The following is a 57,671-nucleotide window of genomic DNA, read 5'->3' on the forward strand; positions in this document are numbered from 1 at the left end:
ACATGCACAAGCGCATCCACTCCGCCTTGGGTTACCTAACGCCGGCAGAGTTCGAGAGCCAGTGGCGAACGCAACAAGCTGCGGCCTGAAGGTTCCGTTTCAACCGCCGTTTTTGTGTCCAGTTTTTGGGGGTCACTACAAGACCTCTTGCAGAACCCGCAGCATGTTACCGAGGGTCTGCACGCAGCCCAGGCGGAATCAGAATCCCGCAATGGGCCACTGCGGGAGCGCTTGGCGATCATCGAATCGCAATTGAGCGACTCCGAGGCTCAATTGGCCAAGTTGCTAGATTTGTACCTGAACGGTGAGTTCGCGAAAGAGCTATTGACTGAGCGCAAACTGCGACTTGAGAAAGCCGTAGCGGATCTGAAACGTGAGCACGCGGATGCCGCCGCCCAGATGCAAACGGTAGCTATCACGGATGAACAGGTGGAATCGCTGAAAGCGTTCTGCGAGGAAGTTCGTGTAGGACTTGATAACGCGACCTTCGAAGACAAGCGTCGATATTTTGACCTCATGGACGTGCGTGGTAAACTCGCCATCGAAAACAACGAGAAAGTGGTGTATGTCTCATGCAAGATCGGAAAGCAACGTGTGTCGCTTTTAGCAACATCGCCCTCATCAAGTACTGGGGCAATCGCAACGACACCCTGCGGCTGCCGATGACGAACTCGATCGGGTTCGCGCTCGACAGTGTATACACCACGACGACGGTCGAATTTGCGGACGGACAGCCTGCCGACGAGATTGAGATCGACGGCGGCGCGGTCAGCGGCGCGGCCCGGGAGCGCACCATCCACCACCTCGACCTGCTGCGCAGGTTGGCCGGCTCGGCGGCGCGCGCGCGCGTGGTCTCGCGCAACAACTTCCCGATGGGCGCCGGCATCGCGTCGTCGGCGTCGGGTTTCGCCGCGCTGACCTGCGCCGCCGCATGGGCGCTGGGACTCGATCTGCCGGAACGCGAGTTGAGCCGGCTGGCGCGGCGCGGCTCCGGTTCGGCGGCGCGCTCCGTGCCGGGCGGATTTGTCGAGTGGTACGCCGCCGACACGGATGCCGGCTCGTTCGCCGAGACGATCGCGCCGCCGGAACACTGGCCGTTGCGCTTTGCGGTGGCCGTGGTTTCGCACGGCGAGAAGCCGGTGGGATCGACCGAAGGGCACCGGTTGGCGCACACCAGCCCGCTGTATGCTGCGCGGCTCGTGCAGGTTGAAGAGGACATCCCGCAGATGCGGGAATCGCTCATGCAGCGCGCCTTTCATGCGGTCGGCTCGATCGCCGAAGCCGACTGCCTGTCGATGCATGCGGTCATGCTGACATCCGCGCCGTCGCTGCTGTACTGGACGCCCGAGACGGTCGCCGTCATGCACGCGGTGCGCGCATGGCGGGCCGGCGGGCTGGAATGCTACTTCACGATCGATGCCGGCCCCAATGTGATTGTGATAACCACCGAACAATCGGCTGCGGAGACGGCACAGCGCCTGCATGTATTGCCCGGCGTGCACACGGTGCTCACCGCCGGCGTTGGCGGCGCCGCCCGCCGCGCGGCGGAGTCCCTGTTTTGATGCCGTCCGCAACGGCAACCTGTTGAGCGCGGCCGGTATTGCCATGAACATCACCCAACTTATGAGCAAAGTGCGCGTACTTTTTCAGCGCTCGCCAGGCGACCCGATGGCGCTGATTTCCAAAGCCGCCGACGGTCTGCTCTTTTCCAGCGAGTCCGACTACCCGTTGACCCCGTTGGCCTGGACCGATCCCGCGCCGGTCTCGCCGCAAAGCCTGTGCAAACTGGCCGGACTGCCCGACGATACGCCGGTCGCGCAGGTTGAGGCCGACGCGTTCTTCGCGCCGATGCTCCGATTGCGCGAGGGCGCCACGCCGGAAGCCCAGGCACGCACGGCCCGCTACCGCAAATTAGTCGACCTGCTGCGCCAGCACCTGAGCGGCGTAGCCGTCTACAAGCTCGGCCGCGTGGAAATGCCCGTCTTCATCGTCGGCCGGCTTCCCGACGGAACGCTGGCCGGCCTGCGCACGACGGTTGTTGAGACGTAAACAGCAGCCCGGCGTTTGTCCTATTCCAGTACACAGGGATACATAGCTATGGATCTCGCTACGACTATCAAACGAGTCGGTTCGCTGATCGGCGCCGCGATCATCATTATCATCATTGGCATACTCTTCCCAAACGGCTCAGACACGAATCCGCCGCCCGTTCCCGAGCCGACCGGCCGCCCCGTGGCGACGAGCGCACCCGGCGCCACGAGCCAGCCGGGAACAAGCGGCACCCGGAACCTGGCGCTGGGCAACCCAAGCAATGCCGTACACGACGCGACCCAGCCGAACAACTACCTGATCGAGCGGCCGCAGTACGCCCTGTCGTACAATCGCGATCGCGCCATCCCCAACTGGGTGAGCTGGCAACTGGCGCCGAACGACATAGGCCCCGCGCAGCGCAGCAATGAGTTTGTCTCCGATACGAGCCTGCCGAGCGGCTGGCTGCGCATCACGACCGACGACTACACCGGCTCCGGCTACGATCGCGGCCACATGTGCCCGTCGGCCGACCGCACGGCGACCCAGGATGACAACGACGCCACGTTCATCATGACCAACATTGTGCCGCAGGCGCCGGACAACAACCGCGTAACCTGGGAGCACCTGGAGTCCTACTCGCGCTCGCTCGTCGGCAAGGGGCACGTGCTGTATATCACCGCCGGCAGCGATGGCGCGATCGAGAAGCTGAAGAACAAATTGACGGTGCCGGCCTTCACATGGAAGGTGATCGTCGTGGCCGCCAGGGACGGCAACATTTCGGGAATCACGACGAGCACGCCGGTCATCGCCGTGCGCGTCCCCAACGACAAGAACGCGAAGCTGGGCGATTGGGACCAGTATCGCGTCACCGTCGCGTCGATTGAATCGGTTACCGGTTACAAGTTCTTTACGAACCTGCCCGCGGCGACCCAGACCGCGCTCAAGTCGCGCATCGATCCGCCGCCGACCAACTGACATCACACGTGACCACGCTCGTATTTCTGAAACTCGGCGGATCGCTGCTGACCGACAAGACCAAGCCGGAAGCGGCTCGACCCGATCAGATCCGCCGGTGCATGCTTGAGATCGCCGGCGCGCTGCGGGCGCGGCCCGACTTGCGACTGGTGCTGGCGCACGGCAGCGGGTCGTTCGGGCATGTGGCGGCCGTGCGCTCGCGCTTCGGCAGCGGCGGCGCCACCGGCTATGTGGAAACGGGCGCGGCGGCGGCGCGGCTCAACCGCATCGTCGCCGATATCGCGCTCGACGCCGGGCTGCCGGTCGCCGCGCTGCAGCCGGCCGCCTCGGCCGTCTGCGACGACGGGCGGCTGGTGGAACTGGCCACGCACCCGCTTGAGATCGCACTGCAGTACGGACTGGTGCCGCTCGTCTTCGGTGATGTGGCGTTCGACTTGCGGCGCGGCGGCTGCATCGCCTCGACCGAGATGATCTTCGACTTTCTGGCGCGGCGGCTGCACCCGGCGCGCATCCTGCTCGTCGGCCAGGTCAATGGCGTGCATACGTCGGATCCCCTGCGCGACCCAACGGCGCAGCGCATCGCGCGCGTCACGCCGGCCACGCTCCCGGCCGTGCGCGCCATGCTCGGCGGCAGCCACGGCATCGACGTCACCGGCGGCATGCTGACCAAAGTTGCGCTGATGGCGGCGCTGGTGGAGGCCGTGCCGGGCGCGCGCGCCCAGATCATCTCCGGGGAGACCGAAGGCCTATTGCGCCAATGCCTTATTAGCGACGATAATGAGGAAGGCACCATCATTAGCAACTAGCGACTAGCGACTAGCAACTAGTTGCTAGTATAATGTCGGCATAGGTGGCATATGGCCCAGGAAAAAATCCTCGTTATTGACGACTCCCAGCAGATTCGCGAGGTCATCGCCAAAGTACTGACCAGCGAAGGCTATGTCTTTGTCGGCGCGGCCGACGGGCGCACCGGGCTCGAACTGCTGGGCAAGGAAAAACCCGATCTGATCCTCACGGACATGCAGATGCCGCGCATGTCCGGCCTTGAGATCTTGCAACTGCTGTCGCAGTACAAGGTCGATATCCCGGTCGTAATGATGACCGCGCACGGCTCCGAGACGATCGCCATCGAGGCGTTCCGGCTCGGCGTCAAGGACTACATCCCCAAGCCGTTCGAGGTCGATGTCGTGCTGCGGGTCATCGAACGCGCACTGGCCGAGACGCGCCTGCGCCGCGAAAAAGAGACGCTCACGCGCAACCTCGCCGCCGCCAACCAGGCGATGGAGCGCCGCATGCAGGAGATGGCGGTGCTGGGGCGCGTGGGCCAGGCGGTCAGCGCGCTGCTGGAGCCGCCGGTGCTGATGAAGCGCATCGTCGAAGCCGCCGTGTACGTGTGCGGCGGCGCGCGCGGCGCGTTCCTGCTGGCCGAGGACGGCAGCCTTCGCTTTAGCGCGGCGGCCGGCTTCCCTGCGCGACTGGAAGGCACGACCGCGCCGCTGTCCAGCATCGTGGCGGGCGCGCTCAAGTTGAGCCAGCCCTTGATGCTGGCCGGCGCGCAGGTCAGCCAGGAGCCGTACGGCCGCGACGCACCGCCCCCGGCCGCGTTCCTGGCCGCACCGATCATTGCCAAAGGGCGCGCGATCGGCGTACTGGCCGTGGATCGCACGCAGGCCAACCGGCCGTTCGGCGACAACGATGCGCGGCTGCTGGCGGCGATCGCCGACTACGCAGCGATCAGCCTCCAGAATGCGCGGCTGTTCAGCCAGGTCAAGAGCGCGCAGGACCAACTGCAGGCCGTCATCAACTCCACCACCGACGGCATTGTCGTCTTCGATGGGCGCGGCGACGTGGCGCTGGCCAACCCGGCGGCGCGCGAGATGCTCGACACCGAAATCGCGCCCGGCCACGCACTGCTGCCCTCCAGCGTCAACAACGCGCTGATCCAATTGCTGTCGCGCGCCAAAGCGCAGGGCAAGCCGCTGGGGCTGGAGATGCCGGGCGCGCGCGGCAAAGTGCTCACGGCGACCGTCTCGCCCGCGCCGGAGATCGGCCACGTGGCGATCCTGCACGACATCACCCAGCTGAAGGAGTTGGAGCGCGTTCGTCACGAGACGGAGCAGAGCGAACTGGAGCAGTTGCGCGCGACGTACGAGCGCTACGTGCCGCCGGCCGTGGCGGAGCAGTTGCTGCGCGCCGGACCCGACGCGCTGGCGGCGCCGGAAGTGCGCGAAGTGATCGCGCTGCACGGCGGCCTGCGCGGCTTCGAAACGCTTTTGAACCAGGTGGTGCCGGAGGCGCTCATCCGCGACGTGCTCAACCGCTATTTCGAGACGATGAGTGAAATCGTCCTGCAGCACGGCGGCACGATCGATAAGTTCGACGGCGAAAGCCTGCTGGCCGTCTTCGGCTGGCCGCTGGCCGGCCCCGACGACGCGGCACAGGCGGTCGCCTGCGTGACCGACATGCAAAACGCATTCGCGCAACTGGGACTGGACTGGGAGCAGGCGTTTGGCGCCGATCTCGGTTTCGCGGCCGGCATCGGCCACGGCATGGTCATCGCCGGCAGCATCGGCTCGCCCCAGCACCAGGATTACACCGTCGTCGGCGACGCCGTGAGCATCGCGCGGCAGTTGAGCGAGCACGCGCATCGCGGCGAAATACTCATGTCGCGCAGCGTGCTCGACCGGCTGCCGGGCGCGCCCGGCGGCGTGCTCTTCGACGACTTCCCGCCGGTCAGCCTGCGCGGGCAGAGCGCCGAGCACGAGATCGTGCTGGTGCGGCCCGATCTGGCCGCGGCCCGCACCCGCGCGCTGTCGTCCTGACCGTACCGGCGCGCTCTATCATACCCATTTCGCATTCGGAGGAACTGGCAGTGTCTCGACCGCTCATTGGCATCCCAATGTATAGCAATATCAACGACCCGCAGCGGAGGCGGCTGAACTACTCCGGCACCAGCACCTACAGCCGCGCGCTCGATCTGAACGGCGGCCTGCCCGTGTTCATCCCGCTTGAGCTCGACGAGCAGTCGCTGCGCGAGATTTACACCAAGCTCGACGGCCTGCTGCTCTCGGGCGGCGTGGACGTGCACCCGCAGCACTACGGCGAGGAGGTCGAGTCGTTCTGCGGCGAAATCGATCCGCTGCGCGATGCGACCGAGCTGACGGTCACGCGCTGGGCGCTGGCCGACAAGAAACCGGTACTCGCCATCTGCCGCGGCGTGCAGATGTTGAACGTCGCGTCGGGCGGCTCGCTGCACCAGGACATCGAGAGCCAGCACCCGGACCCGATCGCGCACCGCAGCGTCTCGCATCTTGAAACCGAGGCGCCGCACACCATCGCCATCGCACCCGGCTCGCGGCTGGCCCACGCGGTCGGCACGACGACGTGGGTTACGAACTCGTACCATCACCAGGCGCTCAAGCACGTGCCCGACTACATGCACATCACGGCGCGCGCATCCGACCAGATCGTCGAAGCGGTCGAGGGCGATGATCCGAGCGTCTATGTGCTCGGTGTGCAGTTCCACCCCGAAATGATGGTGGATGACGACGCGCGCGCGCACGGCATCTTCCGCGATTTCATCGGCGCGTGCCAGTGAGACAGCCATGACCCGCCCCCTCATCGGCATTCCAACCGCAACCACCCTCACCGAGCACTACTGGGCGCGCGTCGTGTATGACGTCGTCGCCGCGTATAGCCGCGCGGTCGACCGCAACGGCGGCGTGCCGATGCTGATCCCGCTCAACCTGAGCGACGAGGCGCTGCGCACCCTCTACGACCGCGTGGACGGCGTGCTGCTGGCCGGCGGCGACGACATGCACCCGGCCACCTACGGCGAAAGCGCCCAGCCGCACTGCGGTGCGCCCGATTCGCTGCGCGACGCGACCGAGCTCAAGATCGCGCGCTGGGCGCTCGACGAGCGCAAGCCGCTGCTCGGCATCTGCCGCGGCCTGCAGATGATCAACGTCGCCACCGGTGGCACGCTGTACCAGGACGTCGACACCGAGTACCCCGACCCGATCCAGCACCGCATCCGCGGCGCGAACGGCATGCCGATCAACGCGCCGCACCCGATCGCGATCGACGAAGGCTCGCGGCTGGCGAAGGCGATCGGCGCGACGACCGCCATCGTCAACAGCGGCCACCACCAGGCAGTTAAGGATGTCGGCGACGGCCTGCAGGTGATCGCTCGCGCCGCCGACCAACTGGTCGAGGCCGTGACCGCCGTCGCCGACGAGCGCTACATCCTCGCCGTGCAGTTCCACCCGGAACTGATGATCGACGACGAGCCGCGCATGAACGGCATCTTTCGCGATTTCGTGAACGCCTGCAGCGCGGAGGCCCGGTGAGCGCGCCGCTGATCGGCAGCCCGGCCTTCGCCCGCTTCAGCACGTGGGGCGACGGCACGCGCGACATGGACCTGGTCGGCATGCCGACGTACAATCGTGCGCTGGTGCAGAACGGCGGGGCGCTGCTCTTCATCCCGCTCGATCTGAGCGGCGACGCCCTGCGCGGCATCTACGATAAACTCGACGGGTTGCTGCTGACCGGCGGCGTGGACGTGCACCCCAACGAGTACGGCGAGGCCATGGAGACGTTCTGCGGCGAGATCGACCCGCTGCGCGACGCCGCCGAGTTGAAGATCGCGCGCTGGGCGCTGGCCGAGCGCAAGCCGATCCTCGCCATCTGCCGGGGCGTGCAAGTGCTCAACGTGGCGGCAGGCGGCACGCTGTACCAGGACGTCGAAGCGCAGTATCCCGACCCGATCCCGCACCGGCGGCTGGTCAACGGCGAGCCGGAGAACGCACCGCACCCGATTGCGATTGTCGAAGGCTCGCGGCTGGCCCGCGCGCTGGGCGGCGCCACGGCGACCGTCAATAGCGGACACCATCAGGCCGTCAAGGCCATCGGCGCCGGGCTGCACGCCACCGCGCAGGCTGCCGACCGCCTGACCGAGGCGATTGAGGCGACCGATCCCGGCGTGTTCGTGCTCGGCATGCAGTTCCACCCGGAGCAGTTGCTCGACGAGCAGCCGCCGATGCACGGCATCTTCCGCGCGTTCGTCAGCGCATGCCGGTAGTACAGATCACCGCAACCAGGCCCTTCATCATCCGCGAATTATGCGAATCGCCACGAATCCGAACCCGTGGATGCATACGCGTTTTTTCGCGCCTCCGCGCAACAGGCACTCATCAAGTTTCGCTCTGGGTCCACCGGCATTGTCGTCCTGAGCGCGAAGGCCAAGCGCTATAGGCCTTCGACGTTGCGCGCGCGAAGGATCTCGAATCTGCGATCTACTGTGCTATGTGGTAGAAAAGGGTAGCGTCGCCGAATTAAAGCAGAATGACTCTCCATCATTCGCGTTATCAGTGATAGACGCTTACACACCGCCTCGTTGGCGGGCTGCATCTGGGCTTTTTCCAAAATCGACGTTCCCTCTCCCTAACCCTCTCCCGCGACGCAATAACGGCGTCGCAGGAGAGGGGATTAGCTTCTTCCGGCGTATGCCCCGCGGCACAGGTGCGGATGCGGGCGCGTAATCACCAGACATTTGAAAAGCCCTGCGGGCTGCATTGCGATGCTATAATTGATGCGTAGTTCTGCGTATGAGGTTGGGATGCGTCTTCTGTTCGCTTGCCTGGTCATTCTGCTGCTTGTGCTCTCGCTGCTCGGCTCGGGGGTCATTAACCTCGACTCGATGCCGCCGGAGCGCGTCCCGGCGTCAATCACACAGTGGTGGGGACTGATCGAAGCGTCGTCCAACCAGTACGACGTCGATCCGTTCCTGGTTGCGGCCGTCATGATGCAGGAGTCGGGCGGTAATCCCGACTCGCGCTCGTCCGCGGGCGCGAACGGCCTGATGCAGGTCCTCAACGGTCCGTTCGAGCCGACGACGAACGTGGACCGCGGCGTCGCCATCCTGGCCCGGAACCTGCAAATGTTTCAGGATGTGCGCGTGGCGCTGGCCGCTTACAACGCCGGGCCCGGCCTGCCGGACGCCGACGCCGTCAACAACGCGACCATTCGCTACGCCGGTGTGCGCGGCGCGGCGCGCAAGGCGGGCGTGCCGGCCGGCGAATTCGACAAGTACGTGCAGTACCTGCCGGCCGAGACGCGCCGTTACGTCCCGGCCGTCATGGCCTACTATGATCGCTTTCGCGGCGGCCCCGTCACGGTCAACCAGTACGACGGGATCGTGCGATATCCGCTCGACAAGTTCACCTGGTTCGCCAGCTACGGCAGAAACACGGGCAACGGCCAGCCGTGGCACACCGGCGAAGACCTGAGCGCGCCGTGCGGGACGGCCGTCAAAGCCGCATTTGACGGCGATGTCGTCTATCGCGGGTGCCTGTACGGCAACTGCAAGGACGGCGGCGTGGCCAACGGCGCGACCGGGCACGGCCTGGTCGTCATCCAGCAGTTCGAACCGGACAAGTACGCCGTGTACGCGCACCTCGCCAGCTACGTCTCTGACAAGTCGGCCAAAGCCGGCGACGTCGTCGGCTTCATCGGCATGACCGGCTTTACGCGCGGCTGTCACCTGCACTACGCCATCTGGCAGGGCGGCCTCGACGACCTGCTCAAGGGCAACGGCCGCACGTGGCTCGACCCGAAGAAGTTCTTCCCCAACCAATATCACCGCCCGACGCCCGCGGCCGCCGCAGCCACCGTCGCCCCAAAGAAGTAGCCGGACCGCCGCCGCATGCGCCCTGCGCTTGGACTGACGGTGCTCCTGCTGGCCGTCGAGCTGCTCGACGAGTTGGTCTTCGGTGCGCAGGGCGCCGCGCTGCCGCTGATCCGTGACGATCTGCACCTGTCATATGAGCAGATCGGCCTGCTGCTCGGCGTGCCGATTGTGCTGGCTAACCTGATCGAGCCGGCACTCGGCCTGCTGGCCGATACGGGAAAGCGGCGCGTGCTCATCGTCGGCGGCGGTATCGGGTTCGCGCTGGCGCTTGCGCTGGTCGGCGGCGCGCAGTCATTCATCGCCTTGCTGATCGGTTTCGTGTTGCTCAACCCGTCGAGCGGCGCGTTCGTCAGCCTTTCACAGGCCGCGCTGATGGACCTGCACCCCGCGCGGCGCGAGCCGATGATGGCGCGCTGGACGGTCGCCGGCTCGCTCGGCGTGCTGGGCGGCTCGCTGGCGTTGTCGGCGGTCGCGGCGCTGCGCGGCGACTGGCGACTGCTCTACTTCGCATTCGCCATGGCCACGCTCGGGATGGTCGCTGTGCTGTGGCCGCAGCGCGCTCTGCGCGGCGGGACCGGCGGTGAACCATCAGGCAGCCTGCGTGACGGCCTGCGGGCGCTGCGCACCGCCGTGCGCGACCGGCGCGTGCTGCGCTGGCTGGCATGCCTCGAACTGGCCGACTTGATGGGCGACACGCTGCTCGGCTTCACCGCGCTCTACTTCGTGGACGTAGCCGGTGTGGACGAGGCACAGGGCGCGCTGGCGGTGACGGTGCTGACCGGCGAATGGCTGGCCGGCAACGTCGCGCTTATACCCCTGCTGGAGCGCGTGCGCGGACTGACGTACCTGCGCGCCAGCGTGCCGCTCACGCTCGTGCTGTACGCGGCGTGGCTCGCAGCGCCCGAGATCTGGCTCAAGTACGTCCTGCTGGGCGCGGTCGGGCTGGCGGCGTCAGGCTGGTACGCAGTCATCAAAGCGAACCTGTACGGCGTGCTGCCGGAGCGCTCCGGGTTGGCGATGGCGCTGGCCGCGCTGTCAGGCGTGCTGGCCGGGTTGGTGCCCGGCGTGCTCGGCTGGGTGGCGGAGCAGTACGGCCTGCCGTGGGCAATGGCGCTGCTGGCGCTGGGGCCGCTCGGCCTGCTGATGTTGCTGCCGCGCGGCGAGTCGGCGGCGGGCGGCACAAATGACGGTATAATATCGCGCGGAGGATAATGATCTATGGCTGTGGATATCCAGGTCTTCAGCGACTTTATCTGACCGTACTGCTACATGGCGCATTCCAGTTTGGAACGCTTAAAGCAGGCGCGCGATGTGCGCGTGCGGTGGATGTCATACGAACTGCGCCCGGAGCGCGAGTACACGCCCGAGGAGCAGCAGGCCATGGCGGCCTACAAGCAGAAAGTGGCGGCCGGCTGGCCGCGCGTCGTCGCGATGGCCGAGACGTACGGGCTCAAGTTCGGCGCGCGCAACGCGAACAGCAAATCACGGCTGGCGCTCGAAGCGGCCAAATTCGCGGAGGATGCCGGTCGTGACGCGGAGTACGTGCCGCTGCTGTTCAGCGCCCACTTCGTCGAAGGCCGCGACCTGAGCGATCGCGCCGTGCTGGTCGAACTGGCGCAGGCTGCCGGCATGGACGGCGCCGCGCTCGACCAGGCGCTGCGGGCGCGCGATTACAAGACACGCGTCGAGCAGGAATTGGCGCTCGGCTTCATGTATCGCTTGAGCGGCGTGCCCGCCTTCATCATCGGCAGCAAATACCTCGTCACTGGTGCGCAGCCGCTCGAATTGCTCACGCAGGTCGTGGACAAGTGCATCGCGGAGGGCGCGACGGTCTGAAGTGGCGTCAACCCGATCCACAAATGAATACGCCAATTACGTAATTGTTTACCGGGCCAGACGGCCTGAGCGCAGGGCGTCCATCGGAAAAAAAGTCGGATTGCCGTTGGCTGACGAATGGTGTATGGTAGCTGTGTGATGACGATGGACAGGTTGACGAAGCAAATGGCTGAATTGCGGGAGCTGGTCACGCAGCAGGCTGCCACCATCGCCCAGCAGGCCGCAGACCATTGTCGCGCTGGCGCGGCTCGGCGCGGAGGTCGATGTGAAGAACGCGTACGGGTTCCTGATCGACGAGCGGGTCGTTCGGCCGTGGACCACGCCGGGCGGTGCGGCCGTGCAGTTGCCCGACCCGGCCAAAGTGCAGGCGGGCGTGAAAAACCTGTGGAGCGGCTCGTCGCTGACCAGCGCCATCAAACGCCCGGCCACGATGGGCTGCCCGAAGTAGACGAGGCGGCAAGCACGTTGACATGACGATGCCCCTCGATGAGTCGGCCGGCGAGCGTGCTGCCGGAGAGGGTACGGGGGGAAGAGGGAAGGCGCAGAGGCATCACTGCCGGTCGAACGTTGTTGCACCCACATGAGGATTACAAGGAGGACTGCATGAGCGTCAGTGGAAAGTATGCTGCGCTGCATCGTTGGTTAAAGGCACAACCGGCCGGCAAATCACGGGTGGAAATGAGTTTCAAACGCATCGAGGAGATCCTGCAAGCCCAATTGCCGCGCTCAGCATATGACTACGACGCATGGTGGCGTGATGCAAGCGAGGGAAGCAGTCACGTGCAGGCGAGGGCATGGCTGGACGCTGGTTGGCGGATTACTGCTCTCAATCGAAGCAACGGAAGCGTAACCTTCACTCGCGGCTAGGGCATTTCGTATGATTTTTGACACAGCGGAAGTTAGGCAACTTTGCGAGAAGCATCGCGGCGAGGAGGATTTTCGCGTTCCGAAGATCGTCTTTCTGGCTCGCTCAGATAGCGTCGCGGGCGAGCGAGAGTATATCGAGCGTCTGGCCGCACTTGTTGACGAAGAGAAACGCATAGAATGGGTTAATAGCCTAACAGCGCCTGATGATGGGAAGCATCTAGGTGCTTGGTTTGAAATAATGCTGTTTGGCTTGCTGCAAGAATTGGGTCCAGTGGAAGTCCAGCCAGATATCGAGGGTGACTCGCCCGATTTTCGTTTTTCGGCCGGCACACAGAACGTAATGCTCGAGGCTCGCGCCGTGATACGCTCCGCTACAGAGAAGACGCACGATATCCGTACAAGTGAGATCTTGTCAGCGCTGCGTACAATCAGGCGTCCGTTCCTTGTTCGCGTTAGGGGACTGGTTATAGGAAGTGGTGCCCTTGAAAAGGAGAAGTTTCTCGGTACTGTGAGGGACTGGCTCGACAACTATCCAGCGCAGCCCATCCAGTTCCAAGACTCGGGTGGCAACCGAGTGGTGTTGCTCGCAGACCCGATGCCTGAATTGACACAGGTCGTGACCGTTGGGCCCACTACACGGGGCACGGTCAGCGGCGAGGTAATCCGAAATCCGCTAAAGAAGAAAGCGGGGCAGCACCAGAACTTGCGTAAGGCGGGTCATCCATACGTCGTTGCCATTCTGCTCGAATCTTGGCAATTGACGGCAGAAGAAGTTGTTGAGGCCTGGTTCGGGAAACAACAAACAGTGATCAATGCCGAAACTATGCAAGTCATCGAGCAGACATTTGATAGATCCGGATTGCATTTCTTCGGATCCGAGATTCATCACACCTCAGTGAGTGGCACACTTGTGTTTCGCAAAGAATACGCTGCGAGACTCCGTCGACATACGCTAAGGGCGTGGTTCGTTCAGAATCCATTTGCTACCGTGCCAATCCCACTGTTATCTCTCCCAATTGTGTCGAGCTACGTCGTCACAAGACGAAATTCAACCGGCATTTGGATGGGATGGGTTTCGGCTGAGCCCAGCTAAAACATGACCACCCCATCTTCCACCATCGTCCCACGTCTCTGGAACTCCTGTAACGTCCTGCGCGACTACGGTATGTAGCACGGCTACTATTCCGTGGCCAATACGCCTGTCTATTTCTGGTGATGCATCGCGAAATCACTCACCGACCACATGTGCCAGGTACCCACACCACAGCAGTACGAAAGGACATACCACCATGATCGAGAAGATGCCCCGCGCGCGCATCGCGCACCTCCCGACGCCGCTGGATGAGGCGTCGCGCTTGTCGGCCGCGCTCGGCGGCCCGCGCATCCTGATCAAGCGCGACGACATGACCGGGCTCGCCTTCGGCGGCAACAAGACGCGCAAGCTGGAGTACCTGATCGGCGATGCGCTGCAGAAAGGCGCCGACTCCGTCTACACCGCCGGCGCGCCGCAGTCGAACCACTGCCGGCAGACGGCCGCCGCCGCGCGCAAGGCCGGCCTGCGCTGCGTGCTGTTCTTCATGCCGGGGCACCACGACGAGCCGCAGGGCAACGTCCTGCTCGACTACCTGCTCAAGGCCGAGATCGTCCACAGCGAAGCCGAAAGCGCGGACGCGGTGCTGGCGGAGATGAATGCGTTGGCCGAGAAGGAGAGGCAGCAGGGCCGCAAGCCGTATATCGTGCCGGTCGGCGGCTCGAACGGCGTCGGCACGCTCGGCTACGTCAGCCTGGTGCTCGAGCTCGCCAACCAACTGTTCGAGCGCGGCATCAGTGTCGATCGCGTCTACTTCTCATCGGGTTCCGGCGGCACGCAGGGCGGGCTGCTGCTCGGCAAGCGGCTGTACCACGCCCCCTACCGGCTGATCGGCGTCAGCCCGGGCCGCGACGCGGCCGGTGTCACCGAGAACGTGGTGCGCACCGCCAACGAGGGCGCGCAGGTGCTGGGCGCTCCGACCAAGTTCAGCGCCGCCGACGTCGAGGTGTACGACCAGTTCACCGGCCCGGCCTACGGCGTGCCGACGCCGGAATCGCAAGAAGCGATCCGGCTGTTCGCCGAGACCGAGGGCGTCATCCTCGATCCGGTCTACACGGCCAAGGCCGCCGCCGGCATGATCCACGATATCCGCAGCGGCAAGATCGGCAAGGACGAGACGGTGATGTTCATCCACACCGGCGGCATGCCCGCGCTCTTCGCCTATCACGCAGAGACGATGAGCGCCCTCCGCGCCGGCTAACGCGAATCTAGACTCACCACAGAGGCACAGAGACACAAAGAAATCTTGGTTTGTCTCTGTGCCTCTGTGTCTCTGTGGTGGCCCGTCTTCAAGGCGCGACGGGGTAGCGGTACGCCTTGGCGGGGTAGCCAAAGCCGCCCACCTCCCACACGATGCGGCTATCGCGGTCGATCTCGATGACCCGGTAGTTCCCGCCGTCCGCGATCAGCGTATTCCCGCCCGCCAGGCGCACGGCGGAGTACTGGTTGCGCACCACGCCCGGCGCGACCTCCCACACAATCTCCCCCGCCGAGTTTAGCTCCACCACGCGGCTCAATGCGCGAATCGAGACGAGCGTGTTGCCATCGTCCAGCCGCTGGCAGTAGACCGGTCCCAGCGCATCGAACAGCGCGGGCGTTTGCGGCCCGAGGCCACCCACGGCCCACACCTCGCGCCCGGCCGCGTCCACCTCGAACACCCGGTTCGTGCCGGCATCGGCGATCAGCGTGCGGCCGTTCGCCAGCCGCTCGGCTTTCCACGGCCAGCGCAGCGGCAACAGCGCCCACACCTCGCGCCCCGCCGCGTCGAGCTCGCGCACGAAGCCGGGCACGTCGTCGTCCCAGCCCGCGACCAGCAGGTGCCCGTTCGGCAGGCGCTGCAGACTGCACGGATAGCCTCCGACCGGAAAACGCTCCACGACCGTGCCGTCCGCCGCGACGCGCCAGACCGCCCGCGCGCGGATGATATTGACGTACCATGTGCCATCGCCGGCCGGCGCGGCATCGTACGGCATCTTCAGTGTGCCGATGTCCAGCAGCGTTTCGCCGGACGCGCCGATATGCACGATGCGGCCGGGCGGCTCGTCGTCGTTGCCGACCATGCGCCCCGGAATCTCGTCCACGATCAGCGTCGTCCAACCCGATGTCGCCATGCGCGATGTCATGTGTGCCTTCCCCGTTCGATCCACATGCTATTCGCGTTCATTCGCGTTATTCGCGGATCGATCTTCTGCTTTGTGCCTTTGTGTTGTCTGTTGTTTCGTCCTGCTATGATACCCGCAACCCGGCAGAAAGCCCCAGGCGCGGCGCGTTTCATGCTATAATCGCGGGTGGCCGCTGTCGCGTGCCGCCCCATGCCTATGGATGACCGCGCCGCCATTGCCGAAACCAACCGCAACTTTTACCGCGCTCTGCGCGGCCAGGACATGCGCATGCTGGACCAGGTCTGGTTGCATGCCGACTGGGTCGCCTGCGTCCACCCCGGCGCGGCGCAGGTCACCGGCTGGCAGGCGGTGCGCGACTCCTGGGTGCGCATCCTGACGCGCGGCCCGCTGCCGGTCCTGCCCACGCAGGTTATGATCCACGTCGAGCGCGACCTCGCCTGGGTGACGTGCGTCGAGAACATCACCATGCCGGGCGAACCGCTCTGGCAGACCGCCGCGATGCAGGCCACCAACCTTTTCCAGCGCAACGGCGATGAGTGGCGCATGATCCACCATCACGCGTCGCCTCTCCCCAACGCCGACGAGGCCGCCGGGCGCTCTATGAATTGACGGAATGTTATGGCACTGAACGTATTGATGTTGTCTTCGGAAATCTTCCCGTTTGCCAAGACCAGCGGCGTCGCCGACGTGGTCGGCTCGCTGCCGCCCGCGCTCAGGGCGCTCGAGATCGACGTGCGGCTGGCGATGCCGCGTTACAGCGTCATTCCCGCCGCCTCGTTCAATCTGCACGACGTGCTGCCGGCGTTTGACGTGCCGCTCGACGGGCGGCGCGACAAGGCATCGATCGCGCAGTCCGCGATCGGCGACGTGCCGGTCTACTTCGTGGACAACCCGCGCCTGTACCGCCGCGACGGCATCTACATGTACGCCGACGACGCCGAGCGCTTCATCTTCTTCTGCCGTGCCGCGCTGGAGATGTGCCGCCAGCTAAACTGGCGCCCCGACATCGTGCATTGCCACGACTGGCAGACGGCGATCGTGCCGAACTGGCTCAAGACGCTCTACGCCGACGACCCGTTCTTCCAGAACACCGCCAGCGTTTACACGATCCACAACCTGGCGTACAAAGGGCTGTTCGGCACGCGCGTGCTGGAGATCGCCGGACTGCCCGCGCAGGACTTCGTCGCGCACCCCAACGTCACGCCCGACCCGGAGTACCCGGTTGACTTCATGGCGCGCGGCATCTACTTCGCCGATGCGATCACGACCGTCAGCGAGCGCTACGCGCGCGAGATTCTCACCCCCGAGTACGGCGAGGGACTCGACCCGGTGCTGCACTCGCGGCAGGAGCACCTGTTCGGCATCCGCAACGGCATCGATTACGCGCGCTTCAACGCCGCCGCCGACGCCACGCTGGCGCAGACCTACGACGCCGACTCGCTCGACCGCCGCGCCGCCAACAAGGCCGACCTACAGCGCACGCTGGGCCTGCACATCGACCCCGAGGCGCCGCTGCTGGCGATGCTCTCGCGCCTGAACGACCCGAAAGGCGTTTACCTGTTGCGCGACGTGATCGAGCGTATCCTGGCGCTCGGCGCGCAGTGCGCGCTGATGGGCACCGGCGACGACGCGCTGCAGTCGTACTTCACGAACCTGCAGGAGCGCTATCCTGGCCGCGTCGCCTATGCGCCGACGTTCAATGAGGCGCTGTCGCTCAAGCTGTTCGCCGGCAGCGACATCTACCTGATGCCGTCGCGCTTCGAGGCGGCCGGCACCAACCAGCGTATCGCGCTGCGCTTCGGCGTCGTGCCGGTCGTGCACGAGACGGGCGGCCTGGCCGACAGCGTCACCGACTTCAACCCGCGCACCGGCGCCGGCAACGGCTTCACCTTCCGCGACATGGACCCCTGGGCGCTGTATACGGCGGTCGTGCGCGCCATCGAGACGCGCAAGCACCGCGTGGCCTGGCGACAGTTGCAGCGCAACGGTATGGCCTCTGACCTCTCGTGGACCGGCCCGGCGCAACGTTACGCCGACGTGTATCGATGGGCGCTGGACAAGAAACTCGCCGGGCAGCGCCAGCAACAGGCGCTGGCCGCCGATATCGAGCGCACCGCGCGCGTGATCGCGCAGTTGCCGGCACGCATCGGGCGGCTCGGCGAGCTGGCGTACAACCTCTGGTGGACCTGGCAGCCCGAAGCGCAGACGCTCTTCGCCCAGCTCAGCACGGCACTGTGGGACGAGTCGACGCATAACCCGATTCGCGTCCTGCGCGCGGTGACCGGCGAGCAGATGGCCGCGGCCGCCACCGACCCGGTCTATCTGGCCGCGTATGATCGCGTGATGAAGCAGTTCGACGCGTATATGGGCGAGCACGCCACTTGGTTCTCCGGCCGGTACCCCTATGCCACCGAGGACCCGATCGCTTATCTCTCCTTCGAGTTCGGCCTGCACGAATCGCTGCCGATCTACTCCGGCGGTCTCGGCGTGCTGGCCGGCGACTCCTGCAAAGAGGCGAGCGATCTCGGCCTTCCGTTCGTCGCGGTCGGCTTCCTGTACCCGCAGGGCTTCTTCCTGCAGCAGATCGACGCCGACGGCCGGCAGATTGCCGTGCGACAGAAGGTGAACTTCGCGGAACTGCCCGCGCTGGCGGTGCGCGACGCCGACGGCAAGCACGTGACCATCGCGGTCGACCTGCCGGGCCGCAGCATCTACGCGCAGTTGTGGCGCATGCAGGTCGGGCGCATCGCGCTGATCATGATGGACACCGACATCGAGCAGAACTCGCTCGCCGACCGCCAACTCGTCGCCCAGCTTTACCACGGCGACCAGGAAACGCGCATCGCGCAGGAGATGATCTTCGGCCTCGGTGCGGCGCGCGCCCTGCGCGCGATCGGCATCAACCCCAGCGCGTGGCACCTGAACGAGGGGCACGGCGCGTTCCTCACGCTCGAACTGCTGCGCGAGCTGGTGCAGAGCGGCGTGGAGCCGCAAGCCGCCATCGAGCGGGTGCGCGCGCAGACACTGTTCACCACGCACACGCCGGTGCCGGCCGGCAACGACGCCTTCGCGCCCGAGCTGATGGACAAGTATTTCGGGCACATCATCCCGCAGCTTGGCCTCGCGCGCGACGCCTTCCTGCACCTCGGCATGCACGACGGGCAGTTCAGCATGACGGTGCTGGCGCTGCGCCTGACCAGCGCGGCCAACGGCGTCAGCCGCCTGCACGGCGAAGTCTCGCGCCAGATGTGGGGCTGGGTCTGGCCGAATGTGCCCGCCGACCGGGTGCCGATCCGCTCGATCACCAACGGCGTGCACAGCGACACGTGGCTCGCGCCGGAGATCGGCACGCTGTTCGCGCGCTACCTCGGCGCGCGCTGGCACGAGCAACTCGACGAGCCGGCGCTGTGGGAGGCCGTCGCCCGCATCCCCGACGACGAACTCTGGCTGGCGCATACCGTGCGGCGCACGCGACTGGTCGAACTGATTCGTGCGGCGGCGCGGCAACGCGCCGTGCGGCTGGGCCAACCCGACACCGGTTTCGACCGGCTGCTCGACACCAACATGCTGACGATCGGGTTTGCGCGCCGCTTCGCCACCTACAAGCGCGCCACGCTGATCTTCCGCGACGCCGAGCGCCTCAAGCGCATTCTGAACGACCCGGCGCGCCCGGTGCAGATCATCTTCGCGGGCAAATCGCACCCGGCTGACATGCCGGGCCAGGAATTCATCCGGCAGGTCTTCGGTTATTCGCAGGCCGAGGGGCTGCGCGGGCGCATCCACTTCCTCGAAGAGTACAACATGTTCACCGCGCGCTTCCTCGTCGCGGGCGTCGACGTCTGGCTGAACAACCCGCGCCGCCCGCTCGAGGCGAGCGGCACCAGCGGCATGAAAGCGTCGCTGAACGGCATCCCGACCGCCAGCATCCTCGACGGCTGGTGGGTTGAGGGCTATAACGGCTCGAACGGCTGGGCGATCGAGAGCGCCGACGCACGCGCCACGGCGCAGGACGCGCAGGATGCGCAGGACGCCGAATCGCTCTACCGCGTGCTGGAGCAGCAGATCGTGCCGCTCTACTACCGGCGCGATGCCGACGGCCTGCCGCACGACTGGCTCAAGGTAATGAAAGAGGCGATACGCACGGTTGCGCCGCAGTTCAGCACCCGCCGCATGTTGAAGCAGTACGTCGAAATGTGGATCGCCGCGATGGCGCGCGGCGGCTCGGTGTAGCGTGCGGCAGTTCACGGCGCGCCTGACGCCGCAGGCCGAGGCAGCCGGGCTGCGGCTCGTGACGCTGGCGGCCGATGGCCTGCCGGAGTTGCGCCCCGGGCAGTTGATCCTGGCGCGCGTGCCGGGCACGCTCGACCCATACCTGCGCCGCGCGTATGCGCCGCTGGTGCGCGGCCGCGATCTGGACGTCGTGCTGCTCGTCCCCGCGAGCGACCCGCTGCTGGCGCGCGACGTGACCACGCTCGATCTGCTGGCCCCGGTGGGCAACGGCTTCACGCTCGAAGCGAGCACGCGCCGCCTGCTGCTGGCCGGTTCAGTGGCGCACCTCGCGCCGCTCATCGCGCTGGCGCATGAGGCGACTCGCGCGCAGATCGCCGTCACCCTGCTCGTCGAGCACCCCGACGCCCCGGCCGATCTCTCGGCGTTCCTCGGCGCTCTCCTCCCGCTCGACGTGGAGTACCAGATCGCCGCCTCACTCGCGCCGCAGTGGCCCGCACTGCTGCGCTGGTGCGATCAGGTCTGCGCGGCAGGCGAGCCGGCGCTATACGACGCCCTGCGCACCGCCATTGTACCATCCACCACGCCCGCCGGGTTCGCGCAGGCGCTCGTCATGCCGGAAGCAGCCTGCGGCACCGGCGCCTGCCTCGGCTGTGCGGTCAGCACCGCGCGCGGCACGCAACTGGCCTGCGTGGACGGCCCGGTCTTCGACCTGCGTTCGTTGTACGGTTTCAACCCGGCTACGTCGCAGTAAAAGACCATAGGTAAGCCCGACCCAATCGCCGTCATCCTGAGCGCGAAGGCAACATCAAGCCCTTTCAAGGAAGCATGCGCGCGAAGGACCTTAAATCATGATCTCTGGTGACACCGCTGATTGCCAACTGAGATGCTTCACGCGCACGACGCACAGAATCCTGTGGGTTTTGCCTCCGCGTTCAGCATGACAAGTTCATCGAGGCATTTCCAAGTCGCAACTGTGATATGGTCATGAGCGCATGATCGAACTCGCTCCCCAACGCAAGCACGGCTGCGTCATTGCCGGGCCGCTGATCGCCGGTCCGGGCGCGATCGGCTACAGTGGCGAAACGGCGCGGCTAATCGATATCGAGCGGTTCGGCGCGCTCGTAACGGCCCCGGTCTCGCTGCGCCCGCGCAAAGGCAACCCGCCGCCGCGCATGATCAATCTGCCGGGCGGCCTGCTGCTGGCGCACGGCGAGCCAAGCCCCGGCTGGTACCGCCTGCGTGAGCGCTACGGCGGCGCGTGGCTGCGCAGCCGCATACCAGTCATCGCGCACGTCGTCGGCCGCACATCGCTCGGCGAACTGGCGCGGCGAATCGAAGCGACGGGCGGCATCGCCGCGCTCATGCTCGACGTGCCGGACGCCGAGTCGCTCGGCTGGCTGGAGGGACTGCGCGCCGTGACCGAACTACCGATACTGGCGCGCCTGCGCGACGGCGATCCCGTGTTTGCGGCGCGCGCCGTGGAGTATGGCGCCGATGCACTCGTAGCAATCAGCTCGCCGCAGGGCGTGGTGACCGATCCACGCAGCGGCCAGATCGTCGAAGGCGGCCTGTACGGGCCGTTCGTGCACTCGCTCGCCCTGCGCGCCGTGCGGCAGATCACTGCGGCCGGCCTCGCCGCCCCGCTGATCGCCTGCGGCGGCGTACACACGCCCGCCGATGTGACGGCATTCCTCGCCGCCGGGGCGTGCGCTGTCATGGTCGACAGCCTCGCGTGGGTGGACCCGGCGGGAGTCAACCAGTTGCTGTCCACTAGCCTCGGATCGCCAACTTAAGTGTCGATGACAAAGCCGCTGGCATTCATCTCAGCGGCTTATCATGTGCATACTGTGTTGATCGTAGGCCGTGGCGGTCTCACTGACAACGAATTCGTCAGGCCTTGTGTCAATAGCCTATTTTCAACTGATCGACATAGCCTCTGAACTGCCCCGTGGTGTGTGTGTTCCCATTGTCATAAGCAACCATAACCGTCTTGATACGCTTCCCGGCCAAGCTAGACAAATCAACGTCAAAGTAGAGCCACTGACCGGTTGGATAGACGTACCGCTGCGCTGGATGCACGCTGACGCCATTCTGGTCGACTTTGCCCAGATCTCTCAAATTCGTTCCGTCTGTGAACTCAAGGTCTACAGCCATCGTATTCTGCTGATAGAAATATGTGTGATACCGCAGGTGATCGCCCGGGCGAATCGTCCAGTTTCCGAGCGCCAGCGCATCATAGAGTTTGAAGTACGCGACCGCATACGACTGATTAGCTGTACCAGCCATCATCTCCATATAGCTGGGTCGGATTGGGTTTACTCCAAACTCGTAAGAGCGCGCGCCGAGTTCGGGAGGAGAAGATGGGCTGTAGCCTGTTACGTTCCATCCGTAGTACATAGTGTTCACGAGACCCCGGTTCTGATCAGGTTCAAACCCGGAGAAGATTCGCAGGGCCACAGCCCGCGCAGCATTCAACCGTCCATTGACCGGGGGAATCGTCCACGATCCAGGCAGAGCATCGGTAGTCTCCTGCACGGCGTAGTATGCGTCGTGGTATTGAGTGCCGTGTCCCGGCGTTACATTAAAGAGTGCTGCAACAGCGGCAACCGCAGGCGCTGAGAACGAAGTTCCATTTATCGAAACCCAGTCTTGGCCGGGGAATGGTTGCCTTGCATTTGGCCAAGTAGTCAAAATTGAGACGCCCGGCGCAGCCATGTTTACCCAGCCCCCGTAGCGAGCAAACGAAGGCCTGTTGTCATTTTGATCTGTAGCCGTAACCGCAATCACGTGTTGATAGCCAGCCGGATAGGTAACGTCAGTCGTGTTCGTGTTACCGGTCGCAGCGACGAGCGTTGCGCCATTGTTCCAAGCATAGTCTACGGCGTCCATAAACAACGGATTGTACGGGTAGCCTTCGAAGCTCATATTGATGATTCTCACCCCATCTGCAATCGCCCTATATATCGCATTTATAGTCTGTGATTCATATTGGTGAACATACGGCACGATATGTGTTCCAAAAGCAACCCCGGCCACCCCCATCCCATTATTAGCCCACGGTGCGATAACACCAGCAACGGCAGTGCCATGTCCATCAAAATCCGAATCTACATTGGCTGCGATTGCCGTGTTCGACCGGAAATCCCATCCCCCATCAACCAATCCCCAAAGGTCGCCATGCAAGCCATCTACCCCGGTGTCAATAACGGCAACGCGGGCACCTGGTCCTTGCCGAATATCCCACGCATCAGGCGTTTTTATCTTCTGATGCGCCCATTGCTGCGGCCATAGCGGGTCAGTCGGGGTATAGCTCGATCTCAAATCCGCTGAGAATAGAGTTACGGCTTCAATATCGGCGTCTCTCTGAAGCTCGCCCCTCTTCATCGCCTCTGTACTTTCTGCCACGGTGAGCAAGTACCAGCGGTCTAATCCGACAGCTTTAGCGGTGTCATCAAAGGGGCGGTTTGGATTTTGTGAATCGAAAAAGAACAACCTGGCATCTCCATCCTTATGACCGTGGCGAGCCAAGATGGCCCCAAGATTCGCGCCCGGCTTGATCTTGATTCCTACCATGCCGGGCACGATTTTCGTCGGAGCGGACTGAACGGGTGCTGCCGGTTTCTCCATCGATGGCAACGTCTGCAATGGTTCCGGCCGCACAGCCGGTTCTTTGCCCACCGTCGCAACTTCCTGAGTCACCATGACGGAGATGGCAGCATCTCCACTTGCCACCCCTCTTATTCTTATCCAGTAAGTGCCGCTTTCTCCATCATGGGCTACGCCGAAACCATTGCTGACAAGTCCCTGGTCATCGGCCTCCGACGCCACAGTGGTTTGAGACAAAAGCTTATAGGCGCTAGCCGAAGGTGGTTTCAGTTCCCACACGACCCGCTCGTGGGGGCGAAAACCGGACGCGAGCAACCCGACGGTGTATCCTCGTGCCGCTGTCTTTACGGACGACGTCAGCACTGGTCCCGATTGAGCGTATGCTAGATCGGTCGTGATTAGCGTCGCCGCTCCGAACAGAATCGCCAATCCGAACAATAAGCGCCGCAGGTTTTTCATGACTTTTCCTCCTATTCATTGGCTTAGGTTCACACGACAAAAAGTCACTGGCCCACTGTCTTGTCTACGTAGGTTGTGCCGTTGACGTCTTTGACAATAATGCGTCCCTGTGCTGGCCAATCAGATCTTTTGATAGTGATGAATACGCACGGTGAACTGAGCACAGCGGCAAGGGGGGGTGTTGGAACTGCAGTCTCCACGACCATCTCAACGACAGAGGTGGATTTTGAGAGTTTTCTGATCTCAATCCGATACCCTGAATTTGGCCGCGGTCCCAGAAAGAATGCTAGAACCATAGAATCGTTGAAGTCAACACGGCTTAACGGATTCTGGGGAGGGATCTGTTCTCCGTGCGCGACATCAACCGTCGCTTTCCATACTTGGTTCAATTGCTTGGAATCGCTGATCGGGAATAGCTCCGGGGTAGTGCTTGAGGCATACTGGCCCGTGATGCCGTAGGCCCCACCAATGGAAGAGTTGATTGCAGTCTCGAATGGAATAGATGTCACCATCGCAGTGGGCGACGGAAAAGGCACAGGCGCGGCTGTTGGTACAGGAATAGCAGAAGGCAGTGGATTGGGCGTTGTCGGTTCATTGCAACCGGCAATGCAAATCAAAAGGATGAACGCGATACCAACGCGGTGATGCATGACTGTGCTCACTGACGGTTCGCGTTAGAGCGCCAATCGAGAAGCGAACTTTGCGACGATTGGCAAACTCCACGGCGTAAAACGGGGAAACCTGCGCATCATGCCCTCCTGCCACAAGACGAACAATCGGCCAGGCATTGATGGGAACAACGGTCTGACTATATCATATCACAAATGGGGGGGTGTCAATGGTTTTGGCACAAGATTGGCATAAGTTCGTTGATTCACAATCGCCCGGCACGAGCAGCTAAAGGCTAGTAACTAGCGACTAGCCGCTACCTCGAAAAACGGCTGCTGCCACTCGCCGGCGTGCGCCGCGAAGCAGTGCTCGATCCACGGCACGCCGTCGCGCGAAAGCCGCGACAGCAGCCACTCCTGGCACCGCTCGCGGCCGCTGTGTCCACCGGTCGATCCCAGCAATGTTCGCCAAGCGCTCCCTGCCCATGACGTTCGCGGAATTGTTCGTAAGGGCGACGCCGACGTGCTCGCCCCCTTTGAGGGGTTGCGGGTGCCCGGTGACGGACCGGGGCAAGCCCATCCCCCACGCGGAGGTCGTGCAACGGCGCATGCCCGCCGGGCATGGGTTCTCAGAATGGCACGTAGTGGGACGCGATTATCCCGAGACAGCAGTAAACATCAATCGGCAAGCGGCGGTGTTGACACACACATCGGGGGATTCGAGCGCCTGCGTGCCGCGCCCCTCACCGGCTGCTGAGGACCGGTGAGGGGCGGCTTCCATTGGCGTGGAGCAGGCTAGACGACGATGTTGACCAGCTTGTGCTTGACGTAGATAACCTGGCGCGTCGTTTTGCCTTCCATGTACTTCTGCGCGCCGTCGGCGCCCAGCGCCAGTTGCTTCGCGTCCTCGTCGCCGATGCCGACCGGCGCGTCGATGCGGTCGCGCACCTTGCCGTTGACCTGCACGATCAGCGTGAAGGTGTCCTCGGCGGCCGCCTGCGCGTCGTAGGCCGGCCACGGCTGCTGGTGGATGCTGTATGCGCCACCCAGCTTCGCCCACAACTCCTCCGCGACATGCGGCGTGATCGGCGCCATCAGCAGCAGCATGGTCTTCACAGCCTCGCCCCAGACCGCCTCGGGGTATGCCGCGCCCTCTTTGGCGCGCAGCAGCGCCGAGGCCAGCTCCATCTGCGCGGCGATAGCGGTGTTGTACTTGAACGCGTCCATGTCACCCGTCACGCGCTTGATCGTCTGGTGCACGATCCGGCGCAGCGCGCGCACCTGCTCCTCGCTCGCGGGCGGCAGCACCACGGCGTTCGCCGCCGGCTCGGTCACCAGCGCCCAGACGCGCGCAACCCACTTGCGCGCGCCCTCGATACCGGTCGGGTTCCAGGGGCCGCCCTGGTCCCACGGGCCGATGAACATCAGGAACGCGCGCACCGTGTCGGCGCCGTACCTGCCGACCAGGTCGTCGGGATTGACGACGTTGCCGCGCGACTTGGACATCTTCTCGCTGTCCGCGCCCAGGATGATGCCCTGGTTGAACAGCCGCGTCATCGGCTCGTCGTCCTCGATCAGGCCCGTCGCGTCGCGCATCGCCTTGGTGAAGAAGCGCGTGTACATCAGGTGCATCGTGGCGTGCTCGATGCCGCCCGTGTACTGATCCACCGGCAGCCAGCGGCCGGCGATCTGCGGGTCGAACGGCGTGCCGGTGTGGTACGGGCTCAGGTAGGCGTACTGGTACCACGACGAGTCGGCGAACGTGTCCATCGTGTCGGTCTCGCGCCGGGCCGGCTTGCCGCACTGCGGGCAGGTCGTGTTCAGGAACTTCTTGTGACCCAGCAGCGGCGACTGCCCCTGCGGGTTGAACTTGATTGACGCGTCAACCGGCAGCACGACTGGCAGGTCCTCCTCCGGCACCGGCACGATGCCATGATCAGGGCAGTAGATGATCGGGATCGGCGTGCCCCAGTAGCGCTGGCGCGAGATCAGCCAGTCGCGCAGGCGGTACGTCACGGCCGGCTTGCCCGCGCCGATCTCTTGCAGGCGCTCAGCCACCAGCCGTTTGCCATCCACGCTCGGCGTGCCGTCGAACGGCCCGGAGTTGACCATGCGCCCGTCGCCGGAGTACGCTTCGTCCAGCGGCTGGCCGTTCCAATCCGGCGGCGCGATGACGACCGGGATCGGCAGGTTGTACTTCCTGGCGAACGCCCAGTCGCGCCCGTCGTGCGCCGGCACGCCCATGATCGCGCCGGTGCCGTAGGTGATCAACACGTAGTCGGCGATGTAGACCGGCACGCGTTCGCCGGTCAGCGGGTGAATCGCATAGCCGCCGGTGAACTGGCCGGTCTTCTCCTTGTCGGCGGCCTCGCGGTCGATGTCGGCCATGCGGCGCGCGGCGGTGACATACGCGTCCACGGCCGGGCGGTGCTCGTCGGTCGTCAACTTGGCGACCAGCGGGTGCTCCGGCGCCAGCACGATGAACGTCGCGCCGTACAGCGTGTCCGGCCGCGTGCTGAAGCAGACGATCTCGTCGCCGGCGGCGGTGCGGAAGATGATCTCCGCGCCCTCGCTGCGCCCGATCCAGTTGGTCTGCATCGCCTGCACGCGCTCGGGCCACTGGATCTTTGAGAAGTCCAGCAGTTCGTCGGCGTAGTCGGTGATGCGCAGGAACCACTGCTCCAGGTCGCGCTTGACGACCGGCGTGCCGCAGCGCTCGCAGTGGCGGTCCTCGCCCCAGACCTGCTCGCGCGCCAGCACCGTCTGGTCCTTCGGGCACCAGTCGACGGGCGACATTTTCTTATAGACCAGCCCGCGCTTGTAGAACTGCAGGAAGAACCACTGGTTCCAGCGGTAATATTCCGGCATGCAGGCGACGATCTCCTTCGACCAGTCGAACATGGCGCCCATGGTGCGCAGTTGCTTGCGCATGCGCTCGATGTTCTTCAGCGTCCACTTGTACGGGTGGATGCCGCGCTTGATCGCCGCGTTCTCGGCCGGCAAGCCGAACGCGTCGAAGCCCATCGGGAACAGCACGTTGTAGCCCTTCATGCGGCGGTAGCGCGCGCCGGCATCGCTGGGCGACATGGCGTACCAGTGGCCGATGTGCAGGTCGCCCGACGGATACGGCAGCATCGTCAGGAAGTAGAATTTCGGCTTGCTCGTGTCGTTCAGGTCGGTATGGTACAGACCGCTGCGGTCCCACTGCTGCTGCCACTTGGCTTCGATGGCGGCCGGATCGTAGCGATTCAGATCGCGGGGGCGCGCCGGAGCGACTGTGGGCGCGGCGGCCTTGCGGACGGCCGGCTTCCGGGTCGCGGTCTGCTTCGCGGGCCTGGCGGCGCGGACCGGTTTCTTGCCTGCGGATTTCTTGGCTGATTTGGCAGCGCGGACAGGCTTGCGGGCGGCCGGTTTCTTGGCCGCAGCTTTCTTCGCTGGCTTGGCGATGCGGACGGCCGGCTTTCTGGCCGCAGTCTTCTTGACGCTCTTGCGCGCGGGCGCTTTCTTAGTTGCTTTGGGGGTTGCCATGGTTTTCCTCCACAAACATAGATATCGAAACGGTGTCCGTCGCTAAACGCGTTAGCTTCGCACCGCAAGCGCCGCGCGTCCCGCGCGAACCGGGACCCGCTGATCACCTCGGAAAGTAATTGAATTCATACGGCCCTCGATAAGTTATCCGGGAATAACGCGAATCGACGCGAATATCGGTATCATCGGCTTGGGATCAGGGCTGTTTCAAAGCCGGACAACGCACGCACTACAGCACGTCGTTCCGGCATGCTTTTGGCCGGAACCCACGATGGGGCACGACCCGACAGTGAGCGCAAACCCGGAAATTGTGGATGCCAGCTAGAATCATGCTGGCATGACGTTTTCGCGGCCGCCAGCCAATTGCGAGCTTGCGCCCTGCCCCCTGACACCTGACACCCGATCCCTGTCCCCGCATCACGGCTCCTTGAATACCACGAACTCGCCCTTGCCCACGGGCACGAGCGACGTCGTGTAGCCGACCGTCTGCTTCACCATCGCCATGAAATCGGCGACCTCATACGGGTGCGACACGGCGTTGTCGACGACGAGCAGGCAGCCCGGCTTCAGCACCCGCTGCAGGTCGGCCCAGTAGCCGGTGTAATCCACGCGCTCGGCGTCCAGAAATATCAGATCCCAGCTATTGGCCGGCTGCTGCTTCAGGAACGCGCGGGCGTCGGTCACGTGCTGTGTGATCCAGTCTTGCAGGCCGGCGCGCTTGAAGTTGGCCTCGGCCATCACCGCTTTGTGCAGCGCGATCTCCAGCGTTGTAATGTGACCGCGCAGCGGCCGAACGGCGTGCACCAACCAGAGTGTCGAGTAGCCGTTCGACGTACCAACTTCCAGGACGCGCCGCGCGTGCGTTGCGCGAATCAGCACGGTCAGGAATTCGCCCGTGTCCGGCGTGATATTGAGCATTCGCGCGCGGCGGTCGGTCGCTCGCTCGTCGTTCTCGTTGCCGAACCGTTCCAGTTCGGCCAGCAGGGCGGCCAGTGCGCTGTCCATAACGGCCCTTTCTGCCCGGTTACTGGAAGAATGCCGCGCCGGTGAAGCGCCGGGCGTCGGCGGCCTTCAGCGCGCAGCACGGCTGCATCGGCGGCAGGCCGTCGAGTGCGAACCAGCCGATGTCCAGCACCTCGCTCTCCTGCGCGCGCAACTCGCCGCCGCGCACGGCGCACTCAAAGAACGTGATGAACACCTGCGTCTGGTCGCCGTTGTCGTACCGCTTATCCAACTCCGGCGTCGTGTAGATGCCGATCAACTGCCGGACCTCGACATCCAGCCCGACTTCCTCCAGCGTTTCGCGGCAGGCGGTCTGCGCGATCGTCTCGCCCAGTTCCTGCAGGCCGCCCGGAAAGCCCCATAACTGGTTGTCCCGGCGCTTCTGCAGGAGCACCCGTCCCTGCATGTCGCGGATGCACGCGGCCGCGCCAGTCAGGATCACCTTGTCGTGCCCGACCCGTTCGCGCAGCCAGGCGATGTACGACGGCAGTTCGCCGGCCATTACTTGACCGGCGTCAGCCAGCCGTACTTGTCCGGCGCGCGCCCCTCGACCAGGTCGAAGAAGTACGTCTGCAGGCGCTCGGTGACCGGGCCGCGCCGCCCGGCGCCGATCTGGATGCGATCGACCGAGCGGATTGGTGTAATCTCGGCGGCCGTGCCGGTGAAGAACAGCTCGTCGGCGATGTACAGCATCTCGCGCGGGATGTTGGCTTCGCGCACGGTGTAGCCCATCTCCTGCGCGATGCGGATGACCGCGCGGCGCGTGACGCCCAGCAGGATCGACGAGCTGATCGGCGGCGTCCACACCTCGCCCTGGTAGACCATGAAGATATTCTCGCCGCTGCCTTCGCTGACGTAGCCGTTGGTGTCGAGCGCGATGCCCTCGGCGTAGCCGTTATCCACCGCTTCCATCACGATGAACTGCGAGTTGATGTACTGTCCGCCGATCTTGGCCTGCGCCGGAAAGGTGTCCTGCGCCATGCGCCGCCACGAGCTGACGCCGACGTCAATGCCGGCCGCCAGCGCCTCCGTGCCGAGATAGCGTCCCAACGCCACCGCGCTGATCGCCACCTCGGTGGGGCAGGAGCGCCCGTCCACGCCGAGCGCGTCCACGCCGCGATATACCAGCGGCCGGATGTACGCCGACTCCAGCTCGTTCTTGATGACGGTCTGCACCACCGCCTCTTTGACGACGCCGCGCTCGAACGGGATTGGCATGCGGTAGACCTTGCACGAGTTCCACATGCGGTCCATGTGCGCGTCCAGCGCGAAGATCGCCGCGCCGCCGCCCGCCGTCGGGTAGGCGCGGATGCCCTCGAAGATGCTGGAGCCGTAGTGCATCGCATGCGTCCAGAAATGCACTTTGGCGTCGTCCCAGCGTACGAACTTCCCGCTCATCCAGATCCATTCGGTCGGCTTGATTGGCATGGCTTGGCTCCCGGGCGGCTTAACAAAAAACTCTTCGTCCGCTAGGGACGAAGAGTTTCTCCGTGGTACCACCCTGATTGATAGAAACGGCGCGCCCGATTGCGCGCCCGGCAGTGGAGACGAAGGGATTCGAACCCTCTACCTCTTCAATGCCATTGAAGCGCTCTCCCAAGTGAGCTACGTCCCCGCACCTATCGCTTAGGCCCTTAACGCGGGCAACTCGGCAGAAACTACTGGCGGAACGATGAGTCCGTCGATCATCTCTGCAGCTCACAGGCGAGTTCGGCCTTTGCGCTCCCCGGGGGCGCGGCGCCGGGCTTCCACTCGTGCTTTCCCGGCTCGCTGTGGGGATGGCTTACTACTCCTGCTCACAGCTTTGTATAAGTCCTGCAAGTGGAGACGAAGGGATTCGAACCCTCTACCTCTTCAGTGCGATTGAAGCGCTCTCCCAAGTGAGCTACGTCCCCCAATGCGGAAATCATCATAGCGCATATGGCGGCCTTTGTCAAAAATCGGCGAATGAATTGGACAGGTTCTTGCAATTTACATTCAATTGCGGTAAGATGAGGACTAATTTCGCCTCGGATGCATTATTGAAGGAGAGGTGCTCGTTGCCCGCAGAAGACGGCAAACAGAAGGCGCTCGAAAGCACCATTGCAACGCTCAGAAAACGCTTTGGCGATGGCGCCATCATGCGACTGGGCGCGGAAAGCCGCCAGCCGGTTGAGGTCATCTCGACCGGCTCGATGTCGCTCGATCTGGCGCTGGGCGTCGGCGGCATCCCGCGCGGCCGCGTCACGGAGATCTACGGCCCCGAATCGTCCGGCAAGACCACGATCTGCCTGCATATCGTCGCCGAGGCACAGCGGTTGGGCGGCGTCGCCGCCTATATCGACACCGAGCACGCCTTCGACCCGTCGTATGCCGCCAAAGTGGGCGTCGACGTGGACAACCTGTATATCTCGCAGCCCGACACCGGCGAGCAGGCGTTGGAGATCGCGGAAGCGCTGACGCGCAGCAGCGGCGTCGACGTGATCGTGATCGACTCGGTGGCCGCGCTGGTGCCGCGCGCGGAAATCGAAGGCGAGATGGGCGACACGCACGTCGGCCTGCAGGCCCGGCTGATGTCGCAGGCGCTGCGCAAGCTGACCGGCGCGATCAAGAAATCTAATACAGCCATTGTCTTCACCAACCAGTTGCGCATGAAGATCGGCGTCATGTACGGCAACCCGGAAACGACGACCGGCGGCAATGCGCTGAAGTTTTACGCCTCGGTGCGGATGGACATCCGCAAGACCGACGCGATCAAAGACGGCAACGACCAGATCGGAAGCCGGGTTAAGGTTTCCGTCAAAAAGAACAAGGTCGCTCCGCCATTCCGCATCGCCGAGTTTGACATGATGTTCAACGAGGGGATTTCGCGGGAAGGCGACGTGCTCGACGTGGCGACCAACCTGGGCATTGTGGACAAACGCGGCGCTTACTATTCTTACGATGATACGCGGCTGGGCCAGGGCCGGGAGGGCGCAAAGGCATTTTTGCGCCAGCACCCCGATACCTGCCTGAAGATTGAAAACCAGGTGCGCGGCCAGGCCGGTTTGGCGGCCAAGCCGGGCGCAGATTCATAGCAGCACTGCCTTGTTGCAGCAGTTCTTAGCACGCTATTCAGAGATCAGGCAATTTGATACCGTCAGCGAGAGTGTGGGACCGTTGTATGGGCTTATGGGGTTACGGTGTGTACGGACAGGCAATCAGCGTACGGCTTAAACGGATGACCGGCGCAGGCGCGCGAGATTGGCGCACCATGCGCAGCTTCTTGACGACTCGACCGGCATGGCAACGCTCTCGGTTGCCATGCCCGGTCAACACCGGAACAACTCTCGCCACCGGCCACTGAAATCGGCAGGCCGGCAGACCGACAATCGTAAAACGGATCTCTGATGCGGCTCGTGGCGCCGGCGTAACCGGCTGTCGCGTGCGCGTGCGGATGCAGCGGGCAGTGACGCAGTTGTCACGGCCCGTTTTTGTTTATGCGCGAGCGGAATGACGCATGACACGCAAAGTTACGGCGCTGACGCCCCAGCAGCGGAACAAAGAACGCGTCAACATCTTTCTGGACGGCAAGTTCGCGTTCGGTCTGGCGGCCATCGTCGCCGCGCGGCTGAAGATGGGCCAGTCGCTGTCCGACGACCAGATCGCGCACCTGCAGTCGCTGGACGAGGTCGAAGAAGCGTACAACAAGGCGATCTCGTACCTGTCCTACCGGCCGCGCAGCAAGGCCGAGCTCGAGCGATACCTGAAGGGCAAGAAGCTGAACGGCGAATCCGCCGCGCAGGTTATGGAGCGGTTGGCGGGGCTGCAACTCGTCGACGACGGCGAGTTTGCGCGTTACTGGGTCGAGAATCGCGAACAGTTCGCGCCGCGCAGCAAGTATGCCCTGCGCTCGGAACTGCGCCAGAAAGGGCTGTCCTCTGGCGATGTCGACGCGGCGGTTGGCGCGCTTGATGAAGACGCCAGCGCATACGAGGCGGCCCGCAAGCGCGCCGCGCGCCTGAGCGCGCTTGATCGCGAGACGTTTCAGCGCCGCCTGTCCGGGTTTCTGGCCCGGCGCGGGTTTGGCTACGCGGTGGTCAAGCGCATCGTCACGCGCCTGTGGCGCGAGCAGCACGGCGAAACCGCCGACGACGAATAGCAGTAAACGACTAACAGCGGGCGATGACGTTGCCCGAGTGGTACCGCCGCCACCGGGGCCTCTTGCGCCGGCGATTGCGGATCCTGATGAAAGCGGGGTGCGGCTGAAACCATGGATTTAGTACTGGCTCTTGGGCTGGCCGTAGCGGCATTAGTTCTCGCCGCCGCCGGCTTTGCCGTCGGTTATCAGTTCAAACAAGTACGCTATGCCGAAAAAGTAAAGATCGCGGAGGAAGAAGCGGCGCGCATCGTTCTGGAAGCGCAAAGTAAATCGAAAGACATCATCCTCGAAGGCAAGGACGAGGTCTCCCGGATCAAGGAGCAGCAGGAGGTCGAGCAGAAGAAGCGCCGCGCAGAGTTGCAGGAGCAGGAGCGGCGGCTGCAGCAGCGCCGCGAGAGCCTGGAGAACCGCAACGAAACGCTGGAGCGCCGGGCGCGCAACCTGGACAACCGCGAAAAGGAGATTGAGCGCAAGCACCAGGAGATCGATGATCTGAAGGCGAAGCAGGCCAGGGAACTGGAGCGCGTCGCGGCGCTGTCGCGCGAAGAGGCGCGCGCCATCTTCCTGAAGTCGGTCGAGGAGGAAACGCGGCAGGACGCCGCCCGCCTGATGCGCGAGGTCGAGTCGCGCGCGCGCGAAGAGGGTGAGCGCAAGGCGCGGGAGATCATCTCCACGGTGGTGCAGCGCATCGCCTCGGAGCAGGTGGCCGAGCAGACCGTCTCGATGGTGCCGATCCCCAACGAGGAAATGAAAGGGCGCATCATCGGCCGTTCCGGCCGCAACATCCGCTCGATCGAGTTGGCGACCGGCGCCGACCTGGTGGTGGACGATACGCCGGAAGCGATCATCGTCTCGTGCTTCGATCCGGTGCGGCGCGAAGTGGCGCGCCTGGCGGTCAGCAAGCTGGTGGCCGACGGCCGCATCCATCCGGCGCGCATCGAGAAGGTGGTCGAACAGGCGCAAAAGGAAGTGGATCAGCAGATCATCTCCGAGGGCGAGCGCGCGGCGTTTGAGGCGAGCGTGCCGAACCTGCATCCGGAGATCATCAAGCTGCTGGGGCGGCTCAAGTTCCGCACCTCGTACGGGCAGAACCAGCACGCGCACGCGATCGAAACGTCGAACATCGCGGCGATGCTGGCGCACGAACTCGGCGCCGACGTGGCGCTGGCGCGTGCCGGCGCGCTGCTACACGACATCGGCAAGGCGGTCACACACGAGGTGGAAGGCTCGCACGCGCTGATCGGCGCCGACCTGGCCCGCCGCTACGGCGTGCCGGCCAGGATCGTCAACTGCATCGCGGCGCACCACGGCGAGGAGGAGATGCTGACCGTCGAGGCGATGCTCGTTGAGGCGGCCGACGCCATCTCCGGCGCGCGGCCGGGCGCGCGGCGCGAGACGCTCGAAGTCTACGTCAAGCGCCTGAAAGCGCTCGAAGAGATCGCCACCTCGTTCGACGGCGTCGCGCAGGCGTTCGCTGTGCAGGCCGGCCGCGAGATCCGCATCATGGTCAAGCCGGAGACGATCGACGACCTCGCCGCGCAGCGGCTGTCGAAGTCGATCGCCCGCAAGATCGAGGAAGGCGTCGAGTTCCCGGGACAGATCCGTGTCACCGTCATTCGCGAGACACGCGCGGTGGAGTTCGCGAAGTAGCGTCGCGTCGTCTTGATCGTGTTCCTCGCCGCTTGGCCGTGATGTAGAGCAGGGACGGGCGGGTAGTGCAATGCCGCCGTTCTGGCGGCTCAGAATAATTGAATTGGTTCAAGGGCTCGCGTGTCAGGCGCGAGCCCTTTTTCATTAGCGGTGGTACTTCCGTATCCTTGGGGCTGGTGATTACCCACAGCGACCAGACCGCGCGGGCTATCAAAACCCGCGAGGTCTTGTTGCGCGCCATCCGCGCAGATGTGGTTAATCACCAAAATGGGGGATTGACGATAATTTCAAAGTAGGTTACGATTTTAGTTACAAGCGGGAGGGGGAATCACTGCGGGCCTATCGAAGGAGCCAACGACATGGACGTTTTCAAAGTAACGGCTCGTTCGCGCTCGACGTCGGTTGCGGGCGCTATCGCGGGCGTAATCCGGGAAGGGCAGATAGCCGAGGTGCAGGCCATTGGGGCCGGCGCGGTCAATCAGGCGATCAAGGCGATCGCTATCGCGCGCGGTTACCTGGTGCGCGACGGCATAGATATCGTATGTGTGCCGAATTTCGTTGAAGTGGATATTGAAGGACAGGAGCGCACGGCGCTGAAGTTGACCGTGCAGAAGCCCGGCCTGCCGCTGCCGCCGGTGACGGCGCTGCCGCGCGCCGACTCCGACGAGGGGCATGCCGAGGCGCACGCAGCCTAAATATCTACCGGCTCGCCGGAATGGCGAGTAGCATCACCTCGACGGCCAGGCGCGTATTAACGTTTTGCTCGATCTGCGTTCGCGCGTCCTGGATTGACGACAGGTAGCGCTCGATGGCGCGGAGGTCGAGCCGCTCGGCGTCGTGCTGCAGGCGGTCGGCGAAGTCAGCATGGACGATCGCGGCGGCATGACCGCCCTTGACGAGCAGCAGGTCACGCCACCAGGACAACCAGAGTTCCAGGGCGCCGCGCACATCGGCGTCCTTGGCGGTCAGCCGTCCGGCCAGTTCGATGCGCGCCGCAGTTGGCTGGCCCGGCGCCTCCAGCCATTCCTGCAGTTGCGCGCGTCGCTGCGCCAGCAAGTCTTCGTCCCGGCTCGCTTCGATCGCCCAGCCGATGCGCCCGCCGCTCAGGCGGGCCAGCATGCGCGCGTGCGCCGGGGCCGCGCCGAAGCGCTCCACGAGTGCGTCCTCGACCCGCCCGATCGGCAGCGGCCGCAGCGGCAGTTGCTGGCAGCGCGAGCGGATCGTCGGCAGCACCGACTCCGGGTTTTGCGCCGTCAGCACGATCACCACCTGCGGTGCGGGTTCCTCCAGCGTCTTAAGAAATGCATTGGCGGCGCTGGCGTTAGCCTCGTCAATGTGCTCGACTATCGCCACCCGCCAGCGCGCCTCGTACGGCTTCAGCGCCAGCTCATTCTGCACATCGCGCAACTGGTCGACCAGTATTTCGCTCTTGTCGGCCTGCCGCTTCACTGTGTGCACGTCCGGGTGACGCCCGGCCGCGATCGCCTGGCAGGCGCGGCATACGCCGCACGGCGGCTCGGCGGGTTCGCCGAACAGCGCCGGCGCGTCGCCCGCGGTGCAGTTTAACGCGCGCGCGAAATCCTGCGCCAGCGTCAACTTGCCGATCTGCGCCGGGCCGGTGATGAGATAGGCGTGCGACGGCCGGGTGCGCGCCGCGCGGGCCAGCATGGCGACCGCCCACTCGTGGCCGATGGTGTTCCAGGGCATAGGTAGTTTCCTGAACTGGATTCTATCGGCGCGGGAGCGAACGCGCAAATTGGCGGCGCGTCTGCGCGTCTGGGATGCCCGTCGATATTTTGCGCTGGCGGTTCGCCAACACGCCTATCAGAGTCAGCGGATCGCTTGTCCGCGCGCTTCGTCCGCGTCGAGGCGTACGGCCGGCGGCTTCGACGCGCTCATTTCGACAAACTCAGGGAGCTTTCGCGCGGAGTTGAGCGAGCATGCAACATCACAACTCGAGCCGACCCATGTCTGGTAAGGGCGCGTTGCGCGCGCCTATGCACGTCCCCGCATACCATGCCTTCCAGCCCCGTTCGTCGCAGCAATTCTCATTTTGGAGTCGGCTGCCAATATACCCCCTCATCCCCTGGCCCCTGCTCCCCCGCGCGCGGGGGAGCAGGGGAAAAGTTAGCGGGGAGGGCAACGCCACTTTCTCGTCGCGCCAGCTTGTGTGACAAGCGCTTGAGGGCCAGCGCATAGCAAGCAGCACTAGAGAGTGCCCGTCCAAAGCCAAAATGAGAACGGCTGGTTCGTCGCGCACCGCTTGAAGCCGGACTGCCACGTGAAGTAAAATACCCCCATAACCACGCGCTGCGTCGCGGCGCGACGCCCCAAACCTTGCAGTAGGAGCCTTGCCATGAATGTGCCGTCAACCATCATCAACGAATCGCTCCGCGCGTGGGTTGAGGAGATGGTCGCGCTGTGCAGGCCGGACAACGTCCACTGGTGCGACGGGTCGCAGGCCGAATATGACGGCCTCTGCGAGCAGATGGTCCAGTCGGGCACGTTCATCCGTCTGAACCCCGCAATACGCCCCAACAGCTTCCTGGCGCGCTCCGACCCGTCGGATGTGGCGCGTGTCGAGGACCGCACCTTCATCTGCAGCCACAGCAAAGCCGACGCCGGGCCGACCAACAACTGGGTCAGCCCGCGCGAGATGAAGGAGACGCTGCTGCGGCTGTTTGACGGATGCATGCGCGGGCGCACGATGTATGTCATCCCGTTCAGCATGGGGCCGCTCGGCTCGCCGATCGCCCACATCGGCGTGGAGCTGAGCGATTCGCCGTACGTCGCGGTCAGCATGCGCATCATGACGCGCATGGGCCGCGCGGTGCTCGACGTGCTCGGCAGCGGCGAGTTCGTGCCGTGCGTGCACTCGGTCGGCATGCCGCTCGCGCCGGGCCAGGCCGACGTGCCGTGGCCGTCTAACCCGCAGAAGTACATCGTCCACTTTCCGGAGGAGCGCTCGATCTGGTCGTACGGCAGCGGCTACGGCGGGAACGCCCTGCTCGGCAAGAAGTGTTTCGCGCTGCGCATCGCCTCCGTACTGGCGCGCGACGAGGGCTGGCTAGCGGAGCATATGCTGATCCTCGGCGTCGAAGACCCGAGCGGGCAAAAGACGTACGTCGCCGCCGCCTTCCCCAGCGCGTGCGGCAAGACCAACTTCGCGATGCTTATCCCGCCGCCGGTCTTCCAGGCCGAAGGCTGGAAGGTAACAACCGTCGGCGACGATATCGCGTGGATCAAGCCGGCCGCCGACGGCAAGCTGCATGCCATCAACCCGGAAGCGGGGTTCTTCGGCGTCGCGCCCGGCACCTCGGTGCAGTCCAATCCGAACGCGATGGCGTCGATTGCCGCCAACACCATCTTCACGAACGTGGCGCTGACCGACGATGGGGATGTCTGGTGGGAGGGCATGACGAAGGAGCCGCCGGCCCACCTGATCGACTGGACCGGCCGCGTCTGGGTGCCCGGCGCGGGCCGCCCGGCGGCGCACCCCAACGCGCGCTTCACCGCGCCGATCAGTCAGTGCCCGGTGGTTGACAAGGACTACGACAACCCGCAGGGCGTACCGATTTCCGCGTTTATCTTCGGCGGGCGGCGCAGCGACGTTGTGCCGCTGATCTACCAGGCGTTCAACTGGAAATACGGCGTCTACGGCGCGGCGACGATGGGCTCCGAGATGACGGCCGCAGCCGCTGGCAAACTCGGCGAGGTGCGCCGCGACCCGTTCGCAATGCTGCCGTTCGTCGGCTATCACTTCGCGGACTACTTCAACCACTGGTTCAACTTCGGGCGGCAGATTCCGAACCCGCCGCGCATCTTCTTCGTCAACTGGTTCCGCCGCGACGAGCACGGGCGGTACCTGTGGCCCGGCTTCGGCGAGAACATGCGCATCCTGAAGTGGATCGTCGAGCGGGCGCGCGGGCGCGCCGTCAGCATCGAAAGTCCAATCGGCTGGATGCCGCGCTACGAGGACATCGACTGGCGCGGCCTGGAGAGCTTCCCGCGCGAGCAGTTCAACGCGCTGATGCGCGTCGACCGCGGCGCGTGGCAGCAGGAGACGCTCTCGCACGAGGAACTGTTCGTGCGGCTCTACGACCGCCTGCCGAAGGAGTTGATGTTCCTGCGCGAACTGATCCTGTCGAGCTTGTGGCGCTCACCGGAGCGCTGGGGGCTGGAACCGGAATAGCAGCGCTCACGGACGGCTACGCACCGCCGGGCATCGCGATAAAAACGGGGGCATGGCCTACACAGGCCACGCCCCCGGCATTGCCGCGCCGCGCCGGCTATGCGGCGCCCTGCCGCCCCATCCGTTTGTGCCGGTACATCGCTGCATCGGCCCTATCCAGCAACTGATCGATCGTGCACGGTTCATGCGGGTTGAAGACCGCGATGCCCACGCTGAGCGACAACTGGTACGGACGGGTCGGGTGCGCATTTCGCTCGTCGAGCAGGTCCCGCAAGCGCTGGACCGGGTTAATCACGCCCGCCGCCGTGGCCTCCAGCGGCACGATCCCGAACTCGTCGCCGCCCAGGCGGGCGATGATATCGGACTCGCGAAAGACTTCGCGCAGCACCTCGGCGGCCTCCATGAGCGCATAGTCGCCGCGCGCATGGCCAAACGAGTCATTGATCGCCTTCAGCCCGTCGAGATCGGCAAAGAGCAGCGAGAGCTCCCGTTTCGCGCGCCGGGCCATGCGCAAGTGCTGATCGGCCAGCATGATAAACCCACGCCGGTTGAGCAGCCCGGTCAGGCTGTCGTGGAGCGACAGGGTGCGCAGTTCTTCCTCGATCCGCTTGCGCTCGCTGATGTCGGTAAACACCGACATCACGCCCGAGTAACGCCCGGCAGCGAGCACCGGGCGCGCGCTGACGATCACCGGCACCGGCCGCCCGTCCTTGGTCAACACGGTGGTTTCGTAGCGGCCGGCGACGCCCTGCGGGCGACGGCTCAACTCCGAGGAGACCTCGGCCACCTGCTCTCTCGCGACGATCAGCGACCAGTGCTGGCCGATCAACTCGTCCTCCGAGTAGCCGAGCATGCCGGCCGCCGCCGGGTTGACGAAGGTGATGCGGCCCGACGCGTCCTCCAGCAGTATGCCCTCGACGATGCTCTGGACGATGGTCGCGTAGAACAGGCGCTGGCGTCGCAATTCATCGCGCAGGCTGTGGCGCGCGATCGCGGTGCGCAGCAAGTGTTCCGTCAAGCCGGAACCAAGCACGGCCGGCGTCCAGACATCCTGCGCCCCGAATTGGATGGCCGCCTGCGCGGAGGGTTCGTCAGCGGAATTAGCTAGCACGATGGCGGGTACATGCGGCGCATCGTCCTGCAGGCGGGCGAGCACAGCGAGGCGATCATCGGTGTGGGAAGACAGGTCGAGCAGAACGGCATCGGCGTCGCCCGGCGCATCGGCAGCGATCAATTCGCAGCCATCGGAGGCCAGCACGTCTCGCATGCGATCCGCAAGGCCGGGACGGCCACCGATCAGCACAATACGCAGCGCTCGTGTGCCCATGCGTCGGCTCCAGAAGGTCTGTTGCAGATCGCACCCGCGTGGCAGGATGTGCGATCCGGGGAGATGCGCGCAGCGTGCCTCGTCCGCGCACAAGAGGTCGCTGCCTCTCGCAATTGGGCGCGGCGCGAGATTCCTGACCACGATAATACGCCTGCCGTGCGCTGGCGTCAACTCCGACGACTCTGGTCCAGCAATTCTCACTTTGGCTTTGGACGGGTACTTTCCAATGCCGGCTTGCTATGAACTGGCCCCCCTGGTGCTTGTCACGCAAGCTCGCTCGACAAGAAAGCGGCGTTGCCCTCCCCCCGACCCCCTCCCAACTTCGTTGGGAGGGGGCGAGATTCTAAGGGGATTGGCGCGGCGGCTGCGCCGCCGCGCCAATCCCCGTTAGCTTTTCCCCTTCTCCCCCGCGCGCGCGGGGGAGAAGGGGCCAGCTCTTCCAAACACGCCGCCAGCAGGAGGTTGAGATGCCCCTCAGACGCTTTAAACAAGTCGATGTGTTTACCGCACGCCCGTTTGCCGGCAACCCGGTCGCCGTCATACTCGATGGCGACGGGTTGAGCACCGAGCAGATGCAGGCGATTGCCGCATGGACGAACCTGTCGGAGACGACGTTCGTCCAGACGCCGACGGCGGCCGGCGCCGATTACCGCCTGCGCATCTTTACGCAGACGTCCGAACTGCCATTCGCGGGCCACCCGAGCGTGGGCAGCGCGCACGCCGTGCTTGAAAGCGGCATCGTTTCGTCGAGCAAACAACAGATGATCCAGGAATGCGGCGCCGGGCTGCTCCCGATCCGAATCGAACAGCACCCGGACGGACGGCGGGTCTTCGTTAGAGCGCCGCAAGCCACGCTGCGACTCGGCGACGACCGGCTGCGCGCGCGCGTCGAGGCGGTGCTGGGCGCACCGTTGTGCGCCGGGTCGATCCCGACGCTGGTGGACGTCGGCCCGATCTGGCTGATCGCGGAGATGGGCGATGCAACGGCGGTGCATGCGCTCGCGCCGGATATGGCCGCCATGGCTCAACTGAGCCGGGACATCCAGATCACCGGCATTACGGCGTTCGGGCTGACCGGCCGCAAGCCGGATTCGGTCTACACCCGCTCGTTCGCGCCGATCGTGAACGTGCCCGAAGACCCGGTCTGCGGCAGCGGCAACGTTAGCGTCGGCGCGTTTCTCGATCGCTTCGGCAAACTGGGCGTCACGGGCGCCACATACATCGCCCACCAGGGCAACGAAGTCGGACGCGACGGCGCGGTGGCCGTCGCCATCAACCCGGCAGATCACTCGGTCGAAATCGGCGGCCAGTCAGTCACGGTCATCGACGGGACACTGCGCGATTCGGTGTAGCGGCTCCATCACACACCGCCCGGTGCAAAACCCCCTCCGGGTTTAAGTCCGGAGGGGGCTTTGATTTTGGCGTGGCCGGCGACGTCCCGACCGGCGCTACTTGTAGACTCCGGCGTGGATCAGCTTCATCGCTGCTTCGAGGCCGTCGAGCACGCGCGGGCCGGGGCGGCTGACCAGGTTATCGTCGATCGGGAAGACGCGGTTCTTCTTGACGGCATCGATCGCCGCCCAGCCTTTGCGCGCCTTCACCGATTCAGCCGTCACGCCGTACGCGGCGTCGCTCAGAATGATGATGTTCGGATTGGCCGCTACCACTTGCTCCGTGCTGATCTGCGCGAACGGCAGCGTTGCTTTGGCGAACGCGTTGCGGCCGCCCGACAGCGCGATGATGTCGTTGACGAAATTGCCGGGGCCGACGGTGAACGGCTTGTTCGGGTCCGTGGCGTCCAGTTCCCAGTAGACCAGCGGGTTGTTGACGGCCGACAGCGTCTTCCCCTTATTGGTCAGGTCGTCGAGCCGCTTGCGCATGCTGTCGGTGAGGGTCTTCGCTTTGTCCGGCGCGCCGGTCACGCGACCCGCCAGCGTGATGTCCGCCATGATGCTGTCCATTGTCGTCGTGACCGCGCCGATCTCGACGACCGTCAGCTTCAGGTCTTCGAGCTGTTTCAGGCTGTCGGGCGCAAGGATACCGCCGGCGGCCAGCACCAGGTCGGGCTCTTTGGCGACGATCTGCTCGAAGTTCGGCTTGAAGCCGCCCACCTTCGGCAGATTCTTGACTTCGGCGGGGTAGTCCGAAAAGTCGTCCACCCCGACGACTTTGGCGCCCTGCCCGATGGCGAAGGCGATCTCGGTCGTGCTCGGCGCGAGCGAGACGATACGCTTCGGCTCCTTGGCGATCGTGACCTTGCGGCCCGCGCCGTCGGTGATCGTCAGCGGGAACGGCGCGGGGGTCGGCGTGGGCGGCACTGGCGTGGCGGTCGGCGCGACAGTTGGTGCAGCGGTGGGTGCCGGCACGGCTGTGGTCGTCGGCGGGACGGCTGTTGGCGCGGCAGTGGGTGCGACGGTCGCGGTCGGCGCGCCGCAGGCGGCCAGAACAGTCAGCAGGATAAGCAGTAATAGGGTGTAGCGTTTCATAGGCTCCTTTCAGAAACCCAAAGAGTCATGGTCATGCGTGGTAAACAAAAAGCCCCTCATCTTCAGAAGATGAGGGGCCAAACACGGCAACAAATACGTGATCGGTTCCCGCCCCCTTTCTCGCGAAGGTGCAAGTCGGATACAGAGGCAGGTGATCTGGCTTGCTAGTTGCTAGCGGCTCGTCGCTAGTTGCTAGTTCACAGTTGCGGGACAGCGCCGGACTGTGCGCCCATGAGCGCATTTACCGGACTTCCCCTTTTGAGCCCGCCCTTGCGGAGCGGGACACCTCTGCGGTCGATATTCAGTTGTGAGCGAAATTATACCAGCGCTGAACCTCGCTGCAAAATAGGTTATCCGCGAATAACGCAAACCTGCGCAACAGCGCACCGAATCGAGATCGTTCGCGCACGCGACAGCTAAAGGAACGGCACGCTAGCGCCCGCCCCAAAACACGTCCGCACCGCCGGCGTGGTGCACGGCGATGCCGAGCTTGACCGGTGCCAGCCCGCGCGGGTCGTCGCGCAGGTCGTCGGCCAGCAGCGGCAGCACCGGCCGCGTCGTGTCGATGATGTCGAGCGCATCGAACTGCGCGCGCGTCACCCAGTGCAGCGTGCCCTCGCTGCAGGGCGGCGCGCTTTCCGACGGCCAGCCGGCCGTGTAGTACAGCAGCAGCGTCAGCGGCCCGCCCGGCCGCGCATGCAGGAGCACGCGCCGCAGGGCGAAGTGCGTGATATCGGCCGCCTCGACGCCGGCTTCCTCGTGCAGTTCGCGCAGTGCGGAGCGACTGAGGTCGTCGTATTCGTGGGCCTCGACCAGCCCGCCGAGGCCGGTCCACAGGTTCGGCATGAACTTCTTAGCGGGCGAGCGGTGCAGCAGCAGATAGCGATCGCCGTGCGCCAACATGATGACCGTGTAGGCGACGAACGCGTTCGGCGTATCAGGGTTCATAAGCCGGGCGCAATTCGCGCGCTCGGCACGCGTCTATACGTCGCAGCCTCAATCGTCGCCTCGCGGCCGAGCGTGAAGAATAGCCGGCCAGTCACTGTCATCGGATCATCCATGCATTCACTCCCTCGGATCAATTCTAGAACGTTTGCGGGCATTCCTGCAAAACAGCATACCCGTCCAGATGTTTTGGCGCACCACCGCCTTGTGCCTAGTGCCGCGTCAGGCGGATCTTGTATTCGCAACGGTCGGCACGGTAATCGGTCGTCGTGTGTTCCAGCGCCTGCATGTCGCTTGTGCACGAAACACGGCAGCGCACCAGCAGGGGCGCGCCACGCTCCACGCCGACTGCTCCGTGCGTCGAGACCCGAAGGGTTTCTGGCGCGCCGCTCCCCATCGGCGGCACACCGGCGAAACCCTTCGGTTCTGCCCTGCCGCACCCTCGATTTAGCCAACCCATACAGCAATTCTCATTTTGGAGTCTGCCACCAGGTTGCCCCTCTCATCCCCTGGCCCCTTCTCCCCCGCGCGGGGGAGAAGGGGAAAAGTGAAGGGGGATTGGGTGATAAGCACCTGAGCACCAATGGGATGCCAAGTCGACATTGGAGAGTACCGGCCAAAGCCAAATTGAGAATTGCTGCAACCCATAGCCGCTATTTGCTCCAGTCCCGAGGACACTTTTCCGGAATATCCGCGGGGCCAGGCTGCAATTCTCATTGGTGGACTCTGGCGATCGGCGGGCCGCCATACGATGATACAACACGATGGCGGTTTGTGCTTTCGCCCTGTTTGCCCTACAATCCGCAAGAGCGTCCGCGAGGCGCCCCTCTGACCATGCCTCACCAGATCTTGATCGTCGACCCGGACGAAGCGTTCGGGCAAATGCTCGTGCAAATGCTGTCGCTCAACGGCGACTATAACGCGCGGGCCGTGTCCACCGGCGCCGGCGCACGGGCCGCCGTGAAGGCTGCCGCACCCGACCTCGCCATCATCGACCTGTCGATCGCGGATACCCCGGCCCGGTCGCTGATCAGCGATCTGCGCACGCGCGCGCCCGGCCTGCGCATCATGCTGATCCCGCTCGGCGACGGCCTGCCCGACGAGTACCGCGAGGCCGACATCCAGGGCGTGCTGACCAAGCCGTTCTTCATCGGCGATCTCGGCGATACGATCACGCAGGCGCTCGGCACTGAGCCGCGCGCGCTGGTCGATTTGCCGCCGCCGCCGGAACGCAAAGTTGATGACAGCCCAGCCAGGCCGCGCGTGCGGCAGATCATCAAGTCCGCGCCCGCCGATGCGCCGGCAACGAAAGAACCGGCCGTCGAGAAGCCGGCTCTCCGGCCGCTTCCGCCCGCGCGCGCGCCCGCCGAACCGATACGTGAGACGCCACGCGCACGCCGCACAACTGCACCGGTCACTCCCGCGACCGATTCGACCAGCCTCGAGCGCGTGCTGGCCGCGTTGGCGTCCGAGGTGCGCGCCGAGGCGCTGCTGGTCTTGCGCGATGGCGCGCTGGCGGCGCAGCGCAGCAGCTTGCCGGCACAGCGAATAGAGCCGTTGATCGCCCTGATCAACCGCTGGCAGGCCGTGGCCGGCGAAACGGCCGCACTGGTCGGCGAGCCGTACGGGCGTTTCCGGCAACTGCACATGGAAGGCGACCGCCATCACATCTACGCGCTGGATGCGGCGACCGGCCTGGTGGTGGTCATCATCTGCCGGAACGATGTGTCGTTCGGCACGCTGCGACTGGCGCTCAAGAGCGCCCTCGCCGACATCGTCAAGCTCGTGCGCTGAGCACGGCGCATGGCGCGGGGGCCTGCATGACATACACCAGTTCGCGTCGCAACATAATACTCGCAGTTAGCGCACTACTCGTCTTCCTCATCGCAGTTGCCTTCCTCTGGCCATATCGCGACTTCTTCAACCCGCGCATGACCGAATTGCGCCACGACTTCGGCATCATCGCGCTGCGGCCTTGCACAGCCCCATGCGATACCCCGATTGCCATTGTTGAGGACTATCAACTGAAAACGCTGCGCTTGGACGGTCTTATCGCCCGTGCCGGCACGCCGGACAAGGTCGCGGCCGTGTTCACAGGCAACGCTGAGGAATTCCGGGTCCTTTATCTGTTCTACTATGTTCGTCGCGGGCTGTCATTTTCTGCGACACGTGTCTATCGCCCGCCAGGATCGCCTGTAACTGCACTGAAACCCGACCTTGACGTCGAGTGGGTCAATGTTTGGACCGCACGCACAGAGGACGAATTTTTCTCCGAAATCACCGAGCGATTATTCCGTTATAGCGCATACGGGATACAGAAAGCGCAACCATGGTCTGGCTACCGCGCAATTGATCTCATCATGCCCCAATACTGACCTTGCACGGCTTTGCCTCCTGTTTGGGATTTGGACGTTGGTGTTTGGGATTTTCCTGTCGCGTTTGCCTCCCCCGCACTAGTGCGTATAATACAAATGTTCCATTCGAGGCTGTATTATGGCGCGCAAAAAAGAGACCCCACCTCCTCCGCCCAAACCGCGGTTCACGCTTAACCCGGAACTCTGGAAGCAACTGGTCGCCATTGGACTGATCGCGCTGGCGCTGGTCATCCTGCTTTCCCTTGTCACCGGCGATCGCGGCCCGGCAACGGATTTTCTCATCACGTCGCTGCGCCTGTTCGTCGGCTGGGGCGTCATCCTCGCGCCGATCTGGCTGGTCGCCGCCGGTGCGTACCTGTTCCTCGACAGCCTCAACCGCCTGCCGAACATCGGTCTGGAGCGCCCACTCGGCGCGATCCTGCTCTACCTCGTCGCGCTGGCGTTCATCCACCTCGTCGTCAAGTCGCTCGGCGGCTACTCAGACGCGAAGATGCCGGTCATGGACGCGGGCGGTATGGTCGGGCAGACGGTTGCCAATCTGCTGGTTGGCGCAGTCAACGAGGCGGGCGCATACATCCTGCTCGTCGCGCTCATGTTGGTCGGCATCGTGATGGCGCTGAACATTTCGCTGACGCAGATCCCGGCCATCGTGCAGCACGGATTGGCGCGAACGCGGGGCGAGGCGTTCATGCCCGGCGTCAAGATCAACCTCGGCCCGTCGCGCACGCAGCCGTCGCTGATCCCGCCGCTGCCGGGCAAGGGCGACGAGCAGTCGAGCGGGCGGCGCGCCAGCGTGCAGGCGACCGCTTCGCAACCCCGGGGCGATAGCACGACGGCGCGCCCGGGTGCGCGCGAGAAGAAGCCCGCCGTCGTGCTGGGCCGCGCCGAAGAGCCGCAGCCGCCGCTGCCGCCGATGATGCCGCGCATCATTGGCGAAGTGAAGCACGAGTGGACGCTGCCCAACGCCGACGGCATCCTCGCACCGAACGTGGAGCAGGAGCTGAGCCAGTCGGAGATCCGCGACCGCGTCAAGATCATCGAGCAGACGCTGGGACAGTTCGGCGTGCCGGCGCGCGTGGTCGAAGTCTCGCAGGGACCGACGGTAACGCAGTTCGGCATCGAGCCGGGCTTTGTGGACCGCAAGGGCACCGACGGCCAGTCGAAGCAGGTCAAGGTCAAAGTCTCGGCGATCGCGGGGCTGGCCAACGACCTCGCGCTGGCGCTGGCCGCCTCGCCGATCCGCATCGAAGCGCCGATCCCCGGCCGCGCCATGGTCGGCATCGAAGTGCCGAACTCGCAGACCGCGTTGGTCAGCCTGCGCTCCGTCGTCGAGTCCGAGCCGTACGTCAAGGAAGAGTCGCGGCTCAAGATCGCGCTGGGCCAGGATGTCGCCGGGCAGCCGATCGTCGCCGACCTGGGCACGATGCCGCACCTGCTGATTGCCGGCGCGACCGGTTCCGGCAAGTCGGTCTGCATCAACGCAGTCATCGCCTGCCTGCTGATGACCAACTCGCCGAACGAGCTCAACCTGGTCATGGTCGACCCGAAGATGGTCGAGTTGGTGACCTATAACGGCGTGCCGCACCTGGTCATGCCGGTCATCACCGACGTCGACCGGGTCGTCAACGCGCTGCAGTGGGCGGCCAGCGAGATGGAGCGGCGCTACAAGCTGTTCGCGACGGCGGGCGCGCGCAACCTGGACGGCTACAACCGCCACCAGACCGAGCTCAACGAGCCGAAGCTGCCATACCTGGTCATCATCATCGACGAACTGGCCGACCTGATGATGTCGCGCGCCGAAGAGTGCGAGAAGCTGATCTGCCGTCTGGCGCAGATGTCGCGCGCCACCGGCATCCACCTGATTCTCGCCACCCAGCGCCCGTCGGTCGACGTGGTGACGGGCCTGATCAAGGCCAATTTCCCGGCGCGCATCGCTTTCGCGGTGACGACGCAGACCGATAGCCGCGTCATCCTCGACGGCAGCGGTGCGGAAAAGCTGCTCGGGCGCGGCGACATGCTCTACATGTCGTCCGACTCGTCGAAGCTGGTGCGCCTGCAGGGCTGCTACGTGTCCGACGACGAACTGCGCAAACTGGTCACCTACTGGCGCGGCCAGGTCGTGCCCGATGGCTCGGAGCCGGAGAATGCGGGCGCGATGGCCGAGGCCGCGCCGATACCGCTCGTGCAACGGCCGCTATGGGAGGACGTGATCGCGCAGCAGAAGGCACAGGCCGCCGCCGCCGGGCGCGACGAACTGTTGGATAAGGCGATCGAGGTGGTGCAGCAGCACGGGCGCGCGTCGGTCTCGCTGCTGCAGCGCAAGCTGCGCATCGGCTACAGCCGCGCGGCGCGACTGATTGACCTACTGGAGGAAGACGGCGTCATTGGGCCGCCAAAGGAAGCCGGCCGCGAGCGCGAGGTGCTGGTGCGCGGCAGCACGCCGGCCGACTCCCGCGAGTGGAACGAAGCCGACGAAGAGGAATGACCGGGTTGACAGAATGACACGGTGACAAGATGGCAAGATGACAGGGTGACAGGATGCCCCGTCATCCTCGTGTGATACGAAGAAGGCCCCACGGCGTTGAATTGCCACGGGGCCTTTGTCTTTTTACGCCACCGTGAGTCACAGCGACACAGAGGAGGGACAACTCTGTTCCCTGTTCCCTGTTCCCTGACCCCTGTTCCCTGTTCCCTGACCCCTGTTTCCCGATCCCTGACTCCTGTTCCCTGTTCCCTGACCCCTGTTCCCCGATCCCTGTTCCCTGTTCCCTGACCCCTGTTCCCTGTTCCCTGACCCCTGTTCCCCGATCCCTGTTCCCTGTTCCCCGATCCCTGTTCCCTGTTTCCCGATCCCTGTTCCCTGTTCCCCGATCCCTGACCCCTGTTCCCCGATCCCTGACCCCTGTTCCCCGATCCCTGACCCCTGTTTCCCGATCCCTGTTCCCTGTTCCCCGATCCCTGTTCCCTGTTCCCTGTTCCCTGACCCCTGTTCCCCGATCCCTGACCCCTGTTTCCCGATCCCTGTTCCCTGTTCCCCGATCCCTGACCCCTGTTCCCCGATCCCTGACCCCTGTTCCCCTATCTCTGCCGAATGATGACTGGCACGACCTGCACACCGCCGCCTTTATACGTCATCAGGCCGCACGGCTTTGTGTCGGTGTCGGGGTCGGTCGTCACGGCCAGCACGTTGGAGATCGCCTTGCCGTCGCCGTCGCGCAGCACCACGTACCAGGTGCCGGCTTTGGGCGGGTAGCTGTTCGACAGCACGATCTGCGCGTTGTACTGCGTCGGCGCGCCGGCGTCCTTGAACTGGTTGGCTGAAACGCTGTCCGCGCCCTGCCAGCCGTCGGCCGAGACGTGCATGGTGTATCCGGCGATGGCGTTGCCGCTGCGGTCCTGCACCTGCCCGTTAATGCCGGTGAACGAGCAGTTGTTGGACTTGCTCGTGTCGCCCAGGCTGATCGTGAACTGCCCGGATGGCGCCGTCGTGACGGTGCTGGTCGGCGGCGCGGCGGCGGTCGTGCTGGTTGGCGCGACTGCACCCGTCGTCGCCGTCGGCGGCGCGGGTGTGCGGGTGCGGGTCGCCGTCGCCGCCGGGCGCGTGGGCGTGCGCGTCGGGGTGGCGGTTGCCGGCGGGCGTGTGCTGGTAGCGATCGCCGTCGGCGTCGCCGTGGTGGTCGGTGTGGGCGTGGCGGTCGCCGTCGGCGGCACGGGCGTCTCAGTGGCTGTTGGTGTAACCGTGGGCGTCGGCGTGCGCGTCGGGCGCGCCGTCGGCACGGCCGTCGGCGCGGGCGCAAACGGACCGCAGGCGGCGAGCAGAAGCAGGCCAATGGCCAGGAACAAGAGTCGGCTAGTCATATGCACACTCGCTGTCGCATCCAGGCTGTGCCGATTGTAGCACGGGTGCGCGCCGGACGATAATCACCGCGTTAGTTGCACGCCGGCGGAACCGGCAAATCGAATACAGGGCGTTGCTCAACGCGGGGTGCATGGATCGGCGCAACCTTCATGGCGCCCGCCGCCAGGTCGACAATGATCATGCCATATGGTGATGCCTCAAACTCATAATGTCCCGGAGTCAGCATGAGCACATGGCGTCCCGGTTCGTCACCGACCTTGGGTGGCATCTGAATATCGAGGCTGATGCCGGCCAGCGCTTTGAGGGTGACGACGGGCGCTTTGCCGCCGTGATTCTCGACGACGAGCAGGGCCTTGCCGGGTTCGGGGCGTGCGAACCAGGCCGGGCATGTCGGCGGCGGTGGCGGCGCTGCAGGGGTTGGCGCTACGTAGCCGGCACATCCCGCCGGCACGATCAAGACCGTGACATCGGGCGGGTAGGTCGGAGACCCCCAGCGTACGGCGACCTGCTGTCCGCTGGCTAGATCAACCGTGAAGTTGTGCAAGAACAACGAAAAGCGGTAGCGACCGGGTGCAAAGGACGCGACCAAGCGCGTCGGCTCGCTGCCCGTCCGCTTTGGAAATGGGGCGCTGAAACTGACGCCGTCGATGCCGTCGATAATACTGGAGTTGGTGGTGTGATTCTCGAAAACGATGATGCCTTTGCCCTCTTGCGGTGTTGTGAACCAGGCCGGGCACTGTGGGGGTGACACGACAACGACGGGCGGCGCGCCGCCGGGACACCCCCACGGGGGCGTCAATGGCGAGACGCGCGATACAATGCTCTTGTCTTTTGGCGAATTTCGGCCACCCGCGCCAATCACCGACTCCGCAGTCAATGCCACCAGCCAATACTGGCCGGAACCCAATTGAACTCGAACCGATGTGCCGCCGAATGTGGCGTTGATCGGCAGTTCATAGGCATCCGGCCCCAGTGCCAACGTGATGCGACCGGGTTCCGCGTCAGAAGCGGCCGGTACCTGTAATTCTGATCTGCCCGGAATGTTTCCGACGGCGACCGGTTCGTTGATATAGTTCTCGATTGTCAAAAGCGCCTTTCCGGGCTCTGGGGTGCCGAACCAACCGGGACAGGCAGGTGGCGCTTGTCCGGTGTCCGCGATCGGCTGAGGTGTCGGCGTCGCGGGCAGGCGTGTGGCGGTGGGCGGCGCGGGTGTCTCCGTCGGTGTTCCGGTTGCGATGATGGTCGGCGAATGCGAAGGCGCCGGCGTCGCGGTCGCCGTGCCCGTCGGCGTCGCAGTCGGCGGCACGGGCGTTGCGCTGGGCACAGCGGTTGCCGTGGGGGCGCTGGTCGGCAGTGGCGACGGAGCGGCCGTCGGGATGGGGGTCGTCGTCGCAGGCGCACAAGCCACAACAAAGAGCGACAGAAACATAGCCAACAAGGAGAGCAAGCGGACCATGGGTATCCTCCGCGCGGCAGGGTTGTCTTGGCCTGTGCCGATTGTAGCACAGGCCCGTGCCGAACGGTAGTCACGCGCCGACCGCGCGAGCACGGTCGCACGGTTTGTCAAGCGACTATTGAATCACCCCGGTGCGAGGCCATCCATCCCGGCTTCCGAGCGGCATCGAGCCAAATTGGGGAAAGCCGTCTCCACAAAAAGCGGATCCACGAAGAGACACGAATGGTGCAATTCCGGCTTTGGCGGCGTTCGACCAGTGAGCTACGCAGGATGTATTCTCGCTCACCGGTCGGGCGGTTTGGGGAATCAACAGGGCCAAAACCATTCGTGTTTCTTCGTGTCCCTTGGTGGAAAACGCCGGTTTTCGACTTTTTCTGTATTCTCTCATAAATATTTGCATTAATCTCTTTTGCCTGCTATAATGGCCTAGACTTTGATAGAAAGGGACGACACAGCAATGGCTTCGCAACTTGAAATCAAGAACCTCCATGTCAGCGTGGAGGGCAAGGAAATCCTCAAAGGGCTCAACCTGACGATCAGTCAGGGTGAAACCCATGCTCTCATGGGACCGAACGGTTCGGGCAAGAGCACGCTGGCGTACACATTGAGCGGCCACCCGAAGTACCTGGTGACCGACGGCGATGTGCTCTTTGAAGGCGAGAGCATCATCGCCATGTCGTCGGACGAACGCGCGCGCAAGGGCGTCTTCCTGGCGTTCCAGTACCCCGTCGCCGTGCCGGGCGTCAGCATGGCCAACTTCCTCCGCCTCGCGTATCGCTCGGTGAAGGGCGATTCGAGCCAGCCGGAGTCGCGCCGCGAAGAGGTGCTCTCCATCCCGAAGTTCCGCAAGCTGATGCGCGAGAAGATGGCGATGCTAAAGATGGACGAATCGTTCGCCACGCGCTACCTGAACGACGGCTTCTCCGGCGGCGAGAAGAAGCGCGCCGAGATCCTTCAGATGGCGATCCTCGAGCCAAAGATTGCGATCCTCGACGAGACCGACTCCGGGCTTGATATTGATGCCCTGCGCATCGTATCCGATGGCGTGAATCTGCTGAAGGGGCCGAATCTCGGATTGCTGGTCATCACGCACTACAACCGCATCCTGAACTACATCAAGCCCGATATCGTGCACGTGCTGGTGGACGGCGCGATCCAGCGGAGCGGCGGCCCCGAGCTGGCGCTGCAACTGGAAGAGACGGGCTATGAGAGCGTGGTGAGGTAGTTTTTCACCACACAGGGGGATAGAGATGTCTATAGACGAGCAGAAGCAACTACTGGACTTTGGCGCGTCGGGCTCGACGTACAAAGAAAAATACGGTTTCTTCGATGCGGAGAAATACTCATTCCGCTCGCGCAAGGGCCTGAACAAGGACATTGTCGAGGAAATCTCGTGGATGAAGAATGAGCCGGATTGGATGCGCCAGTTCCGGCTGCGCGCCTACGATATATTTGAGAAGAAGCCGCTGCCGCAGTGGGGCGGCAACCTGAACGAGATCAACTTTCAGGACATCTTCTATTATGTGCGTGCGTCGGAGAAGTCGGCCAAGAACTGGGACGACGTGCCGACCGATGTGAAGCGCACGTTCGACCGGCTGGGCATCCCGGAGGCCGAGCAGAAGTTCCTCGCCGGCGTCGGCGCACAGTACGAGTCGGAGTCGGTCTACCACTCGATCAAGGAATCGCTGACCAATCAGGGCGTGCTGTTCACGGACATGGACACGGCCGTGCGCGAGCACTCGGACATCGTCAGGAAGTATTTCGCGACGGTCATCCCGCCGGCCGACAACAAACTGGCGGCGCTCAACAGCGCGGTCTGGTCCGGCGGCTCGTTCATCTACGTGCCGCCCGGCGTGCACGTGGACATGCCCCTGCAAGCGTATTTCCGCATCAACGCCCAGAACATGGGGCAGTTCGAGCGCACGCTGATTATCGTGGACGAGGGCGCCTTCGTGCACTACACCGAGGGCTGCACGGCACCGTCCTACACCACCGACTCGCTGCACTCGGCGGTGGTCGAGGTCATCGTGCATAAGGGCGCGCGCGCCCGCTACACGACGATCCAGAACTGGTCGTCGAACGTCTACAACCTCGTCACCAAGCGCGCCGTCGCCTATGAAGACGCGACGATGGAGTGGGTGGACGCGAACCTCGGCTCCAAGCTGACCATGAAGTACCCGTCGGTCTATATGCTCGGCAAGGGCGCGCACGCGGAGATGCTGTCGATCGCGTTTGCGGGCAAGGGCCAGCACCAGGACGCCGGCGCCAAGGCGGTACACGGCGCGCCATACACCACCAGCAACATCATCAGCAAGTCGATCAGCAAGGATGGCGGGCGTGCGGGCTACCGTGGCCTGGTCAAGGTCTACAAAGGCGCCGAGGGCGCCAAGTCGACCGTGCGCTGCGACGCACTGCTGCTGGACGAGACCTCGCGCTCGGACACCTACCCGTACATCGAGATCGACGAGGACAACGTCAGCGTCGGCCATGAGGCGACCGTCAGCAAGATCGGCGACGAGCAACTCTTCTACCTTATGAGCCGCGGCATCTCGGCAGACGACGCGGCGGCCATGATCGTCAGCGGTTTCATCGAGCCGATTGTGAAGGAGCTGCCGATGGAATATGCGGTCGAGATGAACCGGCTGATCCAGCTGCAAATGGAAGGTTCGGTAGGTTAAGTCCACCTTCGGGGGGAGGGGGACGGGAGACCGGGCGGGCGGCCGCCCGTCCGGTCTCCCGCTTTTTGCGAATGCACACACAACGCCCGGCGCGCAGGCGACCGGGCCGGTACGAAGCGGAGAAGCGATTACGATGACTGAATTAACGACGACGGGGCTGGCATCGGCCGCGACCGTGGAAGCGCTCTCGAACAGCCGCAACGAATCGGGCTGGGTGCGCAAGGCGCGACAGGATGCGTGGGCCATTTACCAGCGCACCCCGATGCCGACGATCAACGACGAATTGTGGCGGCGCACCGACATCAGCCTGCTGAAGCTCGACCAGTTGCAGGCGGTGCTGACGACCGGCCCGCAGGCGAACTCCGTGGACGCACTGCCGGACGGTGTGCGCGGGCTGCTGGATGCCGGCGATGCCGACGCGGCGGGCTACCTGGCACAGGTCGACTCCGCCACGGTGTTCAATTCGCTGCGCGACGACCTCGCGAAGCAGGGCGTGATCTTCTGCTCGCTGGAGACGGCGATGCGCGAGCACGCCGGGCTGGTGCGCGACTACTTCATGACCAGCGCGGTGCCGCCGACCTACGGCAAGTTCGAGGCGCTGCACGGCGCGCTCTGGTCGGGCGGCGTGTTCCTGTACGTGCCGCAGGGCGTGAAGGTTGAACTGCCGTTCCGCGCCGGCTTCTGGCAGGAAGCCGCCCGCGCCGGCATCTTCCCCCACACGCTGATTATCGCCGACGCCGGTTCTGAAGTAACATACATCGAATCGTACGGGTCGCAGACCCAGCCGGAAACGGCTATGAGCGACCACGCCGTCGAACTCTTCCTCAAGGAAGGCGCGAACCTGACGTTTGTCACGCTGCAAAACTGGGGCCGGCACATGTACTCGCTCGGCGCCCAGCGCGGCATGATCGAGCGCGACGCGACGCTGCAGTGGGTCATCGGCACGCTGGGCAGCAAAGTGACGAAGACGCATCACGAGCTGTTCATGCTCGGGCCCGGCGGCAACGGCAATATTCACGGATTCTATTTCGCGGACTCGAAGCAGCACCTCGACCACCATACGCAGCAGGAGCACTTCGCCGGCCACACGACCAGCGACCTGATGTTGAAGGGCGTGCTGAAGGATCAGGCGCGCACCGTCTATCAGGGCCTGATCCACGTGCACAAGGCCGCGCAGCGCTCCGACGCCTACCAGGCGAACCGCAATCTGATCCTGTCGCCGAAAGCGCGCGCCGACTCGATCCCCGGCCTGGAGATCGAAGCCAACGACGTGCGCTGCACGCACGGCGCGACGGTCGGGCAGGTCGACGAAGAGATGATGTTCTACCTGCGCTCGCGCGGCTTGAGCGAGCCGCTGGCGCACCGGCTGGTGGTCGAAGGTTTCTTTGAGCCGTTGATGGACCGCATCCCGCTGGAAAGCGCGCGCCAGAAGCTGCGCGAGGCGATCCAGGATAAACTGGGCGCGTTCTAGGCGCTGCTTCCCGCATCGGGGGCGGCCGGAATGCCGCCCCCGATGGTAACCATGGACGACTATTACCGCGAAATCATTCTCGAGCATTACAAGCGCCCGTCGTATCGCGGGCAGATCCCCGGCGCCACCATTACGCATGAGGAAGACAACCCGCTGTGCGGCGACCGCATCCGAATCGAGTTGCTCGTCGAAGCGGGTGTCGTCAAGGATGCGCGCTTCAACGGCCAGGGCTGCGCGATCAGCCAGGCCTCGGCCGATATGCTGATGGAAGAGTTGCGCGGCAAGACGCTCGACGAGGCGCGGCAGCTCGACAAGCAGTTTGTGCTCGACATGCTCGGCATCCCGCTGACCCCCGCGCGCCTGAAATGCGCCCTACTCTCGCTGAAGGTGCTCAAGGTCGGCGTGTACGGCGCGCAGGCGTGGGCGGCCGACGAAGACGACGACTAAGCTGGCGCTTCACCACACCCCAAGGACGGCTTCATTCACATGCCCGCTTTTCACAAAGTAGCCAAGACCGCCGATGTGAAGGACGGACAGGCGAAGGTAGTTGAGATTGGCGACACCCGCGTGCTGCTGTGCAAGGTGGAAGGCCGCATCTGCGCCATCGCCGATATCTGCACGCACGACGGCGGCCCGCTCGGCGAGGGCGACCTCGACGGCCACGAAATTATCTGCCCCCGGCACGGCGCGCGCTTCGATGTGCGCACCGGCGCCGTGCTTTCGTTCCCGGCCATCATGCCCGTGGACGCCTATCCCGTCATGGTGGACGGCGACGACGTGCTGGTGGATGTGGACGCGTAAGGTCAGGGAGGAATTGCGATGAACACGTTTGACACGGATCGCCCGCAGCCCGAGGATCCCGATACGCCCGAAGGCCACGTCAAGGCGTCGCTGCGCAAGGTCTTTGACCCCGAAATCGGCCTGAACGTCGTCGAGCTCGGCCTGGTCCGCGAAATCAAACTCGACGGCGACCCGGCCGTGATTGACATGATGATGACCACGCCGTTTTGCCCGTACGCGGGTTGGCTCGTCCAGCAGGTCAAGCAGCAGGCCGAGCAGGTTGCGGCCGGCAAGACCTTCCGCGTCAACGTCCTGGCCGATGTCTGGAGCCCGGAACTGATGGAAGATCCCGGCTTGCTCACCGGCTGGTCGTAACCCGCTCGCGCCCACGAGGCCGCTATGCCGCTCGACAGTTTTCATCGCGAGATCAACTACCTGCGCATCTCGCTGACCGACCGCTGCAATCTGCGCTGCTCGTACTGCATGCCGCTGCACGGTCTGACCTTCACGCCGTCGCCCGACCTGCTGACGGCCGTGGAGATCGAGAAGGTTGTGCGCGCCGCGGCCGGCATCGGCTTCAACAAGTTCCGGTTGACCGGCGGCGAGCCAACCCTGCGTGCCGACATCGTGGAGATCACGCAGCGCATCGCCGGCGTTCCCGGCGCCAATGACCTCGGCATGACGACCAACGCCATGCTGCTGGACAAGCTGGCGCGGCCGCTCAAGGCGGCCGGGCTTAAGCGAGTCAACATCCACGTCGATTCGCTGAATGCAACGCGCATCAAGGCGTTAATGCGTTTCGCGGACCCCGATGCCATCTGGCGCGGCATTCATGCGGCCGAGGATGCCGGGCTGACGCCGCTCAAGTTCAACGCCGTCATCGCGCGCGGCTTCAACGAAGACGATGCGATCGAACTGGCACGGCTGACGCTGGAGCGCGCCTGGCAGGTGCGTTTCATCGAGTTGATGCCGCTTGGCTCAGGCCCCGAGGCGCAGTTTTCCATCGACCGCTACGTGTCCAATACCGAGATTCGGCGGCGCATCGAGGACGCGCTCGGCGAATTGCAGTATGTGCCGAACGAGAACCCGTCCGATGAGGCCGTCCGCTTCCGCCTGCAGGATGCGCCCGGCATCATCGGCTTCATCAGCCCGGTCAGCGAGCCGTACTGCGGCACGTGCAACCGCATGCGCCTGACGGCCGACGGCAAGTTCCATCTCTGCCTGCTGCACGACGACGAGATCGACATGCGCCAGATTCTGCGCGGCGGCGGCACGATCGCCGACCTGCA

General features: G+C 64.5%; 50 protein-coding genes, 2 tRNA genes and 1 riboswitch (1 of these 53 running past the window's edge). Of the genes, 36 read left to right on the plus strand and 16 right to left on the minus strand.

Features of this window, described 5'->3' with window-relative positions:
• The first annotated feature begins 147 nt into the window (after nt 1-147).
• From HZB53_22210 to HZB53_22285, 16 genes are all read left to right on the plus strand, one after another.
• Nucleotides 148-666, plus strand: coding sequence for a hypothetical protein (locus HZB53_22210; protein ID MBI5880375.1), 519 nt, complete (start codon nt 148-150; stop codon nt 664-666).
• The gene (gene mvaD, locus HZB53_22215) at nt 573-1,562 is read left to right on the plus strand and encodes a diphosphomevalonate decarboxylase (GenBank protein ID MBI5880376.1); all 990 of its coding nucleotides are present in this window, start codon (nt 573-575) and stop codon (nt 1,560-1,562) included. The genes HZB53_22210 and mvaD overlap by 94 nt, the downstream gene beginning before the upstream one ends.
• Nucleotides 1,563-1,605: 43 nt before the next feature.
• Nucleotides 1,606-2,049 (plus strand): nuclease A inhibitor family protein, encoded by a 444-nt coding sequence (locus HZB53_22220; GenBank protein ID MBI5880377.1) that lies wholly within the window; start codon nt 1,606-1,608, stop codon nt 2,047-2,049.
• Between the two features lie 48 nt (nt 2,050-2,097).
• Nucleotides 2,098-3,006, plus strand: coding sequence for a DNA/RNA non-specific endonuclease (locus HZB53_22225; protein MBI5880378.1), 909 nt, complete (start codon nt 2,098-2,100; stop codon nt 3,004-3,006).
• Between the two features lie 8 nt (nt 3,007-3,014).
• Nucleotides 3,015-3,812 (plus strand): uridylate kinase, encoded by a 798-nt coding sequence (locus HZB53_22230; GenBank protein ID MBI5880379.1) that lies wholly within the window; start codon nt 3,015-3,017, stop codon nt 3,810-3,812.
• Nucleotides 3,813-3,863: 51 nt separating this feature from the next.
• The gene (locus tag HZB53_22235; GenBank protein ID MBI5880380.1) at nt 3,864-5,828 is read left to right on the plus strand and encodes a response regulator; all 1,965 of its coding nucleotides are present in this window, start codon (nt 3,864-3,866) and stop codon (nt 5,826-5,828) included.
• A 50-nt stretch (nt 5,829-5,878) separates the two neighbouring features.
• Nucleotides 5,879-6,604 carry a gamma-glutamyl-gamma-aminobutyrate hydrolase family protein gene (locus HZB53_22240; protein ID MBI5880381.1) on the plus strand — a complete coding sequence of 242 codons (726 nt, stop codon included), beginning with the start codon at nt 5,879-5,881 and terminating at the stop codon, nt 6,602-6,604.
• A gap of 7 nt (nt 6,605-6,611) precedes the next feature.
• Entirely contained in the window at nt 6,612-7,355 is a 744-nt protein-coding gene (locus tag HZB53_22245; protein MBI5880382.1) for a gamma-glutamyl-gamma-aminobutyrate hydrolase family protein, read from the plus strand.
• Nucleotides 7,352-8,086 carry a gamma-glutamyl-gamma-aminobutyrate hydrolase family protein gene (locus HZB53_22250; protein MBI5880383.1) on the plus strand — a complete coding sequence of 245 codons (735 nt, stop codon included), beginning with the start codon at nt 7,352-7,354 and terminating at the stop codon, nt 8,084-8,086. The genes HZB53_22245 and HZB53_22250 overlap by 4 nt, the downstream gene beginning before the upstream one ends.
• A gap of 537 nt (nt 8,087-8,623) precedes the next feature.
• Nucleotides 8,624-9,694, plus strand: coding sequence for a M23 family metallopeptidase (locus HZB53_22255; GenBank protein MBI5880384.1), 1,071 nt, complete (start codon nt 8,624-8,626; stop codon nt 9,692-9,694).
• Between the two features lie 15 nt (nt 9,695-9,709).
• On the plus strand, nt 9,710-10,906 hold the full coding sequence (locus HZB53_22260) for an MFS transporter (GenBank protein ID MBI5880385.1): 1,197 nt from the start codon (nt 9,710-9,712) through the stop codon (nt 10,904-10,906).
• A 72-nt stretch (nt 10,907-10,978) separates the two neighbouring features.
• On the plus strand, nt 10,979-11,530 hold the full coding sequence (locus HZB53_22265; protein ID MBI5880386.1) for a DsbA family protein: 552 nt from the start codon (nt 10,979-10,981) through the stop codon (nt 11,528-11,530).
• A 265-nt stretch (nt 11,531-11,795) separates the two neighbouring features.
• The gene (locus tag HZB53_22270; GenBank protein MBI5880387.1) at nt 11,796-11,978 is read left to right on the plus strand and encodes a hypothetical protein; all 183 of its coding nucleotides are present in this window, start codon (nt 11,796-11,798) and stop codon (nt 11,976-11,978) included.
• A gap of 155 nt (nt 11,979-12,133) precedes the next feature.
• A complete protein-coding gene (locus HZB53_22275; protein MBI5880388.1) occupies nt 12,134-12,397 on the plus strand; it encodes a hypothetical protein in 264 nt (87 codons plus the stop codon).
• Between the two features lie 10 nt (nt 12,398-12,407).
• Nucleotides 12,408-13,490, plus strand: a complete 1,083-nt coding sequence (locus tag HZB53_22280; GenBank protein ID MBI5880389.1) for a hypothetical protein — start codon at nt 12,408-12,410, stop codon at nt 13,488-13,490.
• Between the two features lie 196 nt (nt 13,491-13,686).
• Nucleotides 13,687-14,688, plus strand: coding sequence for a D-cysteine desulfhydrase family protein (locus HZB53_22285; protein MBI5880390.1), 1,002 nt, complete (start codon nt 13,687-13,689; stop codon nt 14,686-14,688).
• Nucleotides 14,689-14,776: 88 nt separating this feature from the next.
• On the opposite strand, the gene HZB53_22290 is transcribed toward HZB53_22285, so the two are convergent.
• Nucleotides 14,777-15,610: a hypothetical protein gene (locus tag HZB53_22290; GenBank protein MBI5880391.1), complete on the minus strand. Its 834-nt coding sequence runs from the start codon at nt 15,608-15,610 to the stop codon at nt 14,777-14,779.
• Between the two features lie 189 nt (nt 15,611-15,799).
• Here HZB53_22290 and HZB53_22295 point away from each other — a divergent pair, with 189 nt between their 5' ends.
• The 4 genes from HZB53_22295 (at nt 15,800) to HZB53_22310 (ending at nt 21,633) form a co-directional block, all read left to right on the plus strand.
• Nucleotides 15,800-16,219, plus strand: coding sequence for a nuclear transport factor 2 family protein (locus tag HZB53_22295; GenBank protein ID MBI5880392.1), 420 nt, complete (start codon nt 15,800-15,802; stop codon nt 16,217-16,219).
• A 1,380-nt stretch (nt 16,220-17,599) separates the two neighbouring features.
• A complete protein-coding gene (glgP, locus tag HZB53_22300; protein MBI5880393.1) occupies nt 17,600-19,840 on the plus strand; it encodes an alpha-glucan family phosphorylase in 2,241 nt (746 codons plus the stop codon).
• 1 nt (nt 19,841) lies between these two features.
• The gene (locus HZB53_22305; protein ID MBI5880394.1) at nt 19,842-20,591 is read left to right on the plus strand and encodes a hypothetical protein; all 750 of its coding nucleotides are present in this window, start codon (nt 19,842-19,844) and stop codon (nt 20,589-20,591) included.
• Between the two features lie 241 nt (nt 20,592-20,832).
• Nucleotides 20,833-21,633: a hypothetical protein gene (locus HZB53_22310; GenBank protein MBI5880395.1), complete on the plus strand. Its 801-nt coding sequence runs from the start codon at nt 20,833-20,835 to the stop codon at nt 21,631-21,633.
• A gap of 109 nt (nt 21,634-21,742) precedes the next feature.
• On the opposite strand, the gene HZB53_22315 is transcribed toward HZB53_22310, so the two are convergent.
• From HZB53_22315 to HZB53_22355, 9 genes are all read right to left on the minus strand, one after another.
• A complete protein-coding gene (locus HZB53_22315) occupies nt 21,743-23,905 on the minus strand; it encodes a S8 family serine peptidase (protein ID MBI5880396.1) in 2,163 nt (720 codons plus the stop codon).
• A gap of 44 nt (nt 23,906-23,949) precedes the next feature.
• Complete coding sequence (locus tag HZB53_22320; GenBank protein MBI5880397.1) at nt 23,950-24,555, minus strand: protease complex subunit PrcB family protein; 606 nt, start codon at nt 24,553-24,555, stop codon at nt 23,950-23,952.
• 261 nt (nt 24,556-24,816) lie between these two features.
• A complete protein-coding gene (locus tag HZB53_22325; protein MBI5880398.1) occupies nt 24,817-24,975 on the minus strand; it encodes a hypothetical protein in 159 nt (52 codons plus the stop codon).
• A gap of 333 nt (nt 24,976-25,308) precedes the next feature.
• Nucleotides 25,309-27,765 carry a leucine--tRNA ligase gene (locus tag HZB53_22330; protein MBI5880399.1) on the minus strand — a complete coding sequence of 819 codons (2,457 nt, stop codon included), beginning with the start codon at nt 27,763-27,765 and terminating at the stop codon, nt 25,309-25,311.
• A gap of 693 nt (nt 27,766-28,458) precedes the next feature.
• Nucleotides 28,459-29,046: an O-methyltransferase gene (locus HZB53_22335; protein MBI5880400.1), complete on the minus strand. Its 588-nt coding sequence runs from the start codon at nt 29,044-29,046 to the stop codon at nt 28,459-28,461.
• Between the two features lie 19 nt (nt 29,047-29,065).
• The gene (locus tag HZB53_22340; GenBank protein MBI5880401.1) at nt 29,066-29,545 is read right to left on the minus strand and encodes an NUDIX domain-containing protein; all 480 of its coding nucleotides are present in this window, start codon (nt 29,543-29,545) and stop codon (nt 29,066-29,068) included.
• Nucleotides 29,545-30,471 (minus strand): branched-chain amino acid transaminase, encoded by a 927-nt coding sequence (locus HZB53_22345; GenBank protein ID MBI5880402.1) that lies wholly within the window; start codon nt 30,469-30,471, stop codon nt 29,545-29,547. The genes HZB53_22340 and HZB53_22345 overlap by 1 nt, the downstream gene beginning before the upstream one ends.
• A 114-nt stretch (nt 30,472-30,585) precedes the next feature.
• Nucleotides 30,586-30,658, minus strand: a tRNA-Ala gene (locus HZB53_22350).
• Between the two features lie 207 nt (nt 30,659-30,865).
• Nucleotides 30,866-30,938 (minus strand) — tRNA-Ala (locus HZB53_22355).
• A gap of 96 nt (nt 30,939-31,034) precedes the next feature.
• Here HZB53_22355 and recA point away from each other — a divergent pair.
• The 4 genes from recA to HZB53_22375 all read left to right on the plus strand — a co-directional run bounded on the left by recA (nt 31,035) and on the right by HZB53_22375 (nt 35,508).
• Nucleotides 31,035-32,099, plus strand: coding sequence for a recombinase RecA (gene recA / locus HZB53_22360; GenBank protein MBI5880403.1), 1,065 nt, complete (start codon nt 31,035-31,037; stop codon nt 32,097-32,099).
• Nucleotides 32,100-32,521: 422 nt separating this feature from the next.
• A complete protein-coding gene (locus HZB53_22365; GenBank protein ID MBI5880404.1) occupies nt 32,522-33,163 on the plus strand; it encodes a RecX family transcriptional regulator in 642 nt (213 codons plus the stop codon).
• 111 nt (nt 33,164-33,274) lie between these two features.
• On the plus strand, nt 33,275-34,813 hold the full coding sequence (rny, locus tag HZB53_22370; GenBank protein MBI5880405.1) for a ribonuclease Y: 1,539 nt from the start codon (nt 33,275-33,277) through the stop codon (nt 34,811-34,813).
• Nucleotides 34,814-35,172: 359 nt separating this feature from the next.
• Nucleotides 35,173-35,508, plus strand: a complete 336-nt coding sequence (locus HZB53_22375) for a stage V sporulation protein S (protein ID MBI5880406.1) — start codon at nt 35,173-35,175, stop codon at nt 35,506-35,508.
• A 4-nt stretch (nt 35,509-35,512) separates the two neighbouring features.
• On the opposite strand, the gene holB is transcribed toward HZB53_22375, so the two are convergent.
• Nucleotides 35,513-36,520, minus strand: a complete 1,008-nt coding sequence (gene holB / locus HZB53_22380; protein MBI5880407.1) for a DNA polymerase III subunit delta' — start codon at nt 36,518-36,520, stop codon at nt 35,513-35,515.
• A 649-nt stretch (nt 36,521-37,169) separates the two neighbouring features.
• Between holB and HZB53_22385 the strand changes: the two genes are divergently transcribed.
• Nucleotides 37,170-39,005 carry a phosphoenolpyruvate carboxykinase (GTP) gene (locus tag HZB53_22385; protein MBI5880408.1) on the plus strand — a complete coding sequence of 612 codons (1,836 nt, stop codon included), beginning with the start codon at nt 37,170-37,172 and terminating at the stop codon, nt 39,003-39,005.
• A gap of 97 nt (nt 39,006-39,102) precedes the next feature.
• Here HZB53_22385 and HZB53_22390 read toward each other — a convergent pair whose 3' ends face one another.
• Entirely contained in the window at nt 39,103-40,332 is a 1,230-nt protein-coding gene (locus HZB53_22390; protein ID MBI5880409.1) for a diguanylate cyclase, read from the minus strand.
• A gap of 467 nt (nt 40,333-40,799) precedes the next feature.
• Between HZB53_22390 and HZB53_22395 the strand changes: the two genes are divergently transcribed.
• Nucleotides 40,800-41,684 carry a PhzF family phenazine biosynthesis protein gene (locus tag HZB53_22395; GenBank protein MBI5880410.1) on the plus strand — a complete coding sequence of 295 codons (885 nt, stop codon included), beginning with the start codon at nt 40,800-40,802 and terminating at the stop codon, nt 41,682-41,684.
• Between the two features lie 96 nt (nt 41,685-41,780).
• Here HZB53_22395 and HZB53_22400 read toward each other — a convergent pair whose 3' ends face one another.
• Entirely contained in the window at nt 41,781-42,818 is a 1,038-nt protein-coding gene (locus tag HZB53_22400; GenBank protein ID MBI5880411.1) for a cobalamin-binding protein, read from the minus strand.
• 128 nt (nt 42,819-42,946) lie between these two features.
• A riboswitch (cobalamin riboswitch) is annotated at nt 42,947-43,123 on the minus strand.
• Nucleotides 43,124-43,250: 127 nt separating this feature from the next.
• A complete protein-coding gene (locus HZB53_22405; protein ID MBI5880412.1) occupies nt 43,251-43,766 on the minus strand; it encodes an NUDIX domain-containing protein in 516 nt (171 codons plus the stop codon).
• A gap of 831 nt (nt 43,767-44,597) precedes the next feature.
• On the opposite strand from HZB53_22405, the gene HZB53_22410 reads away from it, so the two are divergent.
• The 3 genes from HZB53_22410 (at nt 44,598) to HZB53_22420 (ending at nt 48,623) form a co-directional block, all read left to right on the plus strand.
• Nucleotides 44,598-45,557: a response regulator gene (locus HZB53_22410; protein ID MBI5880413.1), complete on the plus strand. Its 960-nt coding sequence runs from the start codon at nt 44,598-44,600 to the stop codon at nt 45,555-45,557.
• A 26-nt stretch (nt 45,558-45,583) separates the two neighbouring features.
• A complete protein-coding gene (locus tag HZB53_22415) occupies nt 45,584-46,138 on the plus strand; it encodes a hypothetical protein (protein ID MBI5880414.1) in 555 nt (184 codons plus the stop codon).
• 118 nt (nt 46,139-46,256) lie between these two features.
• Nucleotides 46,257-48,623: a DNA translocase FtsK 4TM domain-containing protein gene (locus HZB53_22420; GenBank protein MBI5880415.1), complete on the plus strand. Its 2,367-nt coding sequence runs from the start codon at nt 46,257-46,259 to the stop codon at nt 48,621-48,623.
• A 593-nt stretch (nt 48,624-49,216) separates the two neighbouring features.
• On the opposite strand, the gene HZB53_22425 is transcribed toward HZB53_22420, so the two are convergent.
• Entirely contained in the window at nt 49,217-49,996 is a 780-nt protein-coding gene (locus HZB53_22425) for a hypothetical protein (GenBank protein MBI5880416.1), read from the minus strand.
• 71 nt (nt 49,997-50,067) lie between these two features.
• The gene (locus HZB53_22430; protein ID MBI5880417.1) at nt 50,068-51,321 is read right to left on the minus strand and encodes a hypothetical protein; all 1,254 of its coding nucleotides are present in this window, start codon (nt 51,319-51,321) and stop codon (nt 50,068-50,070) included.
• Between the two features lie 589 nt (nt 51,322-51,910).
• On the opposite strand from HZB53_22430, the gene sufC reads away from it, so the two are divergent.
• From sufC to moaA, 7 genes are all read left to right on the plus strand, one after another.
• A complete protein-coding gene (gene sufC, locus HZB53_22435; GenBank protein MBI5880418.1) occupies nt 51,911-52,678 on the plus strand; it encodes a Fe-S cluster assembly ATPase SufC in 768 nt (255 codons plus the stop codon).
• A gap of 25 nt (nt 52,679-52,703) precedes the next feature.
• Nucleotides 52,704-54,131, plus strand: coding sequence for a Fe-S cluster assembly protein SufB (gene sufB, locus HZB53_22440; GenBank protein MBI5880419.1), 1,428 nt, complete (start codon nt 52,704-52,706; stop codon nt 54,129-54,131).
• A gap of 133 nt (nt 54,132-54,264) precedes the next feature.
• On the plus strand, nt 54,265-55,602 hold the full coding sequence (gene sufD, locus HZB53_22445; protein ID MBI5880420.1) for a Fe-S cluster assembly protein SufD: 1,338 nt from the start codon (nt 54,265-54,267) through the stop codon (nt 55,600-55,602).
• Nucleotides 55,603-55,653: 51 nt separating this feature from the next.
• Nucleotides 55,654-56,049 carry an SUF system NifU family Fe-S cluster assembly protein gene (locus HZB53_22450; protein ID MBI5880421.1) on the plus strand — a complete coding sequence of 132 codons (396 nt, stop codon included), beginning with the start codon at nt 55,654-55,656 and terminating at the stop codon, nt 56,047-56,049.
• A 39-nt stretch (nt 56,050-56,088) separates the two neighbouring features.
• Nucleotides 56,089-56,403, plus strand: a complete 315-nt coding sequence (locus HZB53_22455) for a non-heme iron oxygenase ferredoxin subunit (protein ID MBI5880422.1) — start codon at nt 56,089-56,091, stop codon at nt 56,401-56,403.
• Nucleotides 56,404-56,421: 18 nt separating this feature from the next.
• Nucleotides 56,422-56,757: a metal-sulfur cluster assembly factor gene (locus HZB53_22460; GenBank protein MBI5880423.1), complete on the plus strand. Its 336-nt coding sequence runs from the start codon at nt 56,422-56,424 to the stop codon at nt 56,755-56,757.
• 24 nt (nt 56,758-56,781) lie between these two features.
• Nucleotides 56,782-57,671, plus strand: the 5' portion of a protein-coding gene (gene moaA / locus HZB53_22465; protein MBI5880424.1) for a GTP 3',8-cyclase MoaA. 100 nt of this gene lie beyond the right edge of the window; only the first 890 of its 990 coding nucleotides appear in the window; it begins with the start codon at nt 56,782-56,784; the stop codon falls past the right edge of the window.

The sequence above is a fragment of the Chloroflexota bacterium genome, assembly GCA_016235055.1.
Taxonomy (GTDB): domain Bacteria; phylum Chloroflexota; class Anaerolineae; order JACRMK01; family JACRMK01; genus JACRMK01.

Coding starts and splice junctions, on each gene's coding strand:
- mvaD (MBI5880376.1), top strand. CDS start 573: ATGCAAGATCGGAAAGCAACGTGTGTCGCTTTTAGCAACATCGCCCTC.
- HZB53_22220 (MBI5880377.1), top strand. CDS start 1,606: ATGAACATCACCCAACTTATGAGCAAAGTGCGCGTACTTTTTCAGCGC.
- HZB53_22225 (MBI5880378.1), top strand. CDS start 2,098: ATGGATCTCGCTACGACTATCAAACGAGTCGGTTCGCTGATCGGCGCC.
- HZB53_22235 (MBI5880380.1), top strand. CDS start 3,864: ATGGCCCAGGAAAAAATCCTCGTTATTGACGACTCCCAGCAGATTCGC.
- HZB53_22245 (MBI5880382.1), top strand. CDS start 6,612: ATGACCCGCCCCCTCATCGGCATTCCAACCGCAACCACCCTCACCGAG.
- HZB53_22255 (MBI5880384.1), top strand. CDS start 8,624: ATGCGTCTTCTGTTCGCTTGCCTGGTCATTCTGCTGCTTGTGCTCTCG.
- HZB53_22260 (MBI5880385.1), top strand. CDS start 9,710: ATGCGCCCTGCGCTTGGACTGACGGTGCTCCTGCTGGCCGTCGAGCTG.
- HZB53_22275 (MBI5880388.1), top strand. CDS start 12,134: ATGAGCGTCAGTGGAAAGTATGCTGCGCTGCATCGTTGGTTAAAGGCA.
- HZB53_22280 (MBI5880389.1), top strand. CDS start 12,408: ATGATTTTTGACACAGCGGAAGTTAGGCAACTTTGCGAGAAGCATCGC.
- HZB53_22285 (MBI5880390.1), top strand. CDS start 13,687: ATGATCGAGAAGATGCCCCGCGCGCGCATCGCGCACCTCCCGACGCCG.
- HZB53_22290 (MBI5880391.1), bottom strand. CDS start 15,610: ATGACATCGCGCATGGCGACATCGGGTTGGACGACGCTGATCGTGGAC.
- HZB53_22295 (MBI5880392.1), top strand. CDS start 15,800: ATGCCTATGGATGACCGCGCCGCCATTGCCGAAACCAACCGCAACTTT.
- glgP (MBI5880393.1), top strand. CDS start 17,600: ATGGCCTCTGACCTCTCGTGGACCGGCCCGGCGCAACGTTACGCCGAC.
- HZB53_22310 (MBI5880395.1), top strand. CDS start 20,833: ATGATCGAACTCGCTCCCCAACGCAAGCACGGCTGCGTCATTGCCGGG.
- HZB53_22315 (MBI5880396.1), bottom strand. CDS start 23,905: ATGAAAAACCTGCGGCGCTTATTGTTCGGATTGGCGATTCTGTTCGGA.
- HZB53_22320 (MBI5880397.1), bottom strand. CDS start 24,555: ATGCATCACCGCGTTGGTATCGCGTTCATCCTTTTGATTTGCATTGCC.
- HZB53_22335 (MBI5880400.1), bottom strand. CDS start 29,046: ATGGACAGCGCACTGGCCGCCCTGCTGGCCGAACTGGAACGGTTCGGC.
- HZB53_22340 (MBI5880401.1), bottom strand. CDS start 29,545: ATGGCCGGCGAACTGCCGTCGTACATCGCCTGGCTGCGCGAACGGGTC.
- HZB53_22345 (MBI5880402.1), bottom strand. CDS start 30,471: ATGCCAATCAAGCCGACCGAATGGATCTGGATGAGCGGGAAGTTCGTA.
- recA (MBI5880403.1), top strand. CDS start 31,035: ATGAGGACTAATTTCGCCTCGGATGCATTATTGAAGGAGAGGTGCTCG.
- HZB53_22365 (MBI5880404.1), top strand. CDS start 32,522: ATGACACGCAAAGTTACGGCGCTGACGCCCCAGCAGCGGAACAAAGAA.
- rny (MBI5880405.1), top strand. CDS start 33,275: ATGGATTTAGTACTGGCTCTTGGGCTGGCCGTAGCGGCATTAGTTCTC.
- HZB53_22375 (MBI5880406.1), top strand. CDS start 35,173: ATGGACGTTTTCAAAGTAACGGCTCGTTCGCGCTCGACGTCGGTTGCG.
- holB (MBI5880407.1), bottom strand. CDS start 36,520: ATGCCCTGGAACACCATCGGCCACGAGTGGGCGGTCGCCATGCTGGCC.
- HZB53_22385 (MBI5880408.1), top strand. CDS start 37,170: ATGAATGTGCCGTCAACCATCATCAACGAATCGCTCCGCGCGTGGGTT.
- HZB53_22390 (MBI5880409.1), bottom strand. CDS start 40,332: ATGGGCACACGAGCGCTGCGTATTGTGCTGATCGGTGGCCGTCCCGGC.
- HZB53_22395 (MBI5880410.1), top strand. CDS start 40,800: ATGCCCCTCAGACGCTTTAAACAAGTCGATGTGTTTACCGCACGCCCG.
- HZB53_22400 (MBI5880411.1), bottom strand. CDS start 42,818: ATGAAACGCTACACCCTATTACTGCTTATCCTGCTGACTGTTCTGGCC.
- HZB53_22405 (MBI5880412.1), bottom strand. CDS start 43,766: ATGAACCCTGATACGCCGAACGCGTTCGTCGCCTACACGGTCATCATG.
- HZB53_22410 (MBI5880413.1), top strand. CDS start 44,598: ATGCCTCACCAGATCTTGATCGTCGACCCGGACGAAGCGTTCGGGCAA.
- HZB53_22415 (MBI5880414.1), top strand. CDS start 45,584: ATGACATACACCAGTTCGCGTCGCAACATAATACTCGCAGTTAGCGCA.
- HZB53_22420 (MBI5880415.1), top strand. CDS start 46,257: ATGGCGCGCAAAAAAGAGACCCCACCTCCTCCGCCCAAACCGCGGTTC.
- HZB53_22425 (MBI5880416.1), bottom strand. CDS start 49,996: ATGACTAGCCGACTCTTGTTCCTGGCCATTGGCCTGCTTCTGCTCGCC.
- sufC (MBI5880418.1), top strand. CDS start 51,911: ATGGCTTCGCAACTTGAAATCAAGAACCTCCATGTCAGCGTGGAGGGC.
- sufB (MBI5880419.1), top strand. CDS start 52,704: ATGTCTATAGACGAGCAGAAGCAACTACTGGACTTTGGCGCGTCGGGC.
- sufD (MBI5880420.1), top strand. CDS start 54,265: ATGACTGAATTAACGACGACGGGGCTGGCATCGGCCGCGACCGTGGAA.
- HZB53_22450 (MBI5880421.1), top strand. CDS start 55,654: ATGGACGACTATTACCGCGAAATCATTCTCGAGCATTACAAGCGCCCG.
- HZB53_22455 (MBI5880422.1), top strand. CDS start 56,089: ATGCCCGCTTTTCACAAAGTAGCCAAGACCGCCGATGTGAAGGACGGA.
- HZB53_22460 (MBI5880423.1), top strand. CDS start 56,422: ATGAACACGTTTGACACGGATCGCCCGCAGCCCGAGGATCCCGATACG.